General features: G+C 61.7%; 40 protein-coding genes. 31 read left to right on the forward strand and 9 right to left on the reverse strand.

Features of this window, described 5'->3' with window-relative positions:
* The 7 genes from EV686_RS15585 to EV686_RS15615 all read left to right on the forward strand — a co-directional run.
* On the forward strand, positions 1–92 hold a 92-nt coding region (locus EV686_RS15585; RefSeq protein WP_481347968.1), incomplete at its 5' end, for an EF-Tu C-terminal domain-related protein.
* A 60-nt stretch (positions 93–152) separates the two neighbouring features.
* The gene (rpsJ, locus tag EV686_RS15590) at positions 153–464 is read left to right on the forward strand and encodes a 30S ribosomal protein S10 (RefSeq protein ID WP_132477883.1); all 312 of its coding nucleotides are present in this window, start codon (positions 153–155) and stop codon (positions 462–464) included.
* A gap of 207 nt (positions 465–671) precedes the next feature.
* Positions 672–893, forward strand: a complete 222-nt coding sequence (locus tag EV686_RS15595) for an AbrB/MazE/SpoVT family DNA-binding domain-containing protein (RefSeq protein WP_132477884.1) — start codon at positions 672–674, stop codon at positions 891–893.
* 19 nt (positions 894–912) lie between these two features.
* Positions 913–1,344, forward strand: coding sequence for a type II toxin-antitoxin system death-on-curing family toxin (locus tag EV686_RS15600; protein ID WP_132477885.1), 432 nt, complete (start codon positions 913–915; stop codon positions 1,342–1,344).
* Between the two features lie 318 nt (positions 1,345–1,662).
* Positions 1,663–3,576 carry a phosphomethylpyrimidine synthase ThiC gene (gene thiC / locus EV686_RS15605; protein ID WP_132477886.1) on the forward strand — a complete coding sequence of 638 codons (1,914 nt, stop codon included), beginning with the start codon at positions 1,663–1,665 and terminating at the stop codon, positions 3,574–3,576.
* 483 nt (positions 3,577–4,059) lie between these two features.
* On the forward strand, positions 4,060–4,854 hold the full coding sequence (locus EV686_RS15610; RefSeq protein ID WP_132477887.1) for a class I SAM-dependent methyltransferase: 795 nt from the start codon (positions 4,060–4,062) through the stop codon (positions 4,852–4,854).
* 51 nt (positions 4,855–4,905) lie between these two features.
* Positions 4,906–5,886 (forward strand): Bug family tripartite tricarboxylate transporter substrate binding protein, encoded by a 981-nt coding sequence (locus EV686_RS15615; RefSeq protein WP_132477888.1) that lies wholly within the window; start codon positions 4,906–4,908, stop codon positions 5,884–5,886.
* Between the two features lie 19 nt (positions 5,887–5,905).
* Here the strand turns inward: EV686_RS15615 and EV686_RS15620 are convergent, their stop codons facing one another.
* Positions 5,906–7,447, reverse strand: coding sequence for a methyltransferase regulatory domain-containing protein (locus EV686_RS15620; RefSeq protein ID WP_132477889.1), 1,542 nt, complete (start codon positions 7,445–7,447; stop codon positions 5,906–5,908).
* A gap of 112 nt (positions 7,448–7,559) precedes the next feature.
* Positions 7,560–9,746, reverse strand: coding sequence for a TonB-dependent receptor domain-containing protein (locus tag EV686_RS15625; RefSeq protein ID WP_132477890.1), 2,187 nt, complete (start codon positions 9,744–9,746; stop codon positions 7,560–7,562).
* 489 nt (positions 9,747–10,235) lie between these two features.
* Between EV686_RS15625 and rplC the strand changes: the two genes are divergently transcribed.
* From rplC to rpsQ, 10 genes are read left to right on the forward strand one after another with little or no spacing between them, the layout of a single operon-like run.
* Positions 10,236–10,922, forward strand: a complete 687-nt coding sequence (rplC, locus tag EV686_RS15630; protein WP_165972644.1) for a 50S ribosomal protein L3 — start codon at positions 10,236–10,238, stop codon at positions 10,920–10,922.
* A 3-nt stretch (positions 10,923–10,925) separates the two neighbouring features.
* Positions 10,926–11,546, forward strand: coding sequence for a 50S ribosomal protein L4 (rplD, locus tag EV686_RS15635; RefSeq protein ID WP_132477892.1), 621 nt, complete (start codon positions 10,926–10,928; stop codon positions 11,544–11,546).
* Positions 11,543–11,839, forward strand: a complete 297-nt coding sequence (rplW, locus tag EV686_RS15640; protein ID WP_132477893.1) for a 50S ribosomal protein L23 — start codon at positions 11,543–11,545, stop codon at positions 11,837–11,839. Before rplD ends, rplW begins: the two co-directional genes overlap by 4 nt.
* The gene (gene rplB, locus EV686_RS15645) at positions 11,840–12,667 is read left to right on the forward strand and encodes a 50S ribosomal protein L2 (protein ID WP_132477894.1); all 828 of its coding nucleotides are present in this window, start codon (positions 11,840–11,842) and stop codon (positions 12,665–12,667) included.
* A gap of 12 nt (positions 12,668–12,679) precedes the next feature.
* Entirely contained in the window at positions 12,680–12,955 is a 276-nt protein-coding gene (rpsS, locus tag EV686_RS15650; RefSeq protein ID WP_132477895.1) for a 30S ribosomal protein S19, read from the forward strand.
* A 6-nt stretch (positions 12,956–12,961) separates the two neighbouring features.
* Complete coding sequence (gene rplV / locus EV686_RS15655) at positions 12,962–13,291, forward strand: 50S ribosomal protein L22 (RefSeq protein ID WP_132477896.1); 330 nt, start codon at positions 12,962–12,964, stop codon at positions 13,289–13,291.
* 9 nt (positions 13,292–13,300) lie between these two features.
* Positions 13,301–14,089 (forward strand): 30S ribosomal protein S3, encoded by a 789-nt coding sequence (gene rpsC / locus EV686_RS15660; RefSeq protein WP_132477897.1) that lies wholly within the window; start codon positions 13,301–13,303, stop codon positions 14,087–14,089.
* Between the two features lie 2 nt (positions 14,090–14,091).
* On the forward strand, positions 14,092–14,508 hold the full coding sequence (gene rplP / locus EV686_RS15665; RefSeq protein ID WP_132477898.1) for a 50S ribosomal protein L16: 417 nt from the start codon (positions 14,092–14,094) through the stop codon (positions 14,506–14,508).
* A gap of 12 nt (positions 14,509–14,520) precedes the next feature.
* A complete protein-coding gene (gene rpmC / locus EV686_RS15670; protein ID WP_132477899.1) occupies positions 14,521–14,712 on the forward strand; it encodes a 50S ribosomal protein L29 in 192 nt (63 codons plus the stop codon).
* Between the two features lies 1 nt (position 14,713).
* On the forward strand, positions 14,714–14,995 hold the full coding sequence (rpsQ, locus tag EV686_RS15675) for a 30S ribosomal protein S17 (protein ID WP_132477900.1): 282 nt from the start codon (positions 14,714–14,716) through the stop codon (positions 14,993–14,995).
* A gap of 111 nt (positions 14,996–15,106) precedes the next feature.
* Here rpsQ and EV686_RS15680 read toward each other — a convergent pair whose 3' ends face one another.
* Positions 15,107–15,553 carry a hypothetical protein gene (locus EV686_RS15680; RefSeq protein WP_132477901.1) on the reverse strand — a complete coding sequence of 149 codons (447 nt, stop codon included), beginning with the start codon at positions 15,551–15,553 and terminating at the stop codon, positions 15,107–15,109.
* A gap of 30 nt (positions 15,554–15,583) precedes the next feature.
* Here EV686_RS15680 and EV686_RS15685 point away from each other — a divergent pair, with 30 nt between their 5' ends.
* The 5 genes from EV686_RS15685 to EV686_RS15705 all read left to right on the forward strand — a co-directional run bounded on the left by EV686_RS15685 (position 15,584) and on the right by EV686_RS15705 (position 21,736).
* Positions 15,584–16,414, forward strand: a complete 831-nt coding sequence (locus EV686_RS15685; protein ID WP_165972645.1) for a response regulator transcription factor — start codon at positions 15,584–15,586, stop codon at positions 16,412–16,414.
* A 603-nt stretch (positions 16,415–17,017) separates the two neighbouring features.
* On the forward strand, positions 17,018–17,704 hold the full coding sequence (locus tag EV686_RS15690) for an ABC transporter substrate-binding protein (RefSeq protein WP_279389494.1): 687 nt from the start codon (positions 17,018–17,020) through the stop codon (positions 17,702–17,704).
* 12 nt (positions 17,705–17,716) lie between these two features.
* Positions 17,717–18,730: a FecCD family ABC transporter permease gene (locus tag EV686_RS15695; RefSeq protein ID WP_132477904.1), complete on the forward strand. Its 1,014-nt coding sequence runs from the start codon at positions 17,717–17,719 to the stop codon at positions 18,728–18,730.
* The gene (locus EV686_RS15700; protein ID WP_132477905.1) at positions 18,727–19,530 is read left to right on the forward strand and encodes an ABC transporter ATP-binding protein; all 804 of its coding nucleotides are present in this window, start codon (positions 18,727–18,729) and stop codon (positions 19,528–19,530) included. The genes EV686_RS15695 and EV686_RS15700 overlap by 4 nt, the downstream gene beginning before the upstream one ends.
* A gap of 22 nt (positions 19,531–19,552) precedes the next feature.
* On the forward strand, positions 19,553–21,736 hold the full coding sequence (locus tag EV686_RS15705) for a TonB-dependent receptor plug domain-containing protein (RefSeq protein WP_207901827.1): 2,184 nt from the start codon (positions 19,553–19,555) through the stop codon (positions 21,734–21,736).
* 34 nt (positions 21,737–21,770) lie between these two features.
* Here the strand turns inward: EV686_RS15705 and EV686_RS15710 are convergent, their stop codons facing one another.
* The 6 genes from EV686_RS15710 to EV686_RS15735 all read right to left on the reverse strand — a co-directional run bounded on the left by EV686_RS15710 (position 21,771) and on the right by EV686_RS15735 (position 31,430).
* A complete protein-coding gene (locus tag EV686_RS15710; protein ID WP_132477906.1) occupies positions 21,771–23,462 on the reverse strand; it encodes an AMP-binding protein in 1,692 nt (563 codons plus the stop codon).
* Positions 23,463–23,757: 295 nt separating this feature from the next.
* Complete coding sequence (locus EV686_RS15715; protein ID WP_132477907.1) at positions 23,758–25,059, reverse strand: OmpP1/FadL family transporter; 1,302 nt, start codon at positions 25,057–25,059, stop codon at positions 23,758–23,760.
* Positions 25,056–27,044 carry a 3-hydroxyacyl-CoA dehydrogenase NAD-binding domain-containing protein gene (locus tag EV686_RS15720; RefSeq protein WP_132477908.1) on the reverse strand — a complete coding sequence of 663 codons (1,989 nt, stop codon included), beginning with the start codon at positions 27,042–27,044 and terminating at the stop codon, positions 25,056–25,058. Before EV686_RS15720 ends, EV686_RS15715 begins: the two co-directional genes overlap by 4 nt.
* Positions 27,045–27,046: 2 nt before the next feature.
* Positions 27,047–28,339: an acetyl-CoA C-acetyltransferase gene (locus tag EV686_RS15725; RefSeq protein ID WP_132477909.1), complete on the reverse strand. Its 1,293-nt coding sequence runs from the start codon at positions 28,337–28,339 to the stop codon at positions 27,047–27,049.
* 11 nt (positions 28,340–28,350) lie between these two features.
* Positions 28,351–30,699 (reverse strand): acyl-CoA dehydrogenase, encoded by a 2,349-nt coding sequence (locus tag EV686_RS15730; RefSeq protein ID WP_132477910.1) that lies wholly within the window; start codon positions 30,697–30,699, stop codon positions 28,351–28,353.
* Positions 30,696–31,430: a TetR/AcrR family transcriptional regulator gene (locus EV686_RS15735; RefSeq protein WP_132477911.1), complete on the reverse strand. Its 735-nt coding sequence runs from the start codon at positions 31,428–31,430 to the stop codon at positions 30,696–30,698. The genes EV686_RS15730 and EV686_RS15735 overlap by 4 nt, the downstream gene beginning before the upstream one ends.
* Before the next feature lie 556 nt (positions 31,431–31,986).
* Here EV686_RS15735 and EV686_RS15740 point away from each other — a divergent pair.
* The 9 genes from EV686_RS15740 to EV686_RS15780 form a co-directional block, all read left to right on the forward strand.
* A complete protein-coding gene (locus tag EV686_RS15740) occupies positions 31,987–33,465 on the forward strand; it encodes a TolC family outer membrane protein (RefSeq protein WP_132477912.1) in 1,479 nt (492 codons plus the stop codon).
* Positions 33,466–33,513: 48 nt separating this feature from the next.
* Positions 33,514–33,756, forward strand: coding sequence for a hypothetical protein (locus EV686_RS15745; RefSeq protein WP_132477913.1), 243 nt, complete (start codon positions 33,514–33,516; stop codon positions 33,754–33,756).
* Positions 33,757–33,886: 130 nt separating this feature from the next.
* Positions 33,887–36,046 carry a type I secretion system permease/ATPase gene (locus EV686_RS15750; protein WP_132477996.1) on the forward strand — a complete coding sequence of 720 codons (2,160 nt, stop codon included), beginning with the start codon at positions 33,887–33,889 and terminating at the stop codon, positions 36,044–36,046.
* 41 nt (positions 36,047–36,087) lie between these two features.
* The gene (locus EV686_RS15755) at positions 36,088–37,443 is read left to right on the forward strand and encodes an HlyD family type I secretion periplasmic adaptor subunit (RefSeq protein WP_243650924.1); all 1,356 of its coding nucleotides are present in this window, start codon (positions 36,088–36,090) and stop codon (positions 37,441–37,443) included.
* Between the two features lie 18 nt (positions 37,444–37,461).
* Complete coding sequence (locus EV686_RS15760) at positions 37,462–38,097, forward strand: helix-turn-helix transcriptional regulator (protein WP_132477915.1); 636 nt, start codon at positions 37,462–37,464, stop codon at positions 38,095–38,097.
* Between the two features lie 449 nt (positions 38,098–38,546).
* Complete coding sequence (locus EV686_RS15765; RefSeq protein ID WP_132477916.1) at positions 38,547–39,050, forward strand: glutamate ligase domain-containing protein; 504 nt, start codon at positions 38,547–38,549, stop codon at positions 39,048–39,050.
* Between the two features lie 236 nt (positions 39,051–39,286).
* A complete protein-coding gene (locus tag EV686_RS15770) occupies positions 39,287–39,577 on the forward strand; it encodes a type II toxin-antitoxin system RelE/ParE family toxin (RefSeq protein ID WP_132477917.1) in 291 nt (96 codons plus the stop codon).
* An 11-nt stretch (positions 39,578–39,588) separates the two neighbouring features.
* The gene (locus EV686_RS15775) at positions 39,589–39,891 is read left to right on the forward strand and encodes an addiction module antidote protein (RefSeq protein WP_132477918.1); all 303 of its coding nucleotides are present in this window, start codon (positions 39,589–39,591) and stop codon (positions 39,889–39,891) included.
* A 410-nt stretch (positions 39,892–40,301) separates the two neighbouring features.
* Positions 40,302–41,815 (forward strand): retention module-containing protein (locus EV686_RS15780; RefSeq protein WP_132477919.1); only part of this gene is annotated, 1,514 nt, incomplete at its 3' end.

Below are 41,815 nucleotides of genomic sequence, written 5' to 3' on the forward strand. Positions count from 1 at the left end.
CGCCGATCGCGATGGAAGAAGGCCTGCGCTTCGCCATCCGTGAAGGCGGCCGTACCGTCGGCGCCGGCGTCGTCGCCAAAATCACTCAGTAATACTCATTGTTCCGGGGGTGGCGACACTCCCGGCGACACCTTCGTTCTTTAGGAATCACCATGAAAAACCAGAAAATCCGCATCCGTCTGAAAGCCTTCGACTACAAGCTGATCGACCAGTCGGCAGCCGAAATCGTCGATACCGCCAAGCGTACGGGCGCGGTTGTCCGCGGTCCGGTTCCCTTGCCCACACGCATCCGTCGCTACGACGTGCTGCGTTCGCCGCACGTGAACAAGACTTCGCGCGACCAGTTCGAAATGCGCACGCACCAGCGTCTGATGGACATCGTCGATCCTACCGACAAGACAGTCGACGCGCTGATGCGTCTCGACCTGCCTGCTGGTGTCGACGTGGAAATCGCACTGCAATAAACGAAGCGCAGCCTCGGCCCGCAAGGGCGAGGAAAAGCGGCAAACGCCTTCTGGAGCATTGTCTCCCGGAGGCGTTTTTGTCTTGGGCGGCTCGACGATGGAAAATGCCCTCACGCTGCGCCTTCGACTGGTGCTCCACCGCGCGCATGTATTGCCTGCCGCCGTTCTGAGTGATAACATTTGTAATTACAAACTCAGGGGCCAAACATGAAACTCAAGATCACCGCTATCGGCAATTCCGCCGGCGTCGTCCTTCCCAAGGAACTTCTGGCGCGTCTGCGCGTGGAAAAGGGCGACGAGGTCTATGTCATCGAAACGCCGGACGGCATCCGCCTGACTGCCTACGACCCGACTCTGGCCGAGCAGATGGCTGTGGCGGAACAGGTCATGCGCAAGCGCAGAACGCTGCTGCACAAGCTGGCGCAATAGGCATGGGAGGGCTAATGGAATGATTGTCTGGATCAGCAGAGTACTGGCCTTGGCCATTCATGACCGCCAGCTTGCCGAGCATGGCGGCAGCGCCAGAGTGCGCGATCAAGCATTGCTCGAATCCGCGCTGTCCCGTCCCCTACAGCGGCATGCCTATGGCGAACCGCCTCCTGATCTGGCCGATCCTGCAGCCAGTCTGGCGTATGGGTTGGCGCGAAATCATCCGTTTGTCGACGGCAACAAGCGTACGGCCGCTGTCGCCTGCGAAGTCTTCATCGAGTTGAACGGCGGATTATTACAGGCGGATGATCTGGATCTCTATCCTCAATACCTGGGACTGGCCGACGGCACCATCGGCGAAACCGAGTTCGCCGCCTGGCTGCGCGAGCGCATCGCAGTGCAGGCGCCGCCCGACGGCGTGCAGGAACCGGCGCCCTCCTATCAGAAATAAAGCAGGGTTTTTTTGCCGCCGGGCCGTCCCCAGGCAAAAAGCGCCCCCTTGGGGGCAGCAAGCCGAAGGCGCAGCGTGGGGGCCTTTTTTGTTGCTATACTGAGCATTCGACGCAGGGGTACTCGGTGAGTCATTCACCGGGTTGAGAGAGTCCCTTTGCACCAGTACGGATAATGCCGACGCTGGAAGCGCGTCCCCAGCCGCAGCGCCATCTCCGGAGACGATCCGGGCCAAGGCATAATCTGCAACGATGGCATCCGTTTCCAGCGGCATGGGGGCTCATCCCGCTCGGCTCCACCTTCTACCGATGGAGCTATCATGAAATCCCAAACCCCCTTCATTGCCGCCGATGCCGTGGTCGATGCGGCCGCCGTGGCCCCCTTGCCGTGTTCGCGCAAGATCTACCAGACGGGCTCCAGGCCCGACATACGCGTGCCCTTCAGGGAAATCTCCCAGGCGGATACGCCGACGCTGTTCGGCGGTGAAAAGAATCCACCGCTGACGGTGTACGACACCAGCGGCCCCTATACCGACCCGGATGCGGACATCGATATCCGCAAAGGCTTGCCGGCGCTGCGCGGCGGCTGGATCGAAGAGCGTGCGGACACAGAGATGCTGGACGGCCCCAGCAGCGAATACGGCCGCCGGCGACTGGCCGATCCCGTGCTGGAAGCCATGCGCTTCGGCTTGCGCCGCCAGCCGCGCCGCGCGCGTGCGGGCGCCAACGTCACCCAGATGCACTATGCCCGCAAAGGCGTTGTCACGCCCGAGATGGAATACATTGCGCTGCGCGAGAATCTGCGTTTGGAGCAGACCATCGAATCGCTGCGAGCCAGCGGCAAGGATGGCGAAAAAATGGTCGCACGCCTGCTGCGCCAGCATCCAGGCCAATCGTTCGGAGCCTCGATTCCGGCGGTCATTACGCCGGAGTTCGTGCGCGATGAAGTTGCGCGCGGCCGCGCCGTCATACCGGCGAACATCAACCACCCGGAAAGCGAACCCATGATCATCGGGCGCAACTTCCTGGTAAAGGTCAATGCCAATATCGGCAACTCCGCAGTCAGTTCAGGCATTGCCGAAGAAGTCGAGAAAATGACCTGGGCCATCCGCTGGGGCGCGGATACCGTCATGGATCTGTCCACCGGCAAGCATATCCACGAAACACGCGAATGGATCATCCGCAACTCGCCGGTCCCCATCGGTACGGTGCCTATCTATCAGGCGCTGGAAAAGGTCGATGGCAAGGCCGAGGAGCTGACGTGGGAGATCTTCCGCGACACGCTCATCGAGCAAGCCGAGCAGGGCGTGGATTACTTCACCATCCATGCCGGCGTGAGGTTGCCGTTCATTCCGCTGACGGCAGATCGCATGACCGGCATTGTGTCGCGTGGAGGCTCCATCATGGCCAAATGGTGCCTGGCGCATCACCGGGAAAGCTTCCTGTACGAACGCTTCGAAGAGATCTGCGAGATCATGAAGGCCTATGATGTCAGCTTCTCGCTGGGCGACGGCCTGCGTCCGGGCTCCACCTACGATGCCAACGACGAGGCGCAGTTCGCCGAACTGCGTACGCTGGGCGAACTGACGCAGATCGCCTGGAGGCACGATGTCCAGACCATCATCGAAGGTCCCGGCCATATTCCCATGCAGATGATCAAGGAGAATATGGATCTGCAGCTGGAGCATTGCGGCGAGGCGCCGTTCTATACGCTGGGCCCGCTGACGACGGACATCGCGCCGGGCTACGATCACATCACTTCAGGCATCGGCGCGGCGCTGATCGGCTGGTACGGCACGGCCATGCTTTGCTATGTGACGCCCAAGGAACACCTGGGACTGCCCAATAAAAAAGATGTCAAGGACGGCATCATCACCTACAAGATAGCGGCGCATGCCGCCGATCTGGCCAAGGGGCATCCCGGCGCGGCCATTCGTGACAACGCCTTGTCGAAGGCGCGCTTCGAGTTCCGCTGGGAGGACCAGTTCAATCTCGGGCTGGATCCGGATACGGCCCGCGCGTTCCATGACGAGACCTTGCCCAAGGACTCGATGAAAGTGGCGCACTTCTGCTCGATGTGCGGCCCGCACTTCTGCAGCATGAAGATCACGCAAGACGTGCGCAAGTATGCCGCGGAGCGAGGCGTGGATGAAAACGCCGCATTGGTGTTGGGCATGCAGGAAAAAGCGCAGGAGTTCGCACGCAAAGGCCTGGAGATCTATCACGCGGATTGATTTTCTGTCTGCGGCGCAGCATGGGGGGCAGTTCATAAGAACCGCCCCCCATGCCCTTCCAATCATGGACAAACCGTAATGAACCAGACATTCGAAGTCTTTTAAGATGGGCTCATCCGTAAAGCTTAATTAAAAGGAGTTCGGGATGATCACATTCTTGGTTATCGTGGGTATTCTGGCGGCAACCGTTGGCGTGATATATGGCCTGGTTGCCGCTCTCATGTGGTTTCAAAATTCGAAAAAAGAAGATAAGGCAAGCCAGTGAGTCTTCGGGAAACCGTGGCTGGCAACGTGGCGACTCAAAACGATATGCGTATGGCAGCCGCATGACGGTTTGATGCATGCGGCGGGGATCGATTAATATACTCGTATATATAACGATGGCGGCATTTGCGCACGGTTCCGGAACCTGTTTCAGGAGAAGGCCGTATCATGGCGCTTGTGCCGGCAAATCAGGATTGATCCCCAGGAAGGTAAGAGCGCATGCTGATACACGACGTTGATTTTGCCGAAATGTACCGGGAGCACATGCGCGGCAGCGACCGGCCGCACAAGCCCGCCAGCGCCTGGGACGAGCGCGCCAGGGCGCTCAGCGACAAGGTCATGCAGAGCGACTACACGCGGCAATTCATTGCGCGCATGGACCTTTCCGGCGCAAAGACCTTGCTGGACGTCGGTTGCGGCCCAGGCACCATCGGCGTCTCGCTGGCCTCCGGACTGGAGGCCGTGCACGGGCTGGACTACAGTCCCGTCATGCTGGAATGCATGATGGAAAATGCCGGGGCGGCGGGCCTGGACAACGTCCATCCCTTGCTGCTGTCCTGGACGGACGACTGGAAAGACGTTCCCGTCTGCGACATTGTGGTGGCGTCGCGTTCGAGCATAGTGCCGGACATGGCTGATGCCTTGCGGAAAATGACGAGCCATGCGCGCCTGCGTTGCTACATGACGCACCTGGTCGGCGGCCACTTCGGCGATGCCGGCATTGCCAAGTTGCTGGGGCGCCAGCAGCAGTCGTTTCCCGACTATATCTATATCGTCAACCTGCTGCACGGCATGGGCCTGTATCCGCGGTTGGACTACATGGAGTTTCCCGGGCGCCTGGCAGGCACCGCCAACGTTGAGGAGTTCACCGAAAAAGTCGCCTGGTCTTTCGGGGAGCTGAGCGACGAGGACAGGCGCAAGTTGCGCGAATGGTACGAGGCCGACGCCCAGCGCGCTCGGCAGGGCGGCGAGCCGATGCGCTGGGCCATGATTTCCTGGGATGCCGGCAAGTAAGATGGGCCGCGCGGAGTAAAATCGGGATTATTTCATTTCGATGGCGCCCTCATGATTTCCATTCTGCGTAACCTGCTTTCCATTTCGATGGCGGGATTGTTTCTTTGCCTCAGTTCCCTGGCAACGGCGGCCGGCTGGCCGGAAAAGCCGGTCCGGGTCATCGTGGCCTATCCTCCCGGCGGCGTCAGCGACACCGTGACGCGCGCATTGGCGGATCGCCTGGCCGAGCAATTGTCCGCATCCTTCGTCGTGGAGAACAAAGGCGGCGCCGGCGCCACGATCGCCATGGGGGAGGTTGCCCGGGCCCGGCCCGACGGCTACACACTGGTGTTCGCGTCCATCAGCCCGCTGAGTCTTTCTCCCCTGCAGCGCAAGTTGTCCTATGACGCCGAGGCGGATATCCAGCCAGTGGCCAGTGTCATGGTGTCGCCGGTCATCCTGCTGGGCACGCCAGCCTTCAAGGGTAAGGGATTCGCCGACGTCATCGACGCCTCGCGCGCCGCGCCGGGTTCGCTGCGCTGGGCGACGTCCGGCCAGGGCTCCGTCGGGCATCTGATGCTGGAGCAACTGCAGCAATTGGCGAACATCGAGCTGACGCACATCCCCTACAAGGGCGCGGGCCAGCAGCTGACGGACGGCATAGGCGGCCAGTACGAGCTGATTTCCACCAACATGAGTCCCGCCCTGATGGCGCAGATCGAGAGCGGCGCATTTCGTCCGCTGGCGGTGGCCGCTGCCGAGCGCGTCGCCTTCCTGCCGGATGTGCCGACCTTCAGCGAGCTGGGTTATGCCGGAGCCGGCAAGCAGTCCGTCTTCGGCTTCTTCGCGCCGGCCGGCGTCGACGCCGAAACGCTTGCCCGCATGAATGCCGAAATCAACAAGGCGGTTGCCCATCCCGGCATTGCGGCGCTGCTGAAAGACAGCCACAATCTGCCGCTGGCGGGTGATCCCGCGCAGTTCTCCGAACTGATCAAGGCGGATGCCGAAGCCAACCGCAAGCTCATCGAAAGCGCGGGCCTGACGTTCGAGTAATCGGACAGGCGGCCCGGGATCAGGTGATCTGCAGCGCTTCCAGGACAGGCAGCAGATCGTCCTGGAACGCCGCATATTGCTCGCGCAGATAAGCCAGGTTCTGCGCATCGCCCTGCAGCGCCTGCCCATCGCGCACCAGTGATGCATCGATGGACTTCATGCTGCGCCAGGCAAAATCGACCGGATCTTCGATGCCGTCGAAGATGGCCAGCAGGAACAGGCGTTCCGAGCGGCCAATGTTGCTGATGCCCGCCCCGGTCAGCGGGGATGCCAGCACATGCAGGTGGTCGTCTTCCAGCGCCAGTTCGGCGATGGTCCGGTTGAACCGCCGCGCCCGCTCCCGGACATTGTCCAGATCGGCTTCCGGCTGGCAAGCGTAGACCTGGCCGGTGCCCATCAATGTCAGCAAAGCGCGCAGCGCGCGCGTTTCATCCAGGCCCCGCCGTCCGGCATGTTCGACGATATCGCCGATGGTCTTGACGCATCCGCCATCGTCGGCCAATGCCTCCCGCACAGGGGCGTACTGATCGTCGTGGGGCTCGAACGTGCCCAGGTGCGTGCTGACGGTAAAGCTGATCTTGCGGGCCGGCACGCAGGCGACGACCTGCTGCCGGAACAGGCGGATGCGTTGCGCCTCCGGTGTCAGCCGGATGGCGCCGCGTACGAACAGGTCGGTGCGGAAGCGCGTGTTGATACAGTAATCCTGGGCCTGCTCGCGCAGGATGGGGTTGTCGATCGCTGTCAGCATCTGGCGCTGGGCCGCCGTCAGGTGCAAGGCATCCAGCCGCTTGAGGATCTGCGACGTGGCGCCGAATTCGAGCCGTATGTCGGCCAGAGCCTGGGCGACATCGCTGAAATAAGGCGCGGTCCAGTTGCGGTTCAGGTACTCGTGCGCAAGATAGGCCTTGTCGCCGCCCAGTGCGTCGAGCTGCTTGCGCAGCGTTTCGCCGGCGGCTTCGGCGTACGCTGGCTGGGCGGACAGCACGGCGCGCACAAAACCCAGGGCGTCATCGACGCGCTGCTCCGCCTTGCGGCCGGCTCCGCCGAAGCGGTCGTGCAGTTCCATCAGCCTTTGCAGGGGCTGGATGTTGGCCCAGCCGGGAAGGCAGTTGTAGCTCAGGTACAGGATGCCGCCGGGCTTCAGGCGCTGGCGGACGATATCGGCAATGACGCGGCGGTTGTCGTCGCTGACCCAGCTCCAGATGCCATGCAGGGAAATGCTGTCGAATTGCGGCAGATCCTTGCGGGCATGGAAGTCGGCAAAGCTGTCGTCCAGGATGCGCAGCGAGCGATTGCATGCGCGCGCCGCCAGGCCGGCGGCGAACACTGCCTGGTCCGGCGTGAAATCCGTGCCGGTATAACAGCCAGGATTGCTGGCCGAGTGGACGTTCAGCGTGACGCCCTGGCCGAAGCCCAGTTCGCAATGATGCGGGCTGTCGGACGGCGGGCATTCCAGGCCGTTGAGCAGCAGCGCGAAGCGCTGCTGCACGGGCGACAGGTAGTCGAAGTAGCCATAGGTGTAATGGCTGCCTGTGAAATAGCCGTCCGCCCAGTTCTGCATCGAAGCTCCTTATTCCATTTCCAGGTCAAGCGTGCACGCGAAGGCAAAGCGCAGATACCGCAAGTGTAGGGCAAGCGCAGCCGGTAAGGTATACGTTTGATCTGGAGTGGTATCAGAACCGTACATTCATGCCCAGCCAGATCTGGCGGCCGGGATCGGCCATCCAGTTGCCGGACGGGCCGCAGCCGGCTTCAGCCGCTCCGCAGATCGGCGCGTAGTCGACGTCGAGCACTTTGTTGGCGACGTTGACGACCGCAGCGTTGACCGTGACGTTGTTGCTGACGTTGTACGCCAGGCCCAGGTCGAACGTGGTCAGGCCCTTGCGCTCGCGGATGTGGGAAGAGGGGCCGTTGCGATAGGCCGCCCAGTACGATTTGCCCTCGTAGTTCGCGCGCCCCCAGGTGGCCAGCTTTTCGTTGACCTGCCAGTCGACCCGAACATTGGCCATGTGCTCAGGCGTCTTGTCCAAGGCATAGCCGTCGAGCGACTCGCCGAGGAAGGTGGTTTCCGAGCCCTTCTTGCGCTTGGAGTCCGTATAAGTGTAGTTGGCGGTCAGCTTGACGGCATCCGTGACGGGCCAGGTCAGCGAGGTTTCGATGCCGCGGATGCGTACCTCGTCGATATTCAGGTATTGGTACAGCGGAGCGCCCGTCACCGGATCGTCGCCGCCGGTGTAGTCGCTGGAAATCTTGTTCTTGATGTCGTTGTTGAACAGCGTCAGGCTGGCGCTGAAGCCGGACGGCGCGTCGTAGCGGACGCCCAGTTCCGTATTGACGCTGGTTTCGGGCTTCAGGTCGGGGTTGCCGTACATGATGCCGGTCTGGCTGGTGGGGCCGCCGGTCGAGGTGACGTACTGCGGCACGACCTGGCGCATGGTGGGGGCGCGGAAGCCCTTGGCGACGCCGCCGCGTACCGTAACGGTCGGGGTGGCGCGATAGACGCCGTACAGGCGCGGGGTCCAGTGCGAGCCGTAGTATTCGTCCTCGTCCAGGCGGATGCCGGCGGTGACGGTGAAGTCTTCCGTGACGTCGAAGGCGTCTTCCACGAAGAGCGCCCAGGACTTGCGCTTGATTTCCGAGACCGCGCCGAAGGGGTTCGGCGTGACCGCGTTTTTCTTGTTGCCGTTCTTGAAGGAGCTGTTTTCGCCGTCGACGTTCGACAGTTTCTTCCATTCGTACTGGCCGCCGATCTTCAGCACGTGCCGTTCGAACGGCAGCGTAACCAGTCCCTGCAGGATCGAGCTGTCCAGCTTGGGCTCGGCGCCGCCGTCGTAGCTGACCAGGCCTGTGTCGGGATCCAGCGTACGCTGCTTGCTGGTTTCATGGGCGAAGCTCAGTTCGGTCTCGCCGAAATCCCAGCGGCCCTTGTGCGAAATTGCCCAGTGGCTGCGGGAATCGTCGGAGAGCGTGCCCGTGTTCGCCTTGGTGATGATCTTGCCAGCCTTGCTGACCAGGTTTTCGGGCCGTACGGATTTGCCCAGCGACTGGATGCGGCTGAACTCTTCATATCCCGCCTCCAGGCTGATTTCCTGCTTGTCGGTCGGCGTCAGCGTCAGCTTGGCCGTGACGGACTTGTCGCGGCTGCCAGGGCGGCCGGCCCATACCGTATCTTCGCCCTGGTCGCTGTACTTGCCGTAGACCTGCAATCCGAGCAGATCGGTCTTGAGCGGACCGCCCAGCCAGAAGGAAGTCTGGCTCAGGTCGCCGCGATCGTCGCGCTGGCTGAGGAATGTGTCGGCGCTGATCGAGCCGCCCCAGGTCTCGGGGACCTTGCGCGTGATGATGTTGATGACGCCGCCCATGGCATCGGCGCCGTACAGCGACGACATGGGGCCGCGCACGACTTCGATGCGCTCGATGGCGTCCAGAGGCGGAATCAGTTGCGACTGCAGGCCGGAGGAGCCGCCGCGCGTGCGGGTTTCGCGCGAGTTGCGGCGCTGGCCGTCGACCATGATGACAGTGTAGTCGGCGGGCATGCCGCGGATGGCGATGTCCTTGCCCGCCGCATCGGAGCCCACGATGCTCAGGCCTTCCGTGTGGCGGATGGCGTCTTGCAGGTTGCTGAACGGCTGCTTGCGCAGTTCTTCGCCGGTGATGATGCTGATGCTGGCCGGGGCGTCCTTGATGTCCTGTTCGTAGCCGCTGGCCGTGACGACGATATTGCTGAGTTCCATGACCCCGGGAGCCTGCGTGGTCTGGGCCAGCACGCCGCCGGCGGAAAGCGCGGTGATGCCGATGGCCTGCAGCGCAACGATGAGGGGACGCGGAGTCATTGCGGCGGGTCGGAGAGGGGAGGACATGAGAACTCCAGAACGGTAAATATAGGTAAAGAAGGGTCAAATGTTATCATGATCGATATTGAGATCCATTATTATTTACAAATCATTCCCGCCTGAAGTCGGGAGCTTCCTCATCACAATACGGGGGCGCCTTCGGCGCCGTACATATAGGAGCACTGCCCCGCTTGGCCTCGTCGTTCACGGCGAGGCTTGCTCCTGGGCCCGTGGTCAAGAAACCGGCGGGTAGGCATATCCCTTGCCGGACCTTGAGAAGGTCATTGCGCCGCTCCTCCGGCGCGCCTGTGTTGGGTTTTCCGCAGCCGCCAGGCGCCATGCCCCCGAAATATTTGAGTTTTTCTTGCTTGCATGCTAAATTAGATGGCTTGGCTGTAAAAGCCAAGATTGTTTACCCGTGGCGGTTCGCAATGCAAGACGCCTGCAGAGGCGGTCTTGTGCTGCATCCGCCTGTAAATTAGCCCCGACCAATCGTAGTCGGGAATGGAGAAAATGATGTCGAACTCGACACCTACGCCTGCCGCCTGGCGGCTCGGGCTTGTGGGGCGCAAAGTCGGCATGACCCGTATTTTCACCGAGGAAGGCGAGTCCATCCCGGTGACAGTGCTGGACGTGTCCAACAACCGCGTTGCCCAGGTCAAGACCCCCGAAGTCGATGGCTACGCAGCAGTGCAAGTCGTCTATGGCGAGCGCCGCGCAACCCGCGTCACGAAGCCTGAGGCCGGGCACTTTGCCAAAGCCGGCGTCCAAGCCGGCAGCAACACGAAAGAATTCCGTCTCGATCCCGCCAAGGCAGCTGAATTTGCAGCCGGCGCGACCCTGGCCGTCGAAAGCATTTTCGAAGCCGGCCAGAAAGTGGACGTTACGGGCACCACCATCGGTAAGGGCTTTGCCGGTACCATCAAGCGTCACAACTTCAGCGGCCAGCGCAATTCGCACGGTAACTCGCTGTCGCACCGCGTTCCCGGTTCCATCGGCATGGCGCAGGATCCCGGCCGCGTGTTCCCCGGCAAGCGCATGTCCGGCCATATGGGTGATGTTACCCGTACCGTTCAAAACCTCGACATCGTTCGCGTGGATGCAGAGCGCGGCCTGTTGCTGGTCAAGGGCGCAGTTCCCGGCCACAAGAACGGCGATGTCATCGTGCGTCCGGCGGTCAAGAAACTGCCGAAAGGAGCATAATCCATGGAACTCAAGCTCCTGAACGAACAAGGACAATCGTCCGCTACCGTTGCCGCTTCCGACGTCATCTTCGGTCGCGACTTCAACGAAGCGCTGGTCCACCAGATCGTCGTTGCCTACCAGGCCAATGCACGCAGCGGCAATCGCGCCCAGAAGGATCGCGCCGAAGTCAAGCACAGCACCAAGAAGCCGTGGCGCCAGAAAGGCACCGGCCGCGCCCGTGCCGGTATGACTTCCTCGCCCATCTGGCGCGGAGGCGGCCGTACGTTCCCGAACTCGCCCGACGAGAACTTCAGCCAGAAGGTCAACAAGAAAATGTATCGTGCCGGTATCCGCGCGATCCTTTCCCAACTGGCTCGCGAAGACCGCATCGCGGTGGTCGACACGTTCGAACTCGAATCCCCCAAGACTCGCCTGGCTGCCGCCAAGCTCAAGAGCCTGGGCCTCGATTCCGTGCTGATCATCACAGACAGCGTTGACGAGAACATCTATCTCGCCACGCGCAATCTGCCGCATGTGGCCGTGGTCGAACCGCGCTACGCCGATCCGCTGTCGTTGATCCACTACAAGAATGTGTTGATCACGCGCCCGGCCATCGCACAACTCGAGGAGCTGCTGGGATGAACACCGAACGTCTGCTGCAAGTAATCCTGGCTCCGGTCGTGACTGAAAAAGCCACGTTCGTTGCAGAAAAAAACCAGCAAATCGCTTTCCGCGTTGCGCCCGACGCCACCAAGCCTGAAGTCAAGGCTGCCGTCGAGCTGCTGTTCAAGGTCGAAGTTGAATCCGTTCAAATTCTGAACCAGAAGGGCAAGGAAAAGCGTTTTGGCCGTTTCATGGGTCGCCGCCGTAATGAGCGCAAGGCATATGTCTCGCTCAAGGACGGTCAGGAACTCGACTTTACAGAGGTGAACTAAATGGCACTCGTAAACGTCAAACCGACATCGGCGGGTCGCCGTGGCATGATCAAGGTCGTAAGTCCTGATCTGCACAAAGGTGCGCCGCACGCCGCCCTGCTGGAAAAGAAGTCGCGCGGCTCGGGCCGCAACAATCGCGGCATCATCACCGTGCGCCATCGGGGCGGCGGTCACAAGCAGCACTACCGCCTGGTGGATTTCCGTCGCAACAAGGACGGCATCCCCGCCAAGGTAGAGCGCCTGGAATACGACCCCAACCGCACGGCACACATTGCTTTGCTGGTCTACGCCGATGGCGAGCGCCGCTACATCATCGCTCCCCGTGGCCTGACGGTCGGCGCAACGCTGCTCTCCGGCCGTGATGCCCCGATCCGCGCAGGCAACGCGCTGCCGATCCGCAATATTCCCGTGGGTTCCACCATTCACTGCATCGAAATGATGCCTGGCAAGGGTGCGCAGATCGCACGCTCGGCCGGCGCTTCCGCAGTGCTGCTGGCCCGTGAAGGCACTTACGCCCAGGTTCGCCTGCGCTCCGGCGAAGTCCGCCGCGTGCATATCGACTGCCGCGCCACCATTGGCGAAGTCGGCAACGAAGAGCACAGCCTGCGCCAGATCGGCAAGGCCGGCGCTGTCCGCTGGCGCGGTGTCCGCCCCACGGTTCGCGGCGTTGCCATGAACCCGGTCGACCACCCGCACGGTGGCGGCGAAGGCCGCACGGGCGAAGGCCGCGAGCCCGTCAGCCCATGGGGTACCCCTGCCAAGGGTTACCGTACCCGTAGTAACAAGCGCACGGACAATATGATTGTCTCGCGTCGCAAGCGCAAGTAAGGGGCGAAGACTATGTCACGTTCTATCAAGAAAGGCCCATTCGTCGATGCGCATCTGATCAAGAAGATCGATGCGGCCGTCGAAGGCAAAGACAAACGGCCCATCAAGACCTGGTCGCGCCGTTCCACAGTTCTGCCCGAGTTCATCGGGCTGACGATTGCCGTGCACAATGGCCGTCAACACGTTCCCGTCTACATCAACGAGAACATGGTTGGCCACAAGCTCGGCGAGTTTGCCCTGACCCGCACGTTCAAGGGTCACGCGGCAGACAAGAAGTCGAAGAGGTAAGCGACGATGGAAACTACAGCTATCATTCGCGGCGTCAGCATCTCCGCGCAGAAGGCACGCCTGGTTGCGGATCTGGTCCGCGGCAAGTCGGTCGCCCAGGCGCTGAACATCCTGACGTTCTCGCCCAAGAAGGCCGCCGGTATCGTCAAGAAAGCTCTGGAGTCGGCAATCGCCAACGCCGAGCACAATGACGGCGCCGACATCGACGAACTGAAGGTCACGACCATCTACGTGGACAAGGCCCAGTCGCTCAAGCGCTTCTCCGCACGCGCCAAAGGCCGCGGCAACCGCATCGAGAAACAGACTTGCCACATCGTGGTCAAGGTCGGGGCTTAAGGAGTCGCAATGGGTCAGAAAATTCACCCGATCGGGTTCCGTCTCGCCGTTACGCGTAACTGGAATTCCCGCTGGTATGCCAGCGACAAGGACTTCGGCGGCATGCTCGCCGAGGATATCCGCGTCCGCGAATACCTGAAGAAAAAACTCAAGAGCGCTTCGGTCGGCCGCGTGGTCATCGAGCGTCCCGCCAAGAATGCACGCATCACGATCTACTCGGCACGTCCGGGCGTCGTGATCGGCAAGCGCGGCGAAGACATTGAAAGCCTGAAGGCTGATCTTCAACGTCTGATGGGCGTTCCCGTACACGTCAATATCGAAGAAATCCGCAAGCCCGAAACTGATGCCCAGCTGATTGCCGATTCCATCGCGCAGCAACTGGAAAAGCGCATCATGTTCCGTCGTGCGATGAAGCGTGCCATGCAGAACGCCATGCGTCTGGGTGCCCAGGGCATCAAGATCATGAGTTCCGGCCGTCTGAACGGGATCGAAATTGCCCGTACGGAATGGTACCGCGAAGGCCGTGTGCCCCTGCACACCCTGCGTGCCAACATCGACTACGGCACATCCGAAGCGCAAACCACATACGGCATTATCGGTATCAAGGTGTGGGTCTACAAGGGCGACCTGCTGCCTAACGGCGAGCAGCCTCCCGAGGCAGCGGCACCGCGCGAAGACGAGCGTCGTCCTCGCCGTGCGCCCCGTGGCGACCGTCCCGACAGCCGCCGTCCCGCTGGTGGTCGTGGCCGTGGCGCCGCACGCAAGCCGGACGCAGCACCTGCAGCCGAAGGAGAATAACCATGTTGCAACCTTCTCGCAGAAAGTATCGCAAGGAACACAAGGGCCGCAATACCGGCCTGGCAACCCGCGGCGCGCAGGTTTCGTTCGGCGAATTCGGTCTGAAAGCCACGGGTCGTGGCCGCCTGACCGCTCGCCAGATCGAATCCGCACGTCGTGCCATCAACCGTCATATCAAGCGTGGCGGCCGCATCTGGATCCGCGTTTTCCCGGACAAGCCCATTTCCCAGAAGCCTGCGGAAGTGCGTATGGGTAGCGGTAAGGGCAACCCGGAATACTGGGTTGCCGAGATCCAGCCGGGCAAAGTGCTGTACGAAATGGAAGGTGTCAGTGAAGAACTGGCGCGCGAAGCATTTCGTCTGGCCGCTGCCAAGCTGCCCATCGCGACGACGTTCGTAGCACGTCAGATCGGCGCTTAAGGAGAATATTCCATGAAAGCCAGCGAAATTCGCAGCAAAGATGCCGCCGAGCTCGGCAAAGAGCTCGAAAGCCTGCTGAGGGCACAGTTCAGCCTGCGTATGCAGCGTGCCACCCAGCAGCTTTCCAACACCAGCCAGCTGAAGAAAGTGCGTCGCGACATTGCTCGCGTGCGCACGATCATGGCCGAGAACGCAGGAAAGTGACATGAGCCAGACTCAAGAAACCACCGTTGCCAAGCGCCAGCGTACGCTGATCGGCAAAGTTGTCAGCAACAAGATGGACAAGACTGTCGTGGTCAGCGTCGAGCGCCGCGTCAAGCATCCTGTGCTGGGCAAGATCGTCATCCGCTCCAACAAGTACAAGGCGCATGACGAAGCCAATCAGTACAACGAAGGCGACACCGTAGAAATCGCGGAAGGCCGTCCCATCAGCCGCAACAAGGCCTGGACCGTCGTCCGTCTTCTGGAAGCCGCGCGCGTCATCTGATGCCAGCCCAAGGGCCGGGCTGACAGTCTGGTCCAGGGCGCATGCAGCGTAGCGCCAGGCCTGCGGCTACGCAGGCCCCGAATCTCGAAACCCAATTGTTTCCGTCAGGGATCAATTGGGTTTTTTCTTTTCCGCCGCCGTGTCGCACGCCGAGGCTGCCCGGTCCTGCAGGCAGGCGCACCTTGCCAGCCTGTCATTCTTTTTAAATGTGTAAATATGCAACATTTTTGAATTGTTTAACATTATGCAGTATCGATAATTCATCAATAAAAAATCTTTTAAATCATATATGTAATTCCAAAATTTTAAATAATAAGCAAGTGATTTAAAACAAGAAAATAAGAGTAAAAAAATATTACCCAGAAAGGGCTCAGCTATTGGACCATGGCGGATGATTGTCAAGGAAGATAAGGCTGTCCTCCCAGCCCATGCCTCAACCTGAAAATTTACATAACAATCAAAGAATTCAGGTTCTGTCTCCCTCTGCCATTCGATGCGCACCCTGCCTGACTGTGCTGCGGTGTGGACGGAACATTCGCCAAAAGCATGTCGCAGCACCGGCCTATCGGCCTTTTGAGAGTTGCATTAATGGTCTACTCCTTACCTGCAAATTTGCATGTACTGCTGATTGATGGACAGGGAAACCTGGATGGGTTTCATCGTTCTTTCCGAACTGGAGGAGTCAAGACAACGCTGACCCATGATGGCGAGCGCGGATACGCGCGCGCAATCGCACTGCGCCCTGATGTCATTCTTCTCGGCCTGCCTCTGAAAAAAGGCAACGGCATGGCAATGCTGCAGATGCTGAAGGCGAACGCGGCGACGGCGGAGATTCCGGTGCTGGTACTGTCGGATGGCCTGCATCCGCAGGAGCGCCTGGACGCGTTCCGCTATGGCGCCGTGGATTGCATCCTTCTGCCGGCAAAGGACGGAGAAGTGCGGGCGCGCATTGCCATTCATCTGGGACTGGCAGGCCGGAACAACGGAAATCCGCAGCTGGAGCAGGCCGGCGCGAAGCCTTCCGACGCCGCCAATGCGCAGGACGAGGACGATATCCTGGTCAATGCGGCCCGGATGCATGTGCGCGATCATCTGGCGGAAATCCCCAACACCCGGACGATCGCGCATCGACTGGATGTCAGCGACAGGCGGCTGATCGAGGCATTCCGCCGATGCCTGAACATGACGCCTTTTGAATACCTGCGCAAGGAACGCATGCAAAGGGCCGAGATCTTGCTGAAGAGCACGCCATTGCCCTTGCAGGCGCTGGCGGCGGAGGTCGGTTATTCAAGCGCCGCCAATTTTGTGACGGCATTCCGGGAATATCACGGCATGCCGCCTGCGCAGTATCGCCGGGAAAAAATGGCGCCCCGGGCGCGGCGCGGCAAGGCCGACAAGGGCAGCAGCAGCCAGGCCTGAAAACGGCGGCACGAAGCTGAGGCTGGTCGGTTCTCGGCTGGCGAATGATGATCGGTGTGGCGTTTCCATGACGTAGATTCAGATGATTCGTTATATATAATGGTATATATATAAATATGTGCCAAATTTTTAATTGAATCTTCCGGCAGGCAGCGAAATCGCGGTCTGATCACAACGTACTTGTCTGGATCGCCATGCAACGTAGAACTTTTCTGAAAGCCGCCATCAGCCTGGGGCTTGGAACGGCGCCGTATCTATCCATCGCCAAAGGCGTGTCTTCCCTGGAGTCTCCGCTGTTGGCCGCTGCCTTCGGCAAGATTCCCGCGGCCGGCAGTATCCGCCGCATCGTCAGCGCCGGTCCCGTGGCCGACGTACTCCTGCTGTCGCTGGCACCGGAAAAGCTGTTGGGCATTTCCACACACAATATTCCCGACGATCGCAAAAAATATTTCTCCGACACGATACGCAATTTGCCAAATACCGGCCGTCTGGCGGGTCGCGCCTCCACCTTTCCCATGGAACGGCTGCTGGAACTGAAGCCCGACATCATCGTGGACGTGGGCAATACCAGCGCCAGCTATACATCGACGGCCGAGAGGGTTTATCAACAGACAGGCATTCTATACATCGACGGCCGAGAGGGTTTATCAACAGACAGGCATTCCTTATGTCGTTGTCAGCGGCAGGCTGGCGGATTCGGCCGGTCAATTGCGTTTGCTGGGCGATATGCTGGGCGAGCCGGGCAAGGGCGGGGCTTTGGCCGACTTCGCCGAAAACGTGCTCGCGGCCGGACAGGAAGCGCGGGCACAGGCGCAGACGGCGCCCACTGTGTTCGTCGGGCGTGGCGCCGACGGCATGGAAACCGGGCTGGCGGGTTCCATCCATACTGAAGTCGTCGATACGCTGGGCGCGCGCAATGTCGCGGCTGCCGCAGGGCGCGACCTTCTGGCGCGGATCTCCATGGAGCAATTGATCCAATGGGATCCAGACGTGATCCTGACGCAGGATCCCAATTTCTTCCAGAGGCTGCAAACGGAAAGGGTCTGGAAAGACTACCGCGCAGTGCGCCAGGGCAGGTATCACCTGGTGCCGACCGTACCGTTCGGCTGGATGGATCACCCCCCTTGCGTCAACCGGCTGCTGGGCATGCTGTGGGGGTTGCATGTGTTCTATCCCGAGCTGTGGCCGCAGGCACGCTACCAGCAAGCGGTGATACGGTACTTCGACCTGTTCTATGGCTATACCTTGACGCCGGAGGAGCTGTCGTCCATCGACAGGCTTCAGTCGTAGGACGGGCGCATCATGCAGCCCAATCCGCGCATGGCGATATGGCCCGTGATGACACTGGCCTGCGCCGCTGCCATTCTGTCCGCCTTCTTCATCGGTCAATATACGATGACATGGCACGATTTCGGGCAGTCTTTCCGGCATTACTGGCTCGACGGCGGAGACGCTGCCGCCACCGCGGTGGACCGCGTGCTGTGGCAGGTGCGCCTGCCGCGCATCGTGGCCGGCATCATGGTGGGCGCCTGTCTGTCGGGGGCGGGAGCCGCCTATCAGGGCATGTTCCGCAATCCGCTGGTATCGGCCGATATCCTCGGCATTTCCGCCGGCTCGGGCCTGGGGGCCATGCTGGCCATCTTCCTCGGCTTGCCGCTGCTGATGATTCAGCTGGCGGCATTCGCCGGCGGCCTGGTCGTCGTGGTCATGGTGATTACCGTCGCGCGCATGGCGCAGCATCACAGCCCCATATTGTCGCTGGTGCTGACGGGCATTGCCGTCAGCTCGCTGTTCGGCGCGGGGATTGCGCTGGCCAGGGTGCTGGCCGATCCCTATCGTGATCTGCCCAGCATGACGTTCTGGCTCATGGGATCGCTCAATGCCGTGAACATGGAGGATATGCGGGCGGTGCTGCCCGTCATGCTGGCGGGCATGCTGCCGCTGGTGCTGCTGCGCTGGCGCATGAACGTGCTCAGCCTCGACGATGAAGAGGCCCAGGCGCTGGGCGTCAACGTACGCAACACGCGCCTGCTGTTCATTGCGGGCGCTACCCTGATGACGGCGTCGGCGGTGGCCATTACCGGCATCATCAGCTGGATAGGGCTGGTCATTCCGCACGTGGCGCGCCTGCTGGTGGGGCCGGACTTCCGCGTCCTGCTGCCCGCCAGCCTCATGATAGGCGGAGCGTTCCTGGTACTGGCCGATACCGTCGCACGCTCGGCGTTCGCCATCGAGATTCCGTTGGGCATCATCACGGCCGCCATCGGCGCTCCTTTCTTCCTGAGCCTGCTGATCCGCACGGGGGATCGGCGATGAGCGTGCTGGAACTGCATGATGTCAGCGTCGGCTATGGGCCCAGGGCCTGCCTGACGCAGATATCCCTGGACCTGGGCGAAAGGGAAATCGTCTGTCTCCTCGGGGCGAACGGCTGCGGCAAGACTACCTTGCTGAAGGCCGTGCTGGGCCTGCTGAAACCGCGGTCGGGAGAAATCCGCCTGGATGGCCGTTCCATGCCCGGCTGGACGCGCACCGCTCTGGCGCAGCGGGTCGCCTATGTGCCGCAGGCGCATAACGGCGCCTTCCCATTCACGGTGGAGCAGGTGGTGCTGATGGGCCGCACCATGCACCTGCGCTGGCATGCGTCGCCCGGAAAAAAAGACCTGGCCGTCGTCCTGGAGGCGCTGGAGCGCCTGGGTATTGTGCATCTGCGCCATCGCAACTACATGCAGCTGAGCGGCGGCGAACGCCAACTGGTGATGATCGCCCGCGCGCTGGCGCAGCAGGCCCTGGTGCTGGTCCTGGACGAGCCGACTTCCAACCTGGACTTCGGCAACCAACTGCGCGTGTTGGCGCATATCCGGCAACTGCGCGACGCCGGCTATTCCATCCTGCTGACCATGCACCAGCCTGATCAGGTGCTGCGCGTGGCCGATCGTGTCGTTCTGTTGCATGAGCAGCGCGTGCTTGCCTCGGGAGTCGTCGACGACGTGATGACGGCGCAGCGCCTGGGATCGATATACGGACTGGATCCCCAGGACGTGCGCGACAACCTGCCGGGCCTGGTTCGGCGGGAGCTTACTGGTGTCGGCGGCGATGCTGCCGGTGTTTTGTCTTAACTACTCGAAAGAGATCATGATCATGATAAAGAAATCACATTATCGGGAAGGGGAGCGGGCTGAAGGCAGGACTTGTGCAGAGGGGTGGCTGCCGCCCGGCATGCGGTTGCGGACAGTAGCCGCGGCGGTACTGTGCCTGTCGTCTTTTCCCTCGATGGCGCAGCAGGTGTCGCAGGACAGCGAGAAAAACGTGTTCACGCTGGGCACGGTGCAGGTCTATGGCAAGAGCCAGACGGCGGCAGAAGAGGCCGAAGCCGTGGTGGAGCGCGACACTCTGGAGATGCTGGAGAAGAAAGATGTTGGCACCGCCCTGAAACTGATCCCTGGCGTCTCTTACAACAGCCCGGGCGGCGGGCGCTACGAGTCCAGCGTCTATGTGCGCGGCTACGATCTGAAGGCCGTGCCGATCTACATGGACGGCATTCCCGTGTACATTCCCTACGACGGCTATTCCGACCTGGGGCGCTTTACGACAGCGGACGTGTCCTCCATCCAGGTGGCTAAAGGCTACAGCTCTGTGCTGTACGGCCACAATACGCAGGGTGGAGTCATCAATATCGTATCGCTGCGCCCGCGTTCCGAACTCGATTTGAATGCCACGCTGGGCACGGCCACCGGCAATGTGACGGAATTCAGCACTAATGTGGGCACGCTGCAGGACAAATGGTATCTGCAGGCCGGGATCTCGCATTTCGAGCGTCGCTACACCAAGCTGGCCGAGAACTTCGTGGGCACGGATGCCCGCGGCAATGATGTGGATTCCGACCGCTACGACTACAAGACCCGAGATCGCCGCGGCAGCATCCGCATCGGCTATATCCCCAATGCCACGGATGAATACGTGCTCAGCTATGCCAAACAGAGCGCCGTGAAGATGCCGGGCTCCGGCGGGAACGATCGGGTCGTGCCGACCGTGTGGGAGTGGCCGAGCTGGGATCGCGAAACTGTTTCCTTCGTGTCCAATACCCGCTTCTGGAACGATCAGTTCTACGTCAAGCCGCGCGTCTACTACGATAAGTTCCAGAACACCATGGACTACTGGCAGGGCCGTCCCAACGGCAGCCACTACGACGACAAGGCCTTCGGGGCGTCGCTGGAAGTCGGCACGGAAATCATCCGCAACCATCAGCTCAAGGCCATGATCAGCTTCAAGGACGAAGAGCACCGTTCGTTCGATACCAGTTTGGCCAACGGTGCGACGCTGCCGGGCAGCGACCAGAAGGTGCAGCAGGAGTTCCTGTCCCTGGCGCTGGAAGATACCTGGACCATCAACGATCACTGGGAAGCCCAGATAGGCGCCATCTACACCAAGCGCAAGTCCGATGCAAACGATATCGGACCCGTGACCCAGGATCTGCTGGACAGATATCCCGCGGCCGGTTCCAAGCTCAGTCCGAGCATCGATACCTTCGATCCACAGCTGGCCATCTTCTACAAGCCGTCCGATGCGCATACCTTCCGCGCCAGCGTGGCCAAGAAGACGCGCTTCCCGTCGTTCAAGGAGTCCTATTCCAACTATGCCGCCGGCCCGACGACCAGGTGCCCGGGCGGCGCGACAGGCTGCACGCCTGGAACCGAGGTCGGCGCCCTTACGCTGCAGAATCCGGGCATGAAGCCCGAGCAGTCCATGCATTACGAGCTGGGTTATGTGGGCCATCCGCTGCCCGGCATGCGTCTGGAGGGCAGCGTGTTCTACAGTCGCTCCAAGAATACATTCCAGCGTTCGGACTATGACTTCGATACCTATCCGGGCTTTGCCGTGCGCCAGTACGAGAACATCTCAGGCATCACGGAACGCAAGGGTGTGGACCTGGGCCTGCAGTACAGCGCATCGCCGCGCCTGTTGCTTGGCGTGAACTATGCCTACCTGCACATGCGCAACAAGGAAGACCGCGACCTGAAGTTCACCAGCCGCCCCAGTCACCTGGGCATGGTCTATGCTCAGTGGCGGACAACGAATTGGCTGACCGTCATCCCCGAGGTGGAGTACCGCAGCAGCAGCTACTACGATTCCAAGGGCGAAAACGAAAACCCGGGCTATGCCGTCACGAACCTGAGGTTCTCGATTACGCCGCCAGCCTGGAAGCATGTGTCGATCAACGTCGGCGCAGAGAATCTGTTCAACAGGGATTACCGCGGCTACAACGCGACCTACTCCAGCCCTGGCCGTGTCGTCTATGCCAATCTGCGGATCGATTATCACTAAGGCAGTCGGGGTCTGACGGACCGGAGAGAATTTGCTACACCTTCCGCGAGGACGGACCCTTGTTCGCGTCGCGCAGTTCGCGGCGCAGGATCTTGCCTACGTTGGTGCGGGGCAGGTCGCTGCGGAACTCCACGTACTTCGGACGCTTGTAGCCCGTCAGCAGCTTGCGGCAGTGCTGGATCAGCGCATCTTCCGTCAACCTGTCGTTCTTGCGGATGACAAACAGCTTGACGGCTTCTCCGGAGTGCTCGTCCGGCACGCCGACGGCGGCGGCTTCCAGCACATCCGGGTGCTGGATGGCGGCGGCCTCCACTTCGTTCGGATAGACGTTGAAGCCCGATACGATGATGGTGTCCTTCTTGCGGTCGAGGATGTAGACGTAGCCACGGTCGTCCACATAGCCGATGTCGCCTGTCATCAGGAAGCCGTCGGGATGAAACGCCTTTTGGGTTTCGTCCGGATTGTTCCAGTAGCCCGGCGTCACTTGCGGCCCCCTGACGCAGATTTCGCCATTTTCACCCTGCGGCACGTCCTTGCCGTCGGCATCGCGGATGGCGATTTCGGTGGAGGAGACGGGCAGGCCGATGGAACCCGTGAACTCCTTGACGTCGAGTGGGTTGATGGTGACGGCGGGTGATGTTTCCGTCAGGCCGTAGGCCTGCGCAATGGGGACGCCCGTGGCCTTCAGCCAGCGCATCGCCACCGCCTCCTGCACCGCCATGCCTCCGCCAAGGGCCAGGTGCAGGCTGGAGAAATCCACCTTGGCGAAATCGGGATGGTTCAGCAGCGCATTGAACAGGGTGTTGACGCCGGTCAGGGCAGTGAAGCGCGTGCCGCGCAGCGATTTGATGAATGCGGGTATGTCGCGGGGATTCAGTATCAGCAGGTTGCTGGCGCCGATGTACATGAACGTCAGGCAGTTCGCCGTCAGCGCGAAGATATGATAGAGCGGCAGCGCCGTGATGATGCATTCCTTTTCCGGCTGCACATATGGCGCGATCCAGGCGTGGGCCTGCAGCACGTTGGCCACCATATTGCCGTGCGTCAGCATGGCGCCCTTGGCCACGCCTGTCGTGCCGCCGGTGTACTGGAGGAATGCGATATCGTCATGGGTGAGCTCGGGCTTGGAGAAGCCGGCCTTGCCGCCTTCCTGCAGCGCCTGGCCCAGCCGCAGCGAGCCGGGCAGCGACCAGGCGGGCACGAGCTTTTTCACATGTCTGACCACCAGGTCGACGATGGCCCCCTTGACCGCGCCCAGCAGCTCGCCGACCGAGGTCACGACGATGGTTTCCACGTCGGTGTCCGGCAGCGCCTCCTGCAACGTGTGCGCGAAATTCTCGGCGATGACTATGACCCTGGCGCCGGAGTCCTTCAACTGGTGGCGCAGCTCGCTGGGCGTATATAAAGGGTTCGTGTTGACGACGATGGCGCCGGCGCGCAGTGCGCCGAACAGGCAGATGGGATACTGGAGCAGGTTGGGCATCATCAGGGCCACGCGATCGCCCTTCCTGATGCCGATGGATTGCAGCCATGCGGCGAACTGCTGCGACTTGCGGTCGAGCTCGGCATAGGTGATGCGGGCGCCCATGCTGGTGTAGGCGGTATTGCCGGCGTAGCGTTTCAGGCTGTAGTCCAGCATGGCGGCCAGGGAAGCGTGCTGGTCGAGCTGATCGGTAATGTCGGCCGGAATGCCTTGCGGATAGTTCTTGAGCCAGATGCGTTCCATGATGAAGTCTCCGATAATGCGCCGGCCGCCTCGTATGATCTTTGCGCAAGCCGGCCCGCCGTGATCGGGAGGGCGACATGCCAGGCTTTTTTTACCGCTGGGCCGCCCCAAGGTAAAAAGCGCCCCCCTTGGGGGCAGCAAGCCGAAGGCGCAGCGTGGGGGCCTTTTTTACTGATATGGATAGGATGGTATCACTCCGGAACCCGCCGACGGTACAGGAAAGAGGGATACGGGGATCCGATGAGGCTGAATGGCTGCCGGCGGACGACGCCCGCGCCCGCCGGCAGCCACATGATCAGAAGCGGTGGGAAACCTGGATTCCGAACAGATTCACGTTCGATTTGTAGCTGCCCCGCACCACGCCTTTTTCCGGTGCACTGTCGTTATTGATGCCGGTCGAACTGGTGAACAGGCGGGTATAGCCCACGTCGACGACAGTGTTGCTGTCGAAGCGGTACTGCGCGCCCAGCGACAGCCAGGTCCGGTTGTTGTCGGGCAGGGAGGTGGGGCGAAGATTGTCGTCGTCGACCGGAGACTGGTCGTAGGCGATCCCCGTCTTGATCGTCCATTTGTCGTTGACGTGGTAGTTTGCACCCAGGGCGACGCGCCAGGTATCGCGGAATTTCAGCTTCAGCGTGTCGGCGACCGCGCCATTGCTTTCGATGTCGAGCTTGGGGATGGAGCTCCAGCCCGTCCACGACAGGTCGCCCAGCAGGGTCCAGCGGCTGTTCAGGTTGTGCACCACGCTGAGGATCGCCGTATCGGGCAGCGAGACGGAGGCATTGGCGTCGCTGACCTGCATGGCGGGCAGCAGGCCGGGTATCGTCGCGCCGTCGTTCCGGATGGCGAGGTCGCCGTCGGGCTTGTGCTTGATGCGCGAGCGGTAGGACAGGCCGACGCGGGTATCGTCCGTCAACTGGTACATCAGGCCCAGGTTCCAGCCCCAGGCGTCGCCCGACATCTTCACCTTGGCTTCCATGTCGGTCTGGCCGGGCATGGGGTGCGGAACGGCCCGCCGGTAGTCGGCCTTGATGTGCTGCCAGTTCAGGCCGGCGCCGATGGACAGGCGGTCATTGACCTTGAAGGCGACGGATGGGTTGATGTTGATGGTTTCGATGGAGAACTTCTTCGAGTGGTAGCGTCCGATCCAGTCGTCGCCGTATTCCGTCGCCAGGCCGAACGGGGCGCCGATGCCCAGGCCCAGGAACCATCGCTCGTTGACCTGCCACGATAGATAGGCGTTGGGCACGGCGGCCCAGGAGCCCGCGTCTCCGCCGTTGAGATTTCCCGGACTGGCGGGCAGGCCGGAGACGGGGCGTGTGGCGGCGGTCGAACCCGAGTCGGAGAACTTGAACGACGGCCGGATCAGCGATAGGCCGCCTGATACGTTCAGGCCTGGCAGCAGGGTCATGCCGGCCGGGTTGAAGTAGATGGTGCTGGCGTTTTCTGCGATGGCGGCGGATCCGGCGTAGGCGTTGCCGATGCCGCTGGCGTTCTGCTCCAGCAACTGGAACCCGGCGGCTTGCGCGGCGGCGCTGCCTAGTCCGACGAGCAGGGCAGGAATCGCGCGCAAAACAAAGGTGCTGCGTGTCGTCATGATGTAGCCTCCTCTGCGGTGGGGGCGGCAGCGGGAGCATGCCGCGTGCTGTTTTGCGTGTCCATGTAATGCAGCGGCCCGCCGGTGAACGGAGCGAAGCCGGTGCCGAAGATGATGCCTGCATCGGCCAGGTCGGCGTCGGCGACGACACCGGCATCCAGCTGCCTGCGCGTCGTGACGACCAGCGGCTCGATCAGGCGCTCGGTCAGTCGGGGAGGGATGGGGTCAGGCTGCTGCTTGACGGGCTTGCCGTTCTTCCAGACATAGAAGCCGCGCCCGGTCTTGCGGCCCAGGTCGCCGCGCGACAGCCTGGTTTCCAGGCAGTTGGGCATGGAGGCATTGCCGGTCAGTTGCCGGCCTGCATCGCGCGCGATGTCGAGTCCGACAGTATCAATCAGCTCGATCGGCCCCATCGGCATGCCGAAGGCCGTCATTGCGGCATCAATGGTTTCGGGTCTGGTCCCCTGGTCCAGGCAGCGCATGGCTTCCAGCATGTATGGCGCCAGCACCGCATTGACCAGGAAGCCCGGCGTGCTTTGCACGGGCAGGGGCAGTTTGCCGATCTGCCCGACGAAGGCGTGGGCGAGCCGGATGGCCGCAGGATCGGTCTGCGCCGTTTCCACGACCTCCACCAGCGGCATCCTGGCCACGGGATTGAAGAAATGGATACCGACCAGGCGTTCGGGCCGGGACAGGCCTGTGCGCAGCTCTTCCAGCGACAGGCTGGAAGTATTGGTGGCAAGGATCGCGTCCGGCCTGAGCTGCGGCTCGATCGCCTGGTACAAGCCTTGCTTGGCCTGCAGGTTTTCGCTGATGGCCTCGATCACGACGTTGGCGTGCGGGATACCGTGGCCCTGCATGTCGGGGATCAGGCGGTCCGATGCCGCGCGCGCCTGGCGCTTGTCCTTCAGCTTGCGGGTGAACAATGCGTACGCCCGGCCTTGCGCGGCGGCGATGCGCTCGCGATCCTGGTCCTGCAGCGTGACCGTCATGCCTTTCAGGGCGCACCATGCGGCGATGTCGCCTCCCATGACGCCTGCGCCGACGACGTGCACGTGCGCAACCGGCGCATGACCCTTGCCCGCCTTGCCGAAGGCTTTCAGGCGCTCCTGCAGGTGGAAGACGCGCACCAGGTTGCGGGCCGTATCGGACTGCAGGATGCTGTTGATGCGTTCGGGGGTTCTGAGCGCATTGCCGTTGTAGCGGGCCCAGATGTCCAGGATGGCGCGGGGTGCGGGATAATGGCCTTGCGGGTCTTTCTGTTGCAGTTTCTTCAGCGCCTGTTTGGCCAGCAGGGGGCGCACTGACGGGTGGTTCATCAGGCTCTGGACAGGGCCAGGCCTGCGGCGGGGTCTGCCGGACAGTACCATCTGCGCCGCTGCACGCTCCATCAGCCGAGGGGCGACGATGCCGTCCGCCAGGCCGATGCGATAAGCCTTGCGGGCGTCCACCGGACGGCCGGTCAGCATCATGTCCAGCGCCGCCACGGGGCCGATCATCCTGGGCAGGCGGTGCATGCCGCCCCAGCCGGGGAAGATGCCCAGCATGACTTCGGGCAGCGCCAGCGAAGTCGCGGGGTCATCCACCACCAGCCGATAGCGGCAGGCCAGGGCCAGCTCCAGGCCGCCGCCCAGGCAGTGGCCGCGGATCAGGGCCAGGGTCGGGTAGGATACGCTGGCCAGGCGGTCGAACATGCTCCAGCCACGCGACACGATGCTGCGCGCATGCTCGGCGGAGTCCAGAGACGAGAATTCGCTGATGTCGGCGCCAGCAATGAAGCCGGCGCTTTTGCGGGAATGGATCACGAGTCCCGCGGGCGGCTTCAGGGCGAAATGATCCAGCACCTTGCCGAGCTCCGCCATTACATCGGCGGACAAGCGGTTGACGGAGCTGTCCGCGCAGTCGATGCCCAGCCAGGCAATGCGGCCGGTATCGATGCTGCAGTGGAAATGGCGCAGATTGAGCGCGTCGATTGTGCTTGCCATAGTCATGCCTTGGGTTCGCAGGTTTCAATCAGCATGGCGCCGCCTTGCCCGCCGCCGATGCAGATGGCGGCGATGCCGCGTTTCAGGTTGCGCTCGCGCAGCGCATGCAGCAGGTGCAGCACGATGCGCGCGCCGGACGCGCCGACCGGGTGTCCCAGCGCAATGGCGCCGCCGTCCACATTTAGTCGCTCGCTATCGATTCGTCCAAAAGAAGATCGTCCGAAATTGGCCTGGCAGTAGTCTTCGTCGTTCCAGGCAGCCTGGCAGGCCAGGACCTGGGCGGCGAAGGCTTCGTTGATTTCCCACAGGTCTAGGTCGTTCAGGCCCAGGCCGTGGCGCTGCAGGATGGGGGTGGCGGCATGCACGGGCCCGAGACCCATGCTGGCCGGATCCAGCCCGGCCCATTGCGCGTCGGCGATGCGGCCCAGGGGCTGCAGATTCCAGCGCCGCACGGCCTGCTCCGATGCCAGCAGGAGCAATGCCGCGCCATCCGTCACCTGGGAGCTGTTGCCTGCCGTCACGTTGCCCCAGGGCTTGTCAAAGACGGGCTTGAGCTTTGCCAGACGCTCGGGCGTGGAGTCGTTGCGCACGCCGTCGTCCTGTTCGTACAGCCTGCCGCTGTCGTCCGCGACCGGAGTGATTTCACGCAGGCGTCCGGCCTGCTGCGCGGCCAGCGCCCGGGCGTGGCTTTGGGCGGCATAGGTGTCCATGGCCTGCCGGTCGATGCCGAACTGATAAGCCAGGTTCTCCGCCGTCTGTCCCATGCTCAGGCCGGTCACGGGATCGGTCAGCCCTTTCAGCAGGCCGATGACGGGTTTCAGAAAGACGGGGCGCAGCCCGCCCAGGGTCTTGAGCTTTTGAGGCAGCGACTTGGCGCCGTTGAAAGCGGCAAGCCAGCGCACCATGTCATCCGACATCAGGACGGGGGCGCGCGACAGCGCGTCCGCGCCGCCGGCCAGCGCCAGATCGCAGCGGCCGGTCTGTATGCCCATGATGGCGGAGTCCAGCGCCTGCATGCCGGAAGCGCAGTTGCGCATCACGGTCCAGCCGGGCACCTTGTGGCCGCAGCCCAGCCGCAGTGATACGACGCGGCCGATATTGGTTTCGTCGGGCGAGGGTGCGGCGCAGCCGACGATGACCTCGTCCAGGTCCTGCGGGAAGAACGGCTGGCGCAGCAGTAGTTCGCGGCCGGTCTGCACGGCGAGGTCGGAGGCGGATAGCGGTCCGGGAGCGCCGCGCGCCTTCAGGAACGGGGTGCGGGCGCCATCCACGATGTAAACGGGTTCGAATGGCATGGTGTACATCCTCAGGCAGCGTCGTCTCGTTCGGCGGGCGCCGAGGCGCGGCTGCCGAACAGGTGGAAGGGGAAGTCATCCACGGCAATCACGCGGTCGCGCAACATATCGCGGTGTTTTACGATAGCGTATTCCTGGTCGTCGATGCCGCCTTCCATATGGGCGGCATGGGTAATATCACGCACATTGGCCTGCGGATTGTCCGCCAGCCGACCGCTTTTTTCGAAGGTCCGGATCTTGGCATCGATGGGGGCGGCGGCCAGGCTTGCCGCCAGGGCAGCCTCGATGGCGCCTGTCGGCTCGGTGTCGCTGACGGGAGCGTGGACGCTGTGCGTGAGGCGGTCGCGGGCGGCGCCCGGCTTCATCAGGGCGCGGGCCACGCTCTTGCCCAGCTTGTCGGAAGGTTCGCGAAATGGCCGGCCCCACGGAAAGATGGCCAAGCGCAGCAGCGCCGCGATGAAGCGGTTGGGAAAGTTGGCAATGACGCCTTCGAACGCCTGCTGCAGGCGATACAAGGCGTCCTGTATCGCCCAGTGTGCCAGCGGCGCGTCGTCCGCCTGGCGCCCGTCGTCCTCGAAGCGCTTCAGCGTGGCCGAGACCAGGTACATCTGCGACAGGCAGTCTCCCAGCCTGGCCGACAGGCGCTCGCGCATTTTCAGCGACCCGCCCAGGACCAGCATAGATGTATCGGCCAACATGGCGAAGGCAGCCGAAAAACGGCTCAGCTGGCGATAGTAGGGCAGCATTTCGTCTGCGACCAGCGCATCGGTCCTGGCGAAGCGGGCTGCGCTCAGGCTATGCCCGATGCTGCGCAATGTATTGCGCAGCGTGAACCGGACATGCCCCCAGAAGGCGCGGTCGAAATCCTGAAGGGCGCGCTCGCGGTCAGTATCGTGCGCGGCGCGCATCTCTTTCAGGACGTAGGGATGGCAGCGGATGGCGCCCTGGCCGAACAGGATCAGGCTGCGGGTCAGGATGTTCGCGCCTTCCACCGTGATGCCGACGGGAATCTGCTGGTAGGCGGAACCCAGGAAATTCGACGGACCCAGGCAGATGCCCTTGCCGCCGATGATGTCCATGCCGTCGTTGACCACCTGCCGCCCGCGCTCCGTCAAATGGTATTTGACGATGGCGGAGACGACGGATGGTTTTTCCCCCAGGTCGACGCCGCCTGCCGTCATGGTGCGGGCGGCGTCGATCAGGTAGGTATTTCCGCCGATGCGCGCAAGCGCTTCCTCCACGCCTTCGAACTTGCCGATGGGCAGGCGGAACTGGTTGCGGATCAGCGAATAGGCGCCGACGGTGCGGGCGGTGAGCTGGGCCATGCCGGTATAGGAAGACGGCAGGGAAATCGACCGGCCCGCCGCCAGGCACTCCATCAGCATGCGCCAGCCCTGCCCCGCCATTTGCGGGCCGCCGATGATGAAGTCCAGCGGCATGAATACGTCACGGCCGCGCGTGGGGCCGTTCATGAACATGGCATGCAGCGGATAGTGCCGGCGCCCGGTTTCCACGCCTGGGTGGTCGGAAGGCACTAGCGCGCAGGTGATGCCGATGTCCTTGACGGGACCCAGCAGCCCATCGGGATCATACAGGCGGAATGCCAGTCCCAGCAGCGTGCATACCGGCCCCAGCGTGATGTAGCGCTTGTCCCAGGTGACGCGCATGCCCAGGACCTCTTCGCCGTTCCACATGCCCTTGCAGACGATGCCGCTGTCGGGGATGGCGGCGGCGTCGGATCCGGCCCAGGGACTGGTCAGCGCGAAGGCGGGAATTTCCTGGCCGGTCGCCAGGCGCGGCAGGTAGTGGTCCTTCTGCTCCTGCGTGCCGTAGTGCAGCAACAGTTCCGCCGGCCCCAGCGAGTTCGGCACCATGACGGTCACGGAGAGCGCGGAACTGCGGGTCGACAGCCGCGTCACGACTTCGGAGTGCGCCAGCGCGGAAAACCCGCGCCCGCCGTATGCCTTGGGAATGATCATGCCGAAGAAGCGATGGTCCTTCAGGTATTGCCAGGCCTCCGGCGGCAGATCGTAGTCTTGCGTGGTGATGCGCCAGTCGTTGACCATGCCGCAGACGGTGTTTACCTCATTGTCCAGGAAGGCCTGTTCTTCTTCCGTCAGCGTCGGCTTGGGATAGGCGTGCAGTTTCGTCCAGTCGGGATTGCCGCTGAACAGATCGCCTTCCCACCATACGGTACCGGCTTCCAGGGCGTCGCGCTCCGTGTCGGACATCTGCGGCAGTATGCGGCGGAACACGCCGAGCAGGGGCCGGGACAGCAGGTGCTGGCGCAACGGCGCCACAGCCAGCGCCAGCGCGGCGACGATGATGAGAAACAGCAGGATCAGCAGGAATGAACTCATAGGACCCCCTCGGTATTGGACTGGAGGGAAGCCGGCGATGCTTCCAGCGGAGCCGCCGCGCAGGGCTGCGCCTGCCGTTCGGGCAATGGCGCCCGCAGGCCGCCGAGCAGAAAGCTCATCAGCCGTTGCAGTACTTCTTCGACGCCGGGCTTCTCTTCGTCGGGCTGAGGCGCGAGCCCGACGGCGGTACGCAGGGCATCCATGCCCATGATGGCGTAGGACGTGGCGCCGAGCATGAAGTTGAAGCGCCACAGGATGTCTTCCAGCGGAACATCGGGCAATGCCTTCTGGAATGCCCGGCGAAAGCGCGTGACCACGCCGATGTGCTCTTTCGTGAACAGGGTGCCGATGAAGCCGTTCTGGTCGAAGCGGCTGTGCTCGATCAGCGGCGTGAACGGCTTGCTTCCGCTGTCGTCGTAAGCGTGGCGCACCAGGGGGCTGAAAAACGCCTCGACCACCTGGGAGGGTTTCAGCGGCCGGCCGCCGGCCTGGGCCTCCAGCGCGTCCAGCATACGCAGGCGTTCTTCATTCAGGATGGAGATGCGTCGCTTGAATACTGCCTGTATCAGTTGCTCTTTGGAGCCGAAGTGGTAGTTGATGGAAGCCAGGTTGACGTCTGCCTCGGCTGTGATCTGGCGCATCGATGTCTTGTCGTGCCCCTGACGGGCGAACAGGCGTTCGGCGGCATCGAGGATTGCCGTGGATGTCAGCGCTGCGCGAGAAGTGTTCATAGGCAACCTGTATTTTAGATCAAACGTTTGTTTGAATTTAGATGGGCTGTATGTTTTAGGGAACTGGTATTGACCCTGATGCACGGTAAGCGGAAGGCCTAGGATGAAATCCGGATATCCATGCTTTTCAAGGGGTTATGCTGCGCTGATATAGCCTTGTTTTGATACAAATTTTCATATTGACATTTCTTTATTGTTTTTTGTTGCCAAAATGTGTGCATTTACTGGGTAAACCCATATAATTCGTCACAGATTGATAACTTCCCGACTGAAATTCAAAAGGATTCGGAAAGCAATCTGCTCAAGACGCAAGGTTATGCTCCAAGAATACGGGCCGGAAGCCCGTAGCTCCGCCTTGCCGATCGGCGAGAAAGCCGTATGCAATCACTAACACTTGTGACAATGATTGGCTGTCGGGATACCCGAGAGTAGGTATTCGTGCGCCCGTCCGGCGGCGCATGCCCGGGTTTTTTCTGCCACACATGCCCATCTTTGTAAATAAATGCAATTTGGTTTTCTTGATATACGGAAAACAGTCCGATTTGGGAGGTCCACCATGTCCTTGAAGCGTTCATTCAAATTGGCAGCCATCGCCAGTGCTGTCATCATGAGCACCACGGCCTGGTCGCAGCAACAGGGTAGCCAGACTCTGGAGAAGGTTGTCGAGCAGGCAATCCTCACGCATCCGGAAATCCGGGCGCGCTTCCATGATTTCCAGTCGTCGCTGGAAGGCCAGAAAGTCGTGCGCGGCGGCATGCTGCCACAAGTGAGCGCGCAGGGCTGGGTCGGTCGCGAGTGGCGCAGCCGCGTGCCCGATTCACCCTCCTACGACTGGGGCCGGCACGGCTACAGTCTCGAACTGCGCCAACTGCTGTTCGATGGCTTCACCACATACAACACGTACCGCCAGTTGGGCTTCGAGAAGCTGTCCGGCTACTTCGAATTGCTGGCCACGACCGATGCGCTGGCCAATGAAGCCGTCAACGCCTACATCGATGTGCAGCGCTATCGCGAAATGGAAGTACTCGCGCGCGACAACTTCAGGATGCACGAAAACACGCTGGGCCACCTGCGCGAGCGCCAGGAGTCCGGCGTAGGCCGTGGCGTCGACCTAGAGCAGGCCTATGGCCGCCTGGCGCTGGCCCAGACCAACCTGATGACCGAAAGCAACAACCTGAACGACGTGACACAGCGCTACCGCCGTCTCGTGGGCGAGCTACCGGCACCCGTCCTGGCCGATGTGCCCGATGTTGCGAATCAGCTTCCCCAAGCGCCGGAGAACTTCCTGGAGTCGGTACGCGTGAATCCGTCGCTGCTGTCCAAGCAGGCACTGGTGCATGCCGCCGAAAAGGGCAAGGAAGCGGCAACCGGCACGCTGTATTCTCCTACGCTGGAATTCCGCGCCTCCACCGGCACCGACCGCGAACTCCCGGGCCGCTCCAACCGCGACATCCAGAGCTCGCGCGTTCAACTGGTCATGTCCTACAACCTGTACCGCGGTGGCGCCGATGCGGCCCGCGTGCGCCAGACGTCCGCCCAGATGTATGCGGCTCGCGATGTGCGCGACTACACCTGCCGCAACGTGCAGCAGGAGCTGGCCGTGGCCTGGAACAACGTCATGCGCCTGCGCCATCAACTGCCGTTCCTGCAGGAGCATGAGCTGGCCACGTCCAAGGTCCGCACCGCCTACCAGCAGCAGTTCCAGATCGGCCAGCGTTCGCTGCTCGACCTGCTGGATACGGAAAACGAGCTGTTCGACTCCCGCCGCGCCCTGCTCAATGGCATTTACGACCTGAAGAAGGCCGAATACCGCTGGCTGGCGCTGTCGAACCGCGTGCTTCCCGTGCTGGGCATCGCACAGCCGCATACCCAGGAATTCCAGGAGACCAGCGACTTCCTGCTGCCCGACGAAAGCCTGAAGGCCTGCGTGGCGCCTCTGCCGGACACCAGCAACCTGACGCCGATCACGGTGGAGTACCGCGATGGCATGCGTCCGCCGGTGGTTCGCACGGGCAGCCCGGCAAACCGCAACTGATCCCGGTTATAGTTCATTCCGGTTTCAATTATTTACACCGGAGGGGTTATGGCACAGCAAGGTCAGGGCAGCAACAAGGCGGCGGAAGTTCGAGAATCGCTTTCAGAACTGGATATTTCATTCATTCGGGTGCTGGAGGACTTGATCGAGGTTCTGCTTGCCAATGGCGTCATACGCCTGACCGACCTTCCGCCGGAAGCCCTGGAAAAACTTAACCAGCGCAAGCGCGTTCGACAACGCATGCGCGACTCGCTCGACCTGATTGACGATGACGAAAACAGCATCATCTGAACGAAATACGGAAATCCCGCAGGCTGCGGAGCAGCCTGGCCAGGAGGCGCCGGAAGGTGTCTCGCCTGGCGAAACCAGGGCTGGAAAGGCCCCGGGCGCTGTGGTTTCCCTGGATGATGCATCGTCCGCAATGCCCCCGTCCCCCGAGTGGCGGATCCCTCCGCATTCCGCGCACGACGATCCATTGTTGAATTGCCTGGTCGAGCTGACTCGGCTGCACGGCACGCCCTATACGGCGCAGGCGCTGTCGGGCGGCCTGCCGCTGGTCGACCACAGGCTGACGCCGTCGCTGCTGTCGCGCGCCGCGGCGCGCGCGCAATTCACCACGCGCATCGTGCGCCGCGATATCGACGGCATTCCCGAAGGGCTGCTGCCCGCTATCCTCATCCTGCACGGCGGGCGCGCCTGCCTGCTGCTGGAGGTGCGCGACGAGACCTGCATGGTGCAATACCCGGAGGCCGGCAGCCCCATCGAAGTCCGGACCCGGGATCTGCTGGCCGAATATACCGGCATGGCTTGCTTCGTGCGTCCGCAGTTCCGTTACGAAGCGCGCGCGAAAGAAGGGCGCAAAGCGCGCAGCTCGCACTGGTTCTGGGCTGTGGTGCTCGAGAACTGGCGCTTGTACCGCGATGCGGTAGTGGCGGCGCTTCTGATCAACCTGTTCGCCCTGGTCATGCCGCTGTTCACCATGAACGTGTATGATCGCGTCGTCCCCAACAATGCCGTCGAAACCCTTTGGGTACTGACCATAGGCATTGGATTGACCACGGTGTTCAACTGGGTGCTGACCACCGTGCGCGCTTATGTGGTCGATACCGCCAGCAAGAAGGTGGATGTCAAACTGTCTGGCCAGATCATGGAGCAGGTGCTCGATCTGCGCATGGAAAGCAAGCCTGCCTCCGTCGGATCGTTTGCCGCCAACCTGCGCTCGTTCGAGTCCGTGCGCGACTTCATCGCCTCGGCCAGCCTGACCACGCTGGTCGATCTGCCGTTCATCCTGGTGTTCCTGGCCGTGCTGGGCTGGATCTCGCCCTACATGCTGATTCCCCCGGTCGTGGCCATCGTCGTGGTGCTGGTCGTGTCGTTCTTCGCGCAGGCCAAGATGGAAAGCCTGACACTGGCCTCGTTCCAGGCCAGTTCGCAGCGCAATGCCGTCCTGGTCGAATCCCTGACCGGGCTGGAGACGCTGAAGTCCCTGAATGCGCAGGGCACGACGCAGCGCAACTGGGAACGCGCCACGCAATACCTGGCGTACCTGGGCGGCAAGATCAAGTTCATTTCCTCCGCGACGGTGGGCTTCGTCCAGACGGCGCAGCAACTCGTCACCATCAGCGTCATCGTGATCGGCACGTATCTCATCCAGGACGCTGCGCTGTCGCTGGGCGGCATCATTGCGTCGTCCATGATCGCCGGCCGCTGCCTGGCGCCTCTGGGCCAGGTCGCCGGCCTGATGATGCAATACCAGAACGCCCGCACTTCGCTGGACTCGATCGACAACTATATGAAGATGCCGGTCGAGCATCCGACGGAAAAGACATTCGTGCCGCGCCCTACATTGCAGGGCGGCATCGAATTCCGCAATGTCAGCTTCAGCTATCCGGGAAGCAGCCAGTCCTCGCTGAACGACATCAGCTTCAAACTGAGGGCCGGGGAAAAGGTCGGCATCATCGGCCGCATCGGCTCCGGCAAGACCACGCTGGAAAAACTGGTGCTGGGCCTGTATGCGCCAACCCAGGGCAAGGTGCTGATCGACGGCATCGACATCGCGCAGATCGATCCCGCCGACCTGCGCCGCGCCGTCGGCTACGTGCCGCAGGATCCCGTCCTGTTCTACGGCACGCTGAAGCACAACCTGATCATCGGCGCGCCGTTCGCCGACGACGGCGACATGCTCTATGCCGCCAAGGTTGCCGGGGTGGACGAGTTCGCGGCTCAGCATCCGGACGGCTACAGCATGTCCATCGGCGAGCGCGGCGATTCGCTGTCCGGCGGGCAGCGCCAGTCCATCGCAGTCGCCCGCGCGCTGATCAACGATCCTCCCATATTGCTGCTGGATGAGCCCAGCAGCAATATGGACAACCAGAGCGAGTCTGCGCTGAAGGCGCGCCTGAAGGATGCGGGCGCGGGCAAGACCATGATCCTGGTGACCCACCGCACGGCCCTGCTGGAACTGGTGGATCGCCTGATCGTCATCGACCAGGGCCGGATCATGGCCGACGGACCCAAGGAGCAGGTGATCGACGCCTTGCGCCACGGACGCATCGGGCGTTCGGGAGGGCGCGCGGCATGAGCGGCATCTTCCGTACCGGACATATCGCCCGTCTCCTGGCCATGCTGCTACCGGCGGCGCCATCGGCGCTGTTCGGCGGATCGGGCGGCAAGAAGCCCACGAGGGACGACTTCGAGGCGGACGCCAACTGGGCCGTATCGCAGCAGCAGGCGCGCGGGTCGCGGCTGCTGCTGTGGATCTCGCTGCTGGTGGTAGCGTCGCTGCTGTTCTGGGCCTCGCGCGGCGAGATCGACGAGGTCGTGCGCGGCCAGGGCAAGGTCGTGCCTTCGCGCCAGGTCCAGGTGGTGCAAAGCCTGGATGGCGGCATCGTGGAAGAAATCCTGATCAGGGCCGGCGAGCATGTGGAGACCGGACAGGTGTTGCTGCGCATCGATCCCACGCGCTATTCCTCTTCGCTGGGCGAGAACCGCGTCGAGATGCTGTCGCTGAAAGCCAAGGCTGCGCGGCTGGAGGCGCTGGCCAGTGGGGAAACCTTTCAGGCGCCTGAAGACGTACTGGCGGAAGCGCCGCACATCATCGAGATGGAGCGCCGCGTCTGGGAGGCGCGCACGCAGGAATTGTCGGCGACCTTGAGCATTGCGCGTGACCAGTACAACCAGCGCCAGCAGGAGCTGCGCGAAACCGAAGCCAACCGCGACCAGGCGGCATCCAGCTGCGGCCTGACCTCCCGGGAACTGAAGGTGACCCGCCCGCTGCTGGCCAGCGGCGCCGTATCCGAAGTCGACCTGCTGCGCCTGCAGCGCGACGTGGCGCGCTATTGCGGCGAGGCCAAGGCGGCCGGAGCGCAGATCGACCGTATCCGCTCCGCCATCCAGGAGGCCGAGAACAAGATCCAGGAGGCCGAGCTCAATGTGCGCAACCAGGCGCGCGTGGAGCTGTCGGAGACTCGCGCAAGGCTGGCCACGCTTGAGCAGGGCCAACTGGCCCTGGTGGACCGCGTCCGCCTGGCGGAAGTACGCTCGCCGGTGCGCGGCACCATCAAGACCCTGATGGCCAATACCGTGGGCGGCGTCGTGCAGCCCGGCAAGGACATCCTGGACATCGTACCCAGCGACGACACATTGCTGCTGGAAGTGCAGATCAGTCCGCGCGATATCGGCTTCCTGCATCCGGACCAGAAGGCGGAGGTCAAGTTCACGGCCTACGACTTCGCCATTTATGGCGGCCTGGAAGGCAAAGTGGAACAGATCGGCGTGGATACGATCACCGATGAGAAAGGCAATTCGTTCTATATCGTCAAGGTTCGTACCGAGCGCGCCTACGTGGGCAGCGACAAGCAGCCCATCATCCCGGGCATGGTGGCGGAAGTGCATATCCTGACAGGCAAGCGCACGCTGCTGCATTACCTGCTAAAGCCGGTGCTGCGCGCCAAGACGAATGCGTTGACAGAGCGGTAGAGGATCGAGGTAAGAGATATGACGGCTCAGGCAGTTCATGTATTGCTCGTCACGCATGACGACTTGCTCTGGCAGCATTGGGAGCAGCTCGATGCCGGCCAGTGGACGGCAGTGCGCGGACGCACGCTGGACGACCTGAAGCGCTGGCAGCACCAGGGCCGCAGGCTGGCCGTGCTGGATTCCGGTTTGCCGGACCTGCCCGGCTGGGGCGATAGCCAGACCTGGCAGCCTTTGCTGAAGGACGTGCGGCTGCTGGTGGCCAGCACCAGTCCTTCGGATGAGGAAGGCAAGCAGGCGCTGAGCCTGGGCGCCAGCGGCTATGCGCACGCCTATGCGCCGGCCGAGGCGCTTGGCCGCATATTGACGCATGTCTCGGCGGGCGATATCTGGATGGGGCGCACGCTGGTAACCCGGCTGCTGCGGGAAATCGACAGCCGCCTGTCGCACCGGACGTCCACCGATTGGGCCAACGGCCTGACGCAGCGCGAGGTGGAGGTGGCGCAGCGCGCCGCCATGGGAGATTCCAACCAGGCCATTGCCGATATGCTCGGCATCACCGAGCGCACCGTGCGTGCGCATTTGTCCGCCGTATTCGACAAGCTCGGCGTGACGGATCGTTTGCTGCTTGCCCTGAAGGTGCATGGAATTCGCTGATGCACGCGGTGCAACAGAGGCTGGCGAGCACGACCCGGCTGTGCTTCCCGGGCATTCGGAGCACTGTTTGAGCGGTTGGTTTTTGCCGCATTTTTCAATAAGAATTGTGGTTTTTTGTTGAATTTGACATATTTTCATTAATTTCAGACAACCTGGCGTCACGGACAATGCCCGGGGCTGCCGGGCGGTTTTATACTCCAATAAGTGATTAAGGGTTTTCCCTTGGATTGTTTGGAATCCAGGGCGGAAGATGCTGTGCAAGCATTCCGGGAGCGAAGGACGATGGTATTGGATGTGGCAGTGGTTACCCAATTGAAGGGGCAGGCATGGATTCGTAATGAAGACGGATCCCTGAATGCTATTCGTGAGGGCATGCGCATACCTGCCGGTGTGGAAATCGTGACGGAGCGAGGCGGCAACGTAACCCTGCAGCCCGATCATGGACAGCATTGCCGAACCTGGAGGCTTTCGCACCCATCAAAGGCCGGGGGCAGGTCTTGTCGCTGCGGCTTGGCGACCGGCATATCTCCGTCATTGACCAGGCATACAATGCCAACCCACTCTCCATGACGGCTGCTTTGGCGGCGTTGGAGCAGTCGGACACACTTCCCGCGCACAGGGTCGTGGTGTTGGGAGACATGCTGGAGCTTGGTGAAAACGCCGCGGATTACCATGTCGCATTGAAAGATCCGGTGCTTCAGACCTGCCCCGACCGCCTGTTGCTATGCGGCGAACTAATGCACGACTTGTGGCGCACACTGGAGCCTGAAATGGCCCGGGCGGGCATCAAGGGAAAATGGTTCGCTTCGGCAGCGGAGTTGAAGGCCGAACTGGATGCCTGGCTACAGGATGGCGACACGGTGTTGATCAAGAGCTCCAATTCCATCGGCTTTGAAAAAATCATTGCTGGGTGGATGGAAGAGCATGTTCATACCGGTAAACACATGTGTTGAAGTGCTGAGTCGGCGGGCGCCGAAAGATGCCTGATTATTGGTCTGGCAGGCGTGTGGGAGATCGTGAGTTTGCGGAGCCTGTTCGCGTGATTGCGTAGTTTTGCGTATGGACGAATGCATTCACTCGGTCGCGTTTTTCTTGTGACACACCTACAGTCAGTACTCCTTGTTGCGTGGAGTATGGGCATGACGCCTTATCTTGACGTGAGTGTATCCCATTTTATACAATTGATGGTATGAAGACAATCCTTACCACCGAAATATTCGATGGGTGGTTTGTCGAGTTGCGCGACAAGATGGCCCAGAAGCGAATCCAGGCAAGAATCCGCCGAGCTGAATTTGGAAATCTTGGTGAATGCGAGCCCGTTGGAGAGGGTGTTTCGGAGATGAAAATCCACCACGGGCCGGGCTATCGTGTGTATTTCGCGCAGAGAGGCATGGACATCGTGATCTTGCTGGCAGGTGGCGACAAATCTACTCAAAAGCAAGATATCAAAACCGCACTTGAAATCGCGCGAGGACTGTAAGAGAGGCCGCCATGGGAAAAATCAAGCTACGCAAGTGGGATTCCGCTGAGTACCTCAAGACTGAAGAAGACATGGTGATGTATCTGCAAGCCTGCATGGATGAAGCAGGCGACGATTCCGCATTTATTGCCGCTGCCCTGGGTGACATTGCTCGAGCCAAAGGCATGACCCAGCTTGCCAAGAAAACAGGGCTAGGCCGTGAAAGCCTGTACAAGGCTCTTTCAGGAGAAGGAAACCCCAGTTTCGGCACCATACTCAAGGTCATGCATGCTTTGGGTATCAAACTGCAGCCTCAAGCAGCCTCCCACACCTAAGGCTCGCTCGGTTTCCATTCAGTGCGGCAAAAAACGTAACTACATATTTCGTTATTTGTAACGCCATGTATTGTCAAGAATTGACAGTTTCCACGCTTGAACGTCTATTGATCATCGATTGCCCAAAGCGCTTGATTCCTGTCGCCATAAAAATAAAAACACTTCAAAAACAATTATTTGAATAGAGTTTCCAGGCGGGAATATCCCTGGTTCAGACTACACACGCCGGTTGCTCGCGCCGAAAACAGGAAAAATAAAAAAAATTCACCATCACACCTGTCGTCGACGCCAATATTCAAAAGTGTTTCCAAAACGTAATCTTCTGTTCATTGTGCGCCGATTTGTCTGAAAATTTTTCAGATGACGGCATAACCCACTGAAGTCAAAGCGTATTTACGGAGATTCTTCTCATGGCGACCGATACAGCAATTGTTACCCAACTGACTGGCCAGGCTTGGGTGCGTGGTTCCGATGGCAGCCTGACTCCCCTGCGCGAAGGCATGAGGGTGCCAGTCAACGCAGAAATCGTCACTGGCAACAGCGGCAGCAACGTGCAATTGCAAGTGGACGGCGCCGAGCCGTTCACCGTCGGCCAGAATCGCGAGTTCCTGCTGAGCGATGAAGTCTCCAATACGCAGCCCGACGCCACTGCCGCCGCCGCAACGCCCGGCCCGCAGTTCGACGCCCTGGTCGCCGCGCTGGATGCGGGAGATGATCCGTTTGCGGAAGTGGATCCGACAGCTGCGGTGCTGGGCGGCGGCGATTCCGGCGGCAGCAGCTTCACGCGCCTGATGAGCGTGGTGGAAACCACGAACCCCCTGGGCCTGGAATATCCGCGCCCGGGCGCAGCCCCCGTTAATGACGTACGCTTCCCCGGCGGCGCCAGCGGCTCCGACGGCGACACGCCTCTTGTCCCTCCCGTGGCTGAAATCATCGTCAATGTGGGTACCGGTGACAATGCCGGCCGGGTCAGCGAGCGTGGCCTGTCCAGTCCTGCCGACGACAGTGAATCCACCAGCGGTACCATCTGGGTTTCGGCCACTGACGGCATATCGACTGTCACCATCGGCGGCGTCACCTATCCGCTGAATGAGCTGGAAGGTAAGGAAATCGACACAGGCAAGGGCAAGCTGATCGTGACCAAGGTCACGCCGAACCCCGATAGCACTTCTGCCGTCATTGAGTACACCTATACTCTGACCGACGCTCAGGAACACGACCGCGGCGCTGGCAACGATAACGAGATTACCGACGACATCCCTGTGTCTGTGCAGGGCGGGAACGGCAGCGAGGCCTCTGGCAAGATCACCATCACCATTGTGGATGATGCGCCTGAAGCGCAGAATGACAATGCGACGCAAACCGAGGAGAACGCGCTCGTCACCATTGACGTTCTGGGTAACGACACCGAGGGCGCGGACGGCGTGGATCTGTCGACGGGCGTCAAACTGGTTGAGGGCACGCTCAGCGGCGCCGGCGATCTTGTCTACAACGGTGACGGCAGCTTCACGTACACGCCGGCTCCCGGCGAAGAGGGCGAGGTCAGCTTCGAATACGAGATCACGGACGGTGATGGCGACACCAGCACCGCGACGGTCACCATCACCTTGCAGGCCGACTCGGAGCCGGTCGTCACGATCACCAATGTGCAGGGCGACGATGGCGTGGTGTGGGAGTCCGCACTTCCTGGCGGTTCGGGTGGCGGCGACCTGACGGCGTCGGGCAAGATCAATGTTGCGACGGGCGGCGATACGCTGGCCAAGCTGGAGGTGCAGGACAAGGACGGCAACTGGGTTGACGTGACGGGCGGCGGCACGGTGGCCGGCGTGTACGGCACGCTGGTGGTGGATGCCGATGGCAACTGGACATACACGCTTGATGGCCGTGCGGCGCATGATGATGCCGCGGCAACGGGTGCGTCCGA

This window comes from Paracandidimonas soli (genome assembly GCF_004342005.1).
GTDB lineage: Bacteria > Pseudomonadota > Gammaproteobacteria > Burkholderiales > Burkholderiaceae_B > Paracandidimonas > Paracandidimonas soli.

Excerpts from the sequence above, each read along its gene's own strand:
- EV686_RS15740 (WP_132477912.1), top strand. The coding sequence starts at position 31,987 with ATGTCCTTGAAGCGTTCATTCAAATTGGCAGCCATCGCCAGTGCTGTC.
- EV686_RS15610 (WP_132477887.1), top strand. The coding sequence starts at position 4,060 with ATGCTGATACACGACGTTGATTTTGCCGAAATGTACCGGGAGCACATG.
- EV686_RS15755 (WP_243650924.1), top strand. The coding sequence starts at position 36,088 with ATGCTGCTACCGGCGGCGCCATCGGCGCTGTTCGGCGGATCGGGCGGC.
- EV686_RS15625 (WP_132477890.1), bottom strand. The coding sequence starts at position 9,746 with ATGTCCTCCCCTCTCCGACCCGCCGCAATGACTCCGCGTCCCCTCATC.
- EV686_RS15595 (WP_132477884.1), top strand. The coding sequence starts at position 672 with ATGAAACTCAAGATCACCGCTATCGGCAATTCCGCCGGCGTCGTCCTT.
- EV686_RS15715 (WP_132477907.1), bottom strand. The coding sequence starts at position 25,059 with ATGACGACACGCAGCACCTTTGTTTTGCGCGCGATTCCTGCCCTGCTC.
- rplC (WP_165972644.1), top strand. The coding sequence starts at position 10,236 with ATGTCGAACTCGACACCTACGCCTGCCGCCTGGCGGCTCGGGCTTGTG.
- rpsJ (WP_132477883.1), top strand. The coding sequence starts at position 153 with ATGAAAAACCAGAAAATCCGCATCCGTCTGAAAGCCTTCGACTACAAG.
- rplD (WP_132477892.1), top strand. The coding sequence starts at position 10,926 with ATGGAACTCAAGCTCCTGAACGAACAAGGACAATCGTCCGCTACCGTT.
- rplB (WP_132477894.1), top strand. The coding sequence starts at position 11,840 with ATGGCACTCGTAAACGTCAAACCGACATCGGCGGGTCGCCGTGGCATG.
- rpsQ (WP_132477900.1), top strand. The coding sequence starts at position 14,714 with ATGAGCCAGACTCAAGAAACCACCGTTGCCAAGCGCCAGCGTACGCTG.
- EV686_RS15750 (WP_132477996.1), top strand. The coding sequence starts at position 33,887 with ATGCCCCCGTCCCCCGAGTGGCGGATCCCTCCGCATTCCGCGCACGAC.
- thiC (WP_132477886.1), top strand. The coding sequence starts at position 1,663 with ATGAAATCCCAAACCCCCTTCATTGCCGCCGATGCCGTGGTCGATGCG.
- rplW (WP_132477893.1), top strand. The coding sequence starts at position 11,543 with ATGAACACCGAACGTCTGCTGCAAGTAATCCTGGCTCCGGTCGTGACT.
- rplV (WP_132477896.1), top strand. The coding sequence starts at position 12,962 with ATGGAAACTACAGCTATCATTCGCGGCGTCAGCATCTCCGCGCAGAAG.
- EV686_RS15615 (WP_132477888.1), top strand. The coding sequence starts at position 4,906 with ATGATTTCCATTCTGCGTAACCTGCTTTCCATTTCGATGGCGGGATTG.
- EV686_RS15695 (WP_132477904.1), top strand. The coding sequence starts at position 17,717 with ATGCAGCCCAATCCGCGCATGGCGATATGGCCCGTGATGACACTGGCC.
- EV686_RS15770 (WP_132477917.1), top strand. The coding sequence starts at position 39,287 with ATGAAGACAATCCTTACCACCGAAATATTCGATGGGTGGTTTGTCGAG.
- EV686_RS15705 (WP_207901827.1), top strand. The coding sequence starts at position 19,553 with ATGATAAAGAAATCACATTATCGGGAAGGGGAGCGGGCTGAAGGCAGG.
- rpsS (WP_132477895.1), top strand. The coding sequence starts at position 12,680 with ATGTCACGTTCTATCAAGAAAGGCCCATTCGTCGATGCGCATCTGATC.
- EV686_RS15720 (WP_132477908.1), bottom strand. The coding sequence starts at position 27,044 with ATGGCAAGCACAATCGACGCGCTCAATCTGCGCCATTTCCACTGCAGC.
- EV686_RS15710 (WP_132477906.1), bottom strand. The coding sequence starts at position 23,462 with ATGGAACGCATCTGGCTCAAGAACTATCCGCAAGGCATTCCGGCCGAC.
- EV686_RS15775 (WP_132477918.1), top strand. The coding sequence starts at position 39,589 with ATGGGAAAAATCAAGCTACGCAAGTGGGATTCCGCTGAGTACCTCAAG.
- EV686_RS15735 (WP_132477911.1), bottom strand. The coding sequence starts at position 31,430 with ATGAACACTTCTCGCGCAGCGCTGACATCCACGGCAATCCTCGATGCC.
- EV686_RS15620 (WP_132477889.1), bottom strand. The coding sequence starts at position 7,447 with ATGCAGAACTGGGCGGACGGCTATTTCACAGGCAGCCATTACACCTAT.
- EV686_RS15685 (WP_165972645.1), top strand. The coding sequence starts at position 15,584 with ATGGTCTACTCCTTACCTGCAAATTTGCATGTACTGCTGATTGATGGA.
- EV686_RS15700 (WP_132477905.1), top strand. The coding sequence starts at position 18,727 with ATGAGCGTGCTGGAACTGCATGATGTCAGCGTCGGCTATGGGCCCAGG.
- EV686_RS15600 (WP_132477885.1), top strand. The coding sequence starts at position 913 with ATGATTGTCTGGATCAGCAGAGTACTGGCCTTGGCCATTCATGACCGC.
- rplP (WP_132477898.1), top strand. The coding sequence starts at position 14,092 with ATGTTGCAACCTTCTCGCAGAAAGTATCGCAAGGAACACAAGGGCCGC.
- rpsC (WP_132477897.1), top strand. The coding sequence starts at position 13,301 with ATGGGTCAGAAAATTCACCCGATCGGGTTCCGTCTCGCCGTTACGCGT.
- rpmC (WP_132477899.1), top strand. The coding sequence starts at position 14,521 with ATGAAAGCCAGCGAAATTCGCAGCAAAGATGCCGCCGAGCTCGGCAAA.
- EV686_RS15760 (WP_132477915.1), top strand. The coding sequence starts at position 37,462 with ATGACGGCTCAGGCAGTTCATGTATTGCTCGTCACGCATGACGACTTG.
- EV686_RS15745 (WP_132477913.1), top strand. The coding sequence starts at position 33,514 with ATGGCACAGCAAGGTCAGGGCAGCAACAAGGCGGCGGAAGTTCGAGAA.
- EV686_RS15725 (WP_132477909.1), bottom strand. The coding sequence starts at position 28,339 with ATGCCATTCGAACCCGTTTACATCGTGGATGGCGCCCGCACCCCGTTC.
- EV686_RS15730 (WP_132477910.1), bottom strand. The coding sequence starts at position 30,699 with ATGAGTTCATTCCTGCTGATCCTGCTGTTTCTCATCATCGTCGCCGCG.